General features: G+C 45.6%; 44 protein-coding genes and 2 rRNA genes (2 of these 46 cut by a window edge). 17 read left to right on the top strand and 29 right to left on the bottom strand.

Going from position 1 to position 57,671, the window contains the following annotated elements; genetic code table 11:
• Both epmA and efp read right to left on the bottom strand, forming a co-directional pair.
• Positions 1–703, bottom strand: partial view of an elongation factor P--(R)-beta-lysine ligase gene (gene epmA, locus PATL_RS02280; protein WP_011573368.1) — the 5' portion only. The gene continues 281 nt to the left of window position 1, outside the view; only the first 703 of its 984 coding nucleotides appear in the window; the start codon lies at positions 701–703; the stop codon falls past the left edge of the window.
• A gap of 69 nt (positions 704–772) precedes the next feature.
• Positions 773–1,342, bottom strand: coding sequence for an elongation factor P (gene efp, locus PATL_RS02275; RefSeq protein WP_006992639.1), 570 nt, complete (start codon positions 1,340–1,342; stop codon positions 773–775).
• A gap of 37 nt (positions 1,343–1,379) precedes the next feature.
• Between efp and epmB the strand changes: the two genes are divergently transcribed.
• Entirely contained in the window at positions 1,380–2,405 is a 1,026-nt protein-coding gene (gene epmB / locus PATL_RS02270) for an EF-P beta-lysylation protein EpmB (protein ID WP_011573367.1), read from the top strand.
• Here epmB and PATL_RS02265 read toward each other — a convergent pair whose 3' ends face one another.
• On the bottom strand, positions 2,406–2,594 hold the full coding sequence (locus tag PATL_RS02265; RefSeq protein ID WP_041713191.1) for a hypothetical protein: 189 nt from the start codon (positions 2,592–2,594) through the stop codon (positions 2,406–2,408).
• A 115-nt stretch (positions 2,595–2,709) separates the two neighbouring features.
• On the opposite strand from PATL_RS02265, the gene PATL_RS02260 reads away from it, so the two are divergent.
• Complete coding sequence (locus PATL_RS02260; RefSeq protein WP_011573365.1) at positions 2,710–3,021, top strand: hypothetical protein; 312 nt, start codon at positions 2,710–2,712, stop codon at positions 3,019–3,021.
• 18 nt (positions 3,022–3,039) lie between these two features.
• Positions 3,040–3,381: a DMT family transporter gene (locus PATL_RS02255; protein WP_011573364.1), complete on the top strand. Its 342-nt coding sequence runs from the start codon at positions 3,040–3,042 to the stop codon at positions 3,379–3,381.
• A 22-nt stretch (positions 3,382–3,403) separates the two neighbouring features.
• On the opposite strand, the gene PATL_RS02250 is transcribed toward PATL_RS02255, so the two are convergent.
• The 6 genes from PATL_RS02250 to nudF all read right to left on the bottom strand — a co-directional run bounded on the left by PATL_RS02250 (position 3,404) and on the right by nudF (position 9,151).
• Entirely contained in the window at positions 3,404–4,693 is a 1,290-nt protein-coding gene (locus tag PATL_RS02250) for a hypothetical protein (RefSeq protein WP_011573363.1), read from the bottom strand.
• A 52-nt stretch (positions 4,694–4,745) separates the two neighbouring features.
• Entirely contained in the window at positions 4,746–6,635 is a 1,890-nt protein-coding gene (gene parE, locus PATL_RS02245; RefSeq protein WP_011573362.1) for a DNA topoisomerase IV subunit B, read from the bottom strand.
• Positions 6,636–6,719: 84 nt separating this feature from the next.
• A complete protein-coding gene (locus tag PATL_RS02240; RefSeq protein WP_011573361.1) occupies positions 6,720–7,313 on the bottom strand; it encodes a YqiA/YcfP family alpha/beta fold hydrolase in 594 nt (197 codons plus the stop codon).
• Between the two features lie 10 nt (positions 7,314–7,323).
• The gene (locus tag PATL_RS02235) at positions 7,324–8,076 is read right to left on the bottom strand and encodes a metallophosphoesterase family protein (RefSeq protein ID WP_011573360.1); all 753 of its coding nucleotides are present in this window, start codon (positions 8,074–8,076) and stop codon (positions 7,324–7,326) included.
• Positions 8,077–8,091: 15 nt separating this feature from the next.
• A complete protein-coding gene (locus PATL_RS02230; protein ID WP_011573359.1) occupies positions 8,092–8,547 on the bottom strand; it encodes a DUF1249 domain-containing protein in 456 nt (151 codons plus the stop codon).
• Positions 8,531–9,151: an ADP-ribose diphosphatase gene (nudF, locus tag PATL_RS02225; RefSeq protein WP_011573358.1), complete on the bottom strand. Its 621-nt coding sequence runs from the start codon at positions 9,149–9,151 to the stop codon at positions 8,531–8,533. Before nudF ends, PATL_RS02230 begins: the two co-directional genes overlap by 17 nt.
• 223 nt (positions 9,152–9,374) lie before the next feature.
• On the opposite strand from nudF, the gene tolC reads away from it, so the two are divergent.
• Complete coding sequence (tolC, locus tag PATL_RS02220; protein ID WP_011573357.1) at positions 9,375–10,685, top strand: outer membrane channel protein TolC; 1,311 nt, start codon at positions 9,375–9,377, stop codon at positions 10,683–10,685.
• A gap of 70 nt (positions 10,686–10,755) precedes the next feature.
• On the opposite strand, the gene PATL_RS02215 is transcribed toward tolC, so the two are convergent.
• Positions 10,756–12,369 carry an NAD(P)/FAD-dependent oxidoreductase gene (locus PATL_RS02215; protein WP_011573356.1) on the bottom strand — a complete coding sequence of 538 codons (1,614 nt, stop codon included), beginning with the start codon at positions 12,367–12,369 and terminating at the stop codon, positions 10,756–10,758.
• 220 nt (positions 12,370–12,589) lie between these two features.
• Between PATL_RS02215 and fdxA the strand changes: the two genes are divergently transcribed.
• The gene (fdxA, locus tag PATL_RS02210; protein ID WP_011573355.1) at positions 12,590–12,913 is read left to right on the top strand and encodes a ferredoxin FdxA; all 324 of its coding nucleotides are present in this window, start codon (positions 12,590–12,592) and stop codon (positions 12,911–12,913) included.
• Positions 12,914–13,069: 156 nt separating this feature from the next.
• Entirely contained in the window at positions 13,070–14,257 is a 1,188-nt protein-coding gene (locus PATL_RS02205) for a hydroxymethylglutaryl-CoA reductase (RefSeq protein ID WP_011573354.1), read from the top strand.
• Between the two features lie 96 nt (positions 14,258–14,353).
• Here the strand turns inward: PATL_RS02205 and PATL_RS02200 are convergent, their stop codons facing one another.
• From PATL_RS02200 to PATL_RS02180, 5 genes are all read right to left on the bottom strand, one after another.
• Positions 14,354–14,821 (bottom strand): acyl-CoA thioesterase, encoded by a 468-nt coding sequence (locus PATL_RS02200; protein ID WP_011573353.1) that lies wholly within the window; start codon positions 14,819–14,821, stop codon positions 14,354–14,356.
• Positions 14,822–14,959: 138 nt separating this feature from the next.
• Entirely contained in the window at positions 14,960–16,120 is a 1,161-nt protein-coding gene (locus tag PATL_RS02195; RefSeq protein WP_011573352.1) for an iron-containing alcohol dehydrogenase, read from the bottom strand.
• 316 nt (positions 16,121–16,436) lie between these two features.
• On the bottom strand, positions 16,437–16,889 hold the full coding sequence (locus PATL_RS02190; RefSeq protein ID WP_011573351.1) for a response regulator: 453 nt from the start codon (positions 16,887–16,889) through the stop codon (positions 16,437–16,439).
• A gap of 208 nt (positions 16,890–17,097) precedes the next feature.
• Positions 17,098–19,497: an ATP-binding protein gene (locus PATL_RS02185; protein ID WP_011573350.1), complete on the bottom strand. Its 2,400-nt coding sequence runs from the start codon at positions 19,495–19,497 to the stop codon at positions 17,098–17,100.
• Positions 19,494–20,132 (bottom strand): biliverdin-producing heme oxygenase, encoded by a 639-nt coding sequence (locus PATL_RS02180; protein ID WP_301547051.1) that lies wholly within the window; start codon positions 20,130–20,132, stop codon positions 19,494–19,496. The genes PATL_RS02185 and PATL_RS02180 overlap by 4 nt, the downstream gene beginning before the upstream one ends.
• 376 nt (positions 20,133–20,508) lie before the next feature.
• On the opposite strand from PATL_RS02180, the gene PATL_RS02175 reads away from it, so the two are divergent.
• Together PATL_RS02175 and trxC are read left to right on the top strand one after the other, a co-directional pair.
• Entirely contained in the window at positions 20,509–21,357 is an 849-nt protein-coding gene (locus PATL_RS02175; RefSeq protein WP_011573348.1) for an ion transporter, read from the top strand.
• Positions 21,358–21,786, top strand: coding sequence for a thioredoxin TrxC (gene trxC, locus PATL_RS02170; protein ID WP_011573347.1), 429 nt, complete (start codon positions 21,358–21,360; stop codon positions 21,784–21,786).
• 97 nt (positions 21,787–21,883) lie between these two features.
• Here trxC and prsT read toward each other — a convergent pair whose 3' ends face one another.
• The gene (gene prsT / locus PATL_RS02165) at positions 21,884–24,625 is read right to left on the bottom strand and encodes an XrtA/PEP-CTERM system TPR-repeat protein PrsT (protein ID WP_041714188.1); all 2,742 of its coding nucleotides are present in this window, start codon (positions 24,623–24,625) and stop codon (positions 21,884–21,886) included.
• A 555-nt stretch (positions 24,626–25,180) separates the two neighbouring features.
• Here prsT and PATL_RS02160 point away from each other — a divergent pair.
• Both PATL_RS02160 and cysG read left to right on the top strand, forming a co-directional pair.
• Entirely contained in the window at positions 25,181–26,920 is a 1,740-nt protein-coding gene (locus PATL_RS02160; RefSeq protein WP_011573345.1) for a DEAD/DEAH box helicase, read from the top strand.
• Positions 26,921–27,163: 243 nt separating this feature from the next.
• Positions 27,164–28,552 (top strand): siroheme synthase CysG, encoded by a 1,389-nt coding sequence (gene cysG, locus PATL_RS02155; protein ID WP_011573344.1) that lies wholly within the window; start codon positions 27,164–27,166, stop codon positions 28,550–28,552.
• Positions 28,553–28,589: 37 nt separating this feature from the next.
• Here cysG and PATL_RS02150 read toward each other — a convergent pair whose 3' ends face one another.
• From PATL_RS02150 to PATL_RS02135, 4 genes are all read right to left on the bottom strand, one after another.
• Positions 28,590–29,270, bottom strand: coding sequence for a hypothetical protein (locus PATL_RS02150; RefSeq protein WP_011573343.1), 681 nt, complete (start codon positions 29,268–29,270; stop codon positions 28,590–28,592).
• Between the two features lie 199 nt (positions 29,271–29,469).
• The gene (locus tag PATL_RS02145; protein WP_011573342.1) at positions 29,470–30,216 is read right to left on the bottom strand and encodes a ferredoxin--NADP reductase; all 747 of its coding nucleotides are present in this window, start codon (positions 30,214–30,216) and stop codon (positions 29,470–29,472) included.
• 206 nt (positions 30,217–30,422) lie between these two features.
• On the bottom strand, positions 30,423–32,774 hold the full coding sequence (locus tag PATL_RS02140; protein WP_011573341.1) for a TonB-dependent receptor: 2,352 nt from the start codon (positions 32,772–32,774) through the stop codon (positions 30,423–30,425).
• A gap of 285 nt (positions 32,775–33,059) precedes the next feature.
• On the bottom strand, positions 33,060–33,476 hold the full coding sequence (locus PATL_RS02135) for a hypothetical protein (protein WP_011573340.1): 417 nt from the start codon (positions 33,474–33,476) through the stop codon (positions 33,060–33,062).
• A gap of 334 nt (positions 33,477–33,810) precedes the next feature.
• On the opposite strand from PATL_RS02135, the gene PATL_RS02130 reads away from it, so the two are divergent.
• Positions 33,811–34,440, top strand: a complete 630-nt coding sequence (locus PATL_RS02130; protein WP_011573339.1) for an HAD family hydrolase — start codon at positions 33,811–33,813, stop codon at positions 34,438–34,440.
• A gap of 67 nt (positions 34,441–34,507) precedes the next feature.
• Here the strand turns inward: PATL_RS02130 and PATL_RS02125 are convergent, their stop codons facing one another.
• A complete protein-coding gene (locus PATL_RS02125; RefSeq protein ID WP_041713186.1) occupies positions 34,508–35,650 on the bottom strand; it encodes an aminotransferase class V-fold PLP-dependent enzyme in 1,143 nt (380 codons plus the stop codon).
• The gene (locus PATL_RS02120) at positions 35,650–36,468 is read right to left on the bottom strand and encodes a tryptophan 2,3-dioxygenase family protein (RefSeq protein WP_011573337.1); all 819 of its coding nucleotides are present in this window, start codon (positions 36,466–36,468) and stop codon (positions 35,650–35,652) included. The genes PATL_RS02125 and PATL_RS02120 overlap by 1 nt, the downstream gene beginning before the upstream one ends.
• Positions 36,469–36,609: 141 nt before the next feature.
• Between PATL_RS02120 and PATL_RS02115 the strand changes: the two genes are divergently transcribed.
• Positions 36,610–37,077: an Lrp/AsnC family transcriptional regulator gene (locus PATL_RS02115; protein WP_011573336.1), complete on the top strand. Its 468-nt coding sequence runs from the start codon at positions 36,610–36,612 to the stop codon at positions 37,075–37,077.
• 60 nt (positions 37,078–37,137) lie between these two features.
• On the opposite strand, the gene PATL_RS02110 is transcribed toward PATL_RS02115, so the two are convergent.
• From PATL_RS02110 to PATL_RS02090, 4 genes are all read right to left on the bottom strand, one after another.
• Positions 37,138–38,007, bottom strand: a complete 870-nt coding sequence (locus PATL_RS02110) for an ATP-grasp domain-containing protein (RefSeq protein ID WP_011573335.1) — start codon at positions 38,005–38,007, stop codon at positions 37,138–37,140.
• A 122-nt stretch (positions 38,008–38,129) separates the two neighbouring features.
• On the bottom strand, positions 38,130–38,438 hold the full coding sequence (gene yggU / locus PATL_RS02105; RefSeq protein ID WP_041713181.1) for a DUF167 family protein YggU: 309 nt from the start codon (positions 38,436–38,438) through the stop codon (positions 38,130–38,132).
• A gap of 270 nt (positions 38,439–38,708) precedes the next feature.
• Positions 38,709–39,251: a DsrE family protein gene (locus tag PATL_RS02095; protein ID WP_011573333.1), complete on the bottom strand. Its 543-nt coding sequence runs from the start codon at positions 39,249–39,251 to the stop codon at positions 38,709–38,711.
• 71 nt (positions 39,252–39,322) lie between these two features.
• Positions 39,323–40,921 (bottom strand): M28 family metallopeptidase, encoded by a 1,599-nt coding sequence (locus PATL_RS02090; protein WP_232283320.1) that lies wholly within the window; start codon positions 40,919–40,921, stop codon positions 39,323–39,325.
• Between the two features lie 319 nt (positions 40,922–41,240).
• Between PATL_RS02090 and PATL_RS02085 the strand changes: the two genes are divergently transcribed.
• From PATL_RS02085 to PATL_RS02065, 5 genes are all read left to right on the top strand, one after another.
• Positions 41,241–42,389 (top strand): efflux RND transporter periplasmic adaptor subunit, encoded by a 1,149-nt coding sequence (locus PATL_RS02085; protein ID WP_081429916.1) that lies wholly within the window; start codon positions 41,241–41,243, stop codon positions 42,387–42,389.
• An 8-nt stretch (positions 42,390–42,397) separates the two neighbouring features.
• Positions 42,398–45,607 (top strand): efflux RND transporter permease subunit, encoded by a 3,210-nt coding sequence (locus PATL_RS02080; RefSeq protein ID WP_011573330.1) that lies wholly within the window; start codon positions 42,398–42,400, stop codon positions 45,605–45,607.
• Positions 45,608–45,845: 238 nt separating this feature from the next.
• On the top strand, positions 45,846–49,220 hold the full coding sequence (locus tag PATL_RS02075; RefSeq protein WP_011573329.1) for a winged helix-turn-helix domain-containing protein: 3,375 nt from the start codon (positions 45,846–45,848) through the stop codon (positions 49,218–49,220).
• Positions 49,221–49,253: 33 nt separating this feature from the next.
• Positions 49,254–49,649, top strand: a complete 396-nt coding sequence (locus PATL_RS02070; RefSeq protein ID WP_011573328.1) for a DP-EP family protein — start codon at positions 49,254–49,256, stop codon at positions 49,647–49,649.
• A gap of 399 nt (positions 49,650–50,048) precedes the next feature.
• Complete coding sequence (locus PATL_RS02065; protein WP_011573327.1) at positions 50,049–51,128, top strand: PLP-dependent cysteine synthase family protein; 1,080 nt, start codon at positions 50,049–50,051, stop codon at positions 51,126–51,128.
• Positions 51,129–51,327: 199 nt separating this feature from the next.
• Here PATL_RS02065 and PATL_RS02060 read toward each other — a convergent pair whose 3' ends face one another.
• From PATL_RS02060 to PATL_RS02050, 3 genes are all read right to left on the bottom strand, one after another.
• Positions 51,328–53,529 carry a hypothetical protein gene (locus PATL_RS02060; protein WP_011573326.1) on the bottom strand — a complete coding sequence of 734 codons (2,202 nt, stop codon included), beginning with the start codon at positions 53,527–53,529 and terminating at the stop codon, positions 51,328–51,330.
• 1,114 nt (positions 53,530–54,643) lie between these two features.
• Positions 54,644–54,759, bottom strand: a 5S ribosomal RNA gene (rrf, locus tag PATL_RS02055).
• Positions 54,760–55,022: 263 nt separating this feature from the next.
• Positions 55,023–57,671: ribosomal RNA gene (locus tag PATL_RS02050) — 23S ribosomal RNA — on the bottom strand (it continues 236 nt past the right edge of the window).

Below are 57,671 nucleotides of genomic sequence, written 5' to 3'. Positions count from 1 at the left end.
CGACGCGCTCATCTTGCACACTTACCCGCGCTAACGCGGCTTGACTTGCAGGAAAATCGAAAATAAAGCATGGGGATTTGTTAGCAATATGAGGCTCTACTTCGTGGCTAAACAGCAGCTGCAAAATAGTATCTTTGTCTTGCTCGTCTCGGCATATATGCTCGTATCCCAACTCACATCCCTTCGTTTGTAATGCCGACAATGGAGCGCTTAGAGGGTCAATAGCCAAATATTGGATAAAAGCGTCTTGATAACTCATACGCTTTGCAGGCAAGCAGCCCACCACAGATTGCATCAACTCATCAAGTTCATCCATTAACTGATTATGGTCAAACCCAGGGCGATACCACTCCAGCATAGTAAATTCGGGATTATGATGTTTGCCTGCCTCCTCATTGCGAAACGCTTTGGCAATTTGAAAGATCGCACCACTGCCGGCACATAATAGTCGCTTCATGGCATATTCTGGAGAGGTTTGCAGATACAAGGTTCGCTGCTGTGGTGACATAGGATCAACAAATTGCGTGTCAAACACGCGCATATGAACATCGCTGACTGTTGCATTACTAAGGCTGGGCGTTTCTACTTCCCACACATCTCGTTGTGCAAAAAACTGACGAATATTAGTGATGATAGCCGCTCTTTGCTTAAGTGTGGCCACGTCAGCAGTGGGTTGCCAACAAGGGCTGGGCTCAGGTTTCATACAAACTCCTTGAATAGCAGGCATAAAAAAAGCTCACATGAACGTGAGCTTTTCATCGATATCAGTTAATTACTTCTGTGCGCGTGATGCGTATTCGCCACTGCGCGTATCAACTTTAACCACTTCACCCGTTTGTACGAATAAAGGTACACGTACCACTGCGCCAGTGGTTAATGTAGCGGGTTTGCCGCCGGTGCCAGCCGTATCGCCTTTAAGACCTGGATCAGTTTCGGTGATTTCAAGTTCAACAAAGTTAGGAGGAGTCACAACAATCGGTGTACCATTCCACAAGGTAATCGTGCAGCTGTCATTTTCGACTAACCATTTAACTGAATCGCCAACGGCTTTATCGTCAGCTGCGATTTGCTCAAATGATTCATTATTCATAAAATGCCAGAATTCACCGTCGGTATACAAATATGACAATTCCATATCCATGACGTCCGCAGCTTCGAATGACTCACCTGATTTAAAGGTTTTTTCCAACGTTTTACCTGAGATAAGCTTCTTTAGCTTAACGCGGTTAAAGGCTTGGCCCTTACCTGGTTTAACGTATTCGTTCTCAAGAATGTTGCAAGGTTCGCCGTCGAGCATAATTTTAACGCCGCCTTTGAACTCATTAGTGCTGATATTAGCCATGCTTCCTCGTAATCAATTAACTGTGTAGAGTATCTAGTTGACACAAATAATACCTAAAAAACTCATTGCTGTAGAGAATAACTGGCAAAAAGAACTCTCGAGTGCATTTTCCGATCCTGTCGCTTTGCTCAAATACCTAGATTTAGATCCCACTGAGTTTATCGACGATATCGCTGCACGTCGCTTATTTCCTATGCGCGTGCCTCTCCCGTTCGCAGCGAGAATAAAAAAAGGTGACCCGAACGACGCACTTTTTAAGCAAGTATTTCCAAGCGAAAAAGAATTTCTAACAGACCTTAATTACGTACTGGACCCGCTACAAGAACAGCAAAATGAAAAACCTGGCGTATTACACAAGTATAAAAGTCGTGTACTCCTGCTAGTCCGCGGTGGTTGTGCCGTCAATTGCCGCTACTGTTTTCGTCGCCACTTCCCCTATTCCGATAACCACTTAAACAAACATGAGTGGCAAGAAACACTCGACTATATAAAGCAAGACAAAAACATTAACGAAGTCATTTATTCTGGCGGCGACCCTTTGATGGCCAAAGATGACTTTTTAGCATGGTTAACCGATGAAATAGCTGAAATAACGCATATCAAACGCATCAGAATTCACACTCGATTGCCTGTTGTTATCCCTGCTCGTATTACGCCCCAGCTGATAGAGTGGTTTACTAAAACCCGGCTCAAACCTGTGATGGTGCTGCACATTAACCACCCGCAAGAAATCGACTTCGCGTTACAAGAAGTATTGCAAGAATTAACAAAGGCGGGGGTAACCTTACTCAATCAAGGCGTACTGCTAAAAGACATTAATGACAGTGCGGATGTGCAGGTCGCGTTAAGTGAAAGACTATTTGATGCCGGTGTGATGCCTTATTACCTACACGTAATGGACAAAGTGCAAGGCGCCCAACATTTTGATCAAGACGACAAAATAGCGAAAGACATTATGGCAAAAATGATAAAACGCCTACCGGGATTTCTGGTGCCTAAACTCGTACGCGAGATAGGCGGCCAACCCGGTAAAACGCCAATTGATTTAAATCTTCATCCCTGATTAGGCAAACGTGTTAACCACTGAGCCTAAATTTGGATTTGATGAAGATGATGGTACGTCAGCTGCTGATTCCAGAAGCTGAAGCGTCGCTTGACCATCTCGTTCCTGCTGGGATTTAGCCATCTGTAACGATTTGATTTCTAGCGTCGCACCGGATGCTCCAGAGGCTGCGCCTCCTTGAATTTCCATACCAGAACCCCTATTGCTTGTAGCAAAGTTGAAAAGCAGGCAGAATCGCCCGCTCTTCGTCATTATCGGCAAGTTTGCCTAAAACTTTAACCTAACAACCAAATAAGCCAAATCTATGCAAACAATTATTGAAAAATTAACTGAAAATGCCCAGCTCATTTATCGCAAGTCCATTGATGCCGACGCAACCATTGCTAAGTTACAAAGTGCTGGCAAAGGTAAGTTTCAGGCTATTTTCCCTGAAGATGCAGGCTTTAATGCCAGCGGTCGGTTTTTTAAGCCCTATGTCGAAGAGTTAGCCATGGATATCGCCAGCTTAAGCCAACTCGACACAGAAGAACAAAAGCAAGCTTTGCCAAAGGTAGTAAAAAAAATAGAGTTGTTACATTCCACACTGAGCCAGTTTCAAGTCAGCATTAAAGACTAATTTAAGGCATACACGACCATGGGAATAACGACAGGATATTGGTACCTAGGGGCGGCCATTATGGCTGAGGTCATCGGTACCTTGGCACTTAAAGCTTCTGAGGGTTTTAATAACACCATCTCTAGTGCGGTATGTGTTATCGGCTACGCGACAGCGTTTTATTTTCTGTCTTTAGTGCTAAAAACTGTGCCTGTAGGGATTGCTTATGCGATTTGGGCAGGCATGGGCATAGTGTTGATTGCCCTTTTCAGCGCGATTTTCTATAAAGAGTTGCCCGACTTAGCGGCCATCGCTGGCATGAGCTTAATACTCTCCGGCGTTGTTATCATCAATGTATTTTCAAAAACAACGGGCCATTAACGAGTCAAATACCTACTGCACATCACCTAGCCGGTGGTAATCGACTCACCGGCAGCAACGAAATGCGTTGGTCAATCTCATCTAATAAACGTTTATATTCAGGGCTGTCCACTTGTTTGAACGTCTTCGTGAATTCAGATTTATTCAAGTTTTCAGGTAGTCCACTGGTATCAGGGAAAAATGAGCTCTCACTGGCATTTTCAGATAGCAAACGTTGCAACGCAAATGCCGTTTTTTCATCCGTCGCCACAAGCGCAAATTTCACACCTGCGTGGTCAGCTGCTAAATCGACAAAGCTATAACCACTGCCACCTGCGCCGCGATCCATCAACTCCTTAAATTCACCTATCGCTGCCGTCAAACCCTGTTCAGATAAAACTTTTATGGCGGCCGAGAAGATAAAATGCTGACTCAAGTCAGTCCTGTGCATAAGGGTCGGCATGTTGCGCGGTACTGCAACTCGCTTAGGTTTGGGCTGTATATCGCCGATAAAACTAGCAAATCGATGATGCCCAGCAAACGTGGCTAATGCCATTATCGCCGCTTCATTTTCTTCCGCCGCCGTTGCTTGGTTTGACCGACTCAATGCTTCAGCAAACAGTGGTTGAATAAACCGGGCCAATGATTGTGCAGTAGGTCGCTGTCCAACATCTAGTTCAGCGAGAAAACGTAAATAATGGGCAGTGGCGAGGCTCAAATCCGTTTCCTCACCAATATCGCGCTTGAGATCTTTTAAGTTTCGTAGAAAGGCATCTAACGGGCGCATAGCAATCACCATACTGCCTTGAAACATACGAATACTATCAATTTGCTGTACGAACTGACTTGCTATCGTGCTATTTGTCCACCAATCAGCCAACCAAACTAGAGTTGCCAATGTTTGTTTACCAGGCAGTACTATGCTGCCTAAGCGCACTTCATCTAATTGCAGCCCTTGACCGGGCAGTATGAGTGCACTGAAATTAACATAGCGACCGACTGGATTTGGCGGTAATTGATAACTCGCTGACAAGCTACTTGCAAGGGGGGTAATGTTAGCTTGACCATGAAATTGCGCCTTCGCGCGTTGTAAAAAACCCACCAAGCTGTTGAGTTGATTCTCAGTGAGAGGGATTTGCTGGTCGAGCGTGCGATCTCTCACGCTCTGTTTGATTTGTTCAATCAATTCTTTTACCGAGTCAGCATCGTCAACTTGCGTTGCGCTTGTCGCTACAACAAGGGGCTCATCTTCAACGCTGGCAATAAATAGCGCTACGCCTAAGCCAATCAGCAGTACCAATACAATCAGTAAATATTTAAAAAAACGCAGCAAATTAGGTCCTTGCGTACTAAAAAGATTGAAAACGGATGGTCGAGGCTAACAATTACACGTCTGCCATATTGCCTTTGCTTTCTAACCACGACTTTCTGTCACCAGCGCGTTTTTTGGCCAGTAACATATCCATGGTCTCTAACATTTCGGTAGGATCTTCTATGGTCAGTTGCACCAAACGTCGTGTGTTTGGATCCATGGTCGTTTCACGCAATTGAAGTGGGTTCATTTCTCCCAGACCTTTAAAGCGCTGCACGTTGACCTTACCGCGTTTTTTCTCGGCGGCAATGCGATCCAAAATGCCTTGTTTTTCACCTTCGTCCAGGGCGTAAAAAACTTCTTTTCCCACATCGATTCTAAACAACGGCGGCATAGCAACATAGGCATGGCCATTTTCCACTAGCGTTCTAAAGTGTTTAACGAACAAGGCGCACAACAACGTCGCGATGTGCAGTCCGTCGGAGTCAGCATCTGCAAGAATACAGACTTTGTTGTAACGCAGGCCGCTTAAGTCATCAGAGTCAGGATCAATACCCAGCGCAACGGAAATATCGTGTATTTCTTGAGATGCGAGCACCTGGGAAGAGTCAACTTCCCAGCTGTTCAAAATCTTACCACGCAGGGGCATAATCGCTTGAAACTCACGATCTCTCGCTTGCTTAGCAGAGCCACCAGCCGAATCACCTTCCACTAAGAACAATTCTGAGCGGCCAGTATCTTGGGTCGAACAATCGGTTAATTTGCCAGGTAATGCCGGGCCTTGAGTCACCTTTTTACGAGCGACCTTTTTACTCTGGCGTAAACGCGTTTGTGCATTGCTGATACACATTTCAGCCAATTGCTCAGCAATCGCGGTGTGTTGATTTAGCCATAAACTAAAGGCATCTTTGACTATGCCTGACACAAACGCAGCGGCCTGGCGTGATGACAAGCGCTCTTTAATTTGCCCGGCGAATTGCGGGTCTTGCATCTTGGTGGACAACACATAGCTACAGCGATCCCAAATATCTTCTGGGGTTAACTTAATGCCACGAGGCAATAAATTTCGGAATTCACAGAATTCGCGCATGGACTCAAGCAGACCTTGGCGTAATCCGTTCACATGCGTACCACCCTGTGCGGTAGGTATGAGGTTAACATAGCTTTCGGTGATCATTTCACCGCCCTCAGGCAACCAAATAACCGCCCAATCAACGGCTTCAGTGTTACCGCTTACTGCTCCCACAAAGGGGGCATCCGCTGGCAAGCTGATACTGTCGCCAACCGATTGATATAAATAATCTTTTAAACCGTCTTCAAAGTACCACTCGTGGGTTTCTTTGCTGACTTTGTCATCAAAGCGAATACGTAGACCAGGACACAGAACGGCTTTTGCTCGCAACACATGCAACAGCTTAGTCACAGAAAACTTAGCTGAATCAAAATACTGCTCGTCTGGCCAAAAATGAACCCGCGTACCGCTATTACGTTTACCGCAGGTATCCACCACTTTTAAGTCTTCAACCTTCTCGCCATTCTCAAACGCAATTTGGTATACACTGCCATCGCGGCGAATACTCACCTCAACCCGTTTAGATAAGGCATTTACGACCGAAATACCCACGCCGTGCAAACCACCAGAAAACTGATAGTTTTTATTCGAAAATTTACCACCGGCATGCAGTTTGGTCATAATTAATTCAACGCCTGATATGCCCTCTTCTGCGTGAATATCCACGGGCATACCACGACCATCATCGGTCACCTCTAATGATTGGTCAGGGTGCAGTACCACTTTAATTGAACTGGCAAAGCCTCCCAGGGCTTCATCCACACTGTTATCGATGACTTCTTGACTAAGGTGATTGGGACGCGTGGTGTCTGTGTACATACCAGGGCGACGTTTGACCGGGTCAAGGCCATTTAAAACTTCAATTGCATCTGCGTTATATTGATTAGACATAGTTCTTATTTTTGTTGTGGCCGTTGATAAAAATGACTAGGCGTTAGGTGAGAGCCAATACGCTCATGTTATACCAATCTTCAATTAGTCGTGCAGCAGAAACTGAAAAATATCAGCAAGGAAACGCTCATAACCCTGAAAACTGTGATCGCCGCCCTCTTCTATGGTTAATTTTGCGCCCATGTATTTCTGCTCTGCTTGACGGTAGTCTAAGGTTTCATCAGCAGTTTGCAATAACACCCAGTAGTTTTGAGGGCTTGCCAATGTTTTGGTATCAAAGGTGGTTAAATCTTGGGTATGGGATTCATCTAAGCTGAATCTTTTCTTAGTATAAGGGTTGATATGTTCCCCCAAGTAATCAGCTAATAGGTTGTAAGGCTGAACAGCAGGGTTAATCAGTACCGCTTTACCGCCATAACGTTCAAGCAGGTAACTTGAGAAATAACCGCCCATAGAGCTTCCAATAAAACCAAAATCTGCATTCGGGTGACGAGCAACCAGCTCATCTAACATTTTGGCGGCCGGTTTGGGGTGATTGTCCAACTGGGGAATATAAAACACGATATCTGGGTAATGCTCATCTACAAACGCTTTAGTCTGCTGAGCCTTCACAGATTGAGGTGAGCTTAAAAAACCGTGTAAATAAATTACAACCTGTTCTGGTTTACTGTCTGTCATGTATATTCCGTTAAATTCTAATAATGTGACTGTCGACTTGCCCGTTATCAGCCAGTTCAATGACGCGATATCCCGGCGCTTCACCACTGGCGGAGAATTCTTTGCTGTTTGCCCACTGCCAGCATGTAGACGGCGCAGACATAAATACGCAATCTTGGCTGCGTGTTTCGCTCGCTTGATGAATATGCCCATAAATCACAGCTTTGATTTGCGGCTGCTGCTCAACATTCTGAATAAACTCATCGCGGTTACGCCAAGGATGGTTGTCCATCCAGCCACCACACGCATAAGGATGATGGTGCACCACCAGCAAATGGTGTTGCTGTGGGTGCAGGTTAACTTGCTCATTCAGGTACTGAAGTTGACGCATGGATATTTCACCCGAGGAATCATCAGTTTTGGTATTGAGACCATGAACCTTCCAATACGGCCCCGCGCTCGTGGATAAAGGCCATCCTGCCAAGTGATTCAGCTCATTATTTAATGCCTCAAGGTGGTCGTGGTTACCTGGAATGACTAAAAGTGGCGCGCTAATCTTGCTTTGTTGCCACAGTTGACTAAAAAGCTGATAACTGGCTAAACCCTTAACAGCATCGTTTTCAGCACTGACATCACCGCTCACAATGACCATATCTGGGTGACAAAGGCCCACGTTTTTTAACACGGCTTGCAAGGTAGTGTAAGGATTTATGTTTTGATAACCCGCATGGCGTTTATCAGCAAACAAGTGACAATCTGAAATTTGCGCCACTTTAAAACTCACGCCAACCTCATCGCGTTACGCGCTCGCCGCTTGCAGTTGATCTTTGTGTTTCGAGCAAAACAGTAACCACTCACTCAAGAATAAGTTCACCATCTCTTTTTCATTTCTTTGATGCATTTTGATATTGGGATACTCATAGCTAGGCTGCAGAGCACCAATGTGTTGAGATTCAATCACCTCGGCCAGTTGCGCATCATGATACAAACGAGCACGCACCACTGGCCGCATAAAATCGGGGCCATTAATTGACTCTTGGGACATGATGACAGTGCTGGTATATCGGCTACACTCGACAATTTTAATGCTGTAATTCAAGGATTTATTCACCTTGAACTGATATTCCAAGTCTTCAGTATCACAATCAGGTAAAAGCTTAATCAGACGCACGTAATTCATCGCACACACCCGCTGAATACTCGGCAGGTGAGGTACGTATTTACGTCTTAAATCTTGTTCATTCTTTCCAGTCATCAAGTACTCGTTGTTTATTCATAGCAAACCATTGCAGCGCGATAAGTGTCGCTGCGTTGTCGATCTTTCCTTGATTAATCCACTCCAGAGCTTGCTCTTCTGGCACTCGGTGCACCAAAATATCTTCACTCTCATGGTCGAGTCCATGCACACCTTTCGCTTGACTCGCATCAACTTGGGCCACATATATATGTAACCTTTCAGTTGTGCCGCCTGGGCTAGCAAGATAACTGATGGCCTTCTTAAGGTGGGTGATCGTCACCCCCGCCTCTTCATGCGCCTCGCGATAACATACCGCTTCAGGTGTTTCGCCCGGGTCAATGATACCAGCCACAATCTCTAACAACCACGGCGAATCCGATGTGGCCATAGCGCCAATCCGAATTTGTTCAATCATAACGAACTCTTTTAAATGGGGATCATATGGCAGAACCGCAACCGCATGCCCACGTTCAAATATTTCTCGCTGTATCAAGTCACTCCAACCGCCTTTGTACAATTTATGCTTGAAATGGTACTTCACCATTTTAAAAAAACCGTCGTAAAGTGGTTCTTTGCGGGTAACTTCCACGTCTTTGCTGGAAAACTGCTGAATTTTAGACATACATCCCCTTTCAAATTTAGTCTTTAGTACCATATAGTGGAGCAATATTTAGCGGTTCATGGCCAGTATAATATTCTGTTACACTTGAGCCGTCAGTTTTACGTCTGGATGTTTCGTGTTCACGCTGAATGTATTTAAACTTTAGCGTCTTAGAATGCGACATATAGTAAATCTAAAAAATAATGGTCTCGATGCCACCAGTAAAATTCATCAAGGAACACACATGAAAAAAACACTTCTTTCGCTATTGATTGGCTTTGGCGTATCGAATAACGCATTTGCTGACGACTTACTAAGCGTATATCAGCAAGCATTACAAAACGATCCAGCCACCTTGCAATCAAAAGCAAACAGAGAAGCGGCTTTTTCTGATATCGAAATCAGCCGCGCAGGCTTGTTACCCCAAGTATCATTGAGCTTGCAGGCAGCAGAAACCTATGGCGATTTAGACCGTTCAACTAATGACGTTACAGTGAATTTATCACAAACTATCTATGATCGTTCGCTTTGGGTTGGTTTAGATCGCGCAGAGCTTGTTGCGAGTCAATCAGATGCTAGCCTTGCGCTAACGATGCAAAACCTTATTTTACGCACGGTTAGTGCTTATTTTGATACTCTTCAAGCCCAAGATGATTTAGCGTTTGCTCGCGCCGAAAAACGCGCCATTGCTCGCCAACTTGAACAAACTAAGCAACGCTTTGAAGTGGGTTTGACTGCCATTACTGATGTGCACGAAGCACAAGCACAGTACGATACTTCAGTTGCAGCCGAAATCAGTGCCGAAAACGCAGTTGAAACCAATCTTGAAGCTTTACGCGAAATTACAGGCGTCTATTATCCAGACTTGAATGTGCTCAATACTGAGCAGTTCTCTGCCAGCTTGCCAACCCCAGCGAACGTCAACGATTGGCTAAAAACTGCTGAGCAGCGAAATTTGGAATTACTGGTATCCAATGCCAGTGTGGATATCGCTAAGTTTGATATTAAGAGTGCTCGTGCTGGGCACTACCCAACTGTCGGCATAAGCGGTAGTGCCAATAGTAATGACACCGATGGTTTCGCTATTAACCCTGGTGCAGGTGGTAGTGACCGTTTTAATACCTATGGTGTGACGTTATCTGTCGACGTGCCTTTGTATACTGGTGGCCGAGTATCTGCCAATGTCGACTCTGCAAAACACAGATTTGTTGCCACCAGCGAAGACCGCGAACGTATTCACCGCTCAGTTATCCGCAACGTGCGCTCAAACTACAATGACATAAAAGCCGCCATTTCACGTATTAAGGCGTTTGAGCAGGCAGTCGTATCTGCCCAGAGTGCATTAAAAGCCACAGAAGCCGGCTTTGATGTGGGTACCCGTACTATTGTTGATGTACTGGACAGCACACGTAACTTGTTTGATGCCCGTCGTAACCTATCAAGTGCTCGATACGGTTATGTTGTTAGCACGCTCAACCTGAAATTAGCCGCTGGTACGTTATCCATCGAAGACGTAACAGACATTAACCAAGGTTTATCTGCGCAAATTAAATAACGCGTACTGGTTTACATTGCACTTCGCATAAAAAAGCAGCTCAGGCTGCTTTTTTTGTGTTCGTTTAACGCTACGCGTGACTGCTTGCTAACATGGACAGCGCCACCGCTTCAGCCACTTTAATGCCATCAATACCGGCAGATAAAATCCCACCGGCGTACCCAGCGCCTTCACCTGCAGGATAGAGCCCATTAACATTTACACTCTGGAAATCAGCGCCACGCTTAATGGAAATAGGCGATGAGGTACGCGTTTCGACCCCAGTTAACAAACCATCTGCTTTGGCAAAGCCTTTAATTTGCTTATCAAACGCGGGAATAGCTTCACGAATAGCGCTGATAGCATAGTCCGGTAAAACCTTGGATAAGTCCGTAAGTTTTACCCCTGGCGTATAAGAGGGTTTCACATCCCCTAGCTCTGCCGATGCTTTTCCTGTCAAAAAATCGCCAATCAGCTGCGCTGGAGCATCGTAATTGCTGCCGCCCAGAGCATAGGCTTGCTCTTCAAGTTTGCGCTGCAAATCAATGCCCGCCAAAGGATGCCCAGGAAAATCTTTGTTGGGCTCAATGCCTACGACTATGGCGCTATTTGCGTTGCGCTCGTGGCGAGAATATTGGCTCATGCCATTGGTTACCACACGGCCCTCTTCTGAGGCCGCTGCAACAACGGTGCCGCCAGGGCACATACAAAAACTGTATACCGCACGGCCATTCTTACAATGGTGCACCAGTTTGTAATCTGCCGCGCCCAGAATAGGGTGACCGGCACTTGGGCCGAAGCGACATTCATCGATCATGGATTGCTCGTGCTCTATTCTAAAGCCGACGGAAAAAGGTTTGGCTTCTATATATACGTCACGCTCATACAGCATTTTAAACGTGTCTCGAGCACTATGCCCCACAGCTAATACAGCATGGCGACACGATAAATGTTCCCCCGTTGATAAGCTCAAGCCCGTCAACTGACCTTGCTCAATATGCACGTCATCGACTCGGGTACTAAAGCGAATCTCGCCGCCTAGTTCAATAATTTGTGCACGCATGCGCTCAACCATTGCCACCAGCTTAAACGTACCGATATGCGGTTTACTTACATACATAATTTCATCGGGTGCGCCGGCATCAACAAACTCGGTAAGCACTTTGCGCCCGTAATGCTTGCGATCTTTCACTTGGCTGTACAATTTGCCGTCTGAAAATGTGCCTGCGCCGCCTTCGCCGAACTGTACATTTGATTCAGTATTAAGCGGCTTTTTACGCCAAAAGCCGAACGTGTCTTTAGTTCGCTCACGGACTTCTTTACCGCGCTCTAAAATAATGGGCTTAAAGCCCATTTGCGCTAACAATAGGCCTGCAAACAAGCCGCAAGGTCCAAGACCGATTACGACTGGACGCTCAGTTAGTGCCTCAGGTGCATGACCCACAAATTTATAACGGGTATCTGGTGATAATCTGACGTGGGGATCGTTCTCAAACTTAGCGAGTAGGGCCTCTTGCTCAGCAACGTCCACGTCTAAGGTGTAAATCAGTTGGATATCAAACTTATTCCGCGCATCAAAACCACGTTTAAATACAGAAACTTGGGTTAACTGCTCTGCGCCGCATCCTAATTTATCAAGTATCGCTTGGGTGAGATCAGCATCTTGGTGATCAAGGGGCAATTTTATATCAGTTAAACGCAGCATAGAGATATCCAAAAGGTAAACGCAGGGACACAGCCCAGATAAAAACAATAAGCCGAGTATTTTAAGCCATGCGCGCTCGCCTGTCTGGTTTATTAGATAATATATTCCGTGCATGAACAGCCTCTAGGCGTCACATCAGCCTTCATCTACCTTGGCATCTTGTATTTATACGGCTGATAAGTATGATCGGCGCCATTATCGATTAACCAAGACTGTGCCCATGACATTTGTAGTCACCGACAACTGTATAAAATGCAAATACACCGATTGTGTTGCCGTATGCCCAGTGGATGCTTTCTTCGAAGGGCCCAATTTTTTGGTGATCGACCCCGACATATGTATCGATTGCGCGTTATGCGAGCCAGAATGCCCTGCCAAAGCCATATTTCAGGATGATAAGTTGCCACCCGGCCAAGAAGCCTTTAACGAGCTCAACGCGGAATTATCGAAAATTTGGCCGAATATTATCGAAGTCATTCCGCCTCCTGCTGATGCAAAAGAATGGGACGGCGTGCCTAATAAAATTGAGTATTTAGAAACCTGATTAGTCAACACCACAAGAGGATGTCTCTCACTCACACTTTGTTTGAACCTGTTATCACTAAAACTATTGCACATTAATTAAGCATAATCATTTCACTGTCCCAAGCTTTGTTGATAATTGTAGATACACCTTCTATCTACAAAGTCGATTTCGCCCATGTCAGATAATAAAGCAGCACCTTCCATTCCTCGTGATAAAGAGCACGATCATAGCCAGAATATGGCACAGCAGCGCCGAACATTTGTAAAAGAACACACCCAAAGCGAGCTTAGTCATGTGGGGCATTACTCCTTAAGCCCAGAGCAAACCGCGGGCAATATTGAAAATTTCATCGGTGTTGCCCAAGTGCCCATCGGCTTAGCAGGGCCAGTTAAGGTCAATGGCGAATATGCGAAGGGTGAGTTCTACGTGCCACTTGCTACCACAGAGGGCACCTTGGTCGCTAGTTACAACCGCGGCATGCGGGTCCTCAGCGCCGCTGGTGGCGTAAAAGTGACAGTTGTCGATGATGTCATGCAGCGTGCCCCAGTGTTTATTTTTGAAGATGCCCGTCAAGCGCAAACTTTTGGCAATTGGGTAACCGACAATTTCGAGGACATAAAAGCACAAGCCGAAACCACCACCAGCGTGGGAAAACTACGTAACATCGAACAGTACGCTGCCGCGCGCATGCAATATTTACGGTTTAATTTCACAACCGGTGATGCTGCTGGGCAAAATATGGTGGGCAAAGCCACGTTTGCGGCTTGCGAATGGATGAAAGCAAACTTCCCTGGGGTCGGCTTGCAGCGCTATAACTTGTCTGGTGCCATGGATACCGACAAAAAACACTCCCAGCTGAATACCCTTCACAGTCGCGGCAAGCGGGTGATTGCTGAGGCAACCATCAGCAGTGAGATTTTAGAGTCAAAACTGGGTGTATCAGCACAAATGCTGTTTAAAATGCGTCAAATATCCAATATGGGCAGTTTTATGGCCGGCTCTATAAATAATGGCTCCCATTCGGCTAACGGAATTACTGCCATGTTTATCGCCTGCGGCCAAGATGCCGCCAATGTGGCAGAATCATCCGCCGCTTTATCGTTTGTGGACGTAGATGAGCAAGGTAACTTTTATATCGCTATTACCCTGCCCTCTTTGATTGTTGCGACCTTTGGTGGCGGTACTGCCCTTGCCACACAAAAAGAATGCTTAGAAATGATGGATTGCTTCGGTGAAGGTAAAGCACGCAAACTTGCAGAGATTATCGGCGCTACCGTACTTGCAGGAGAGCTGTCATTAAGTGCCGCCGTGTTAGCAGGCGACTGGGTGACCAGTCATGATGCCCTAGGGCGTAATCGCTAAGTTAGCGGGTATAGACAGTAAGTTCATTTAAAGCGCGTACATAGCGCTTTGATGGCTCTTTACTAATCCCCGACCGGCGAGCGCCAGCGAAGCCGTTTATTCCGGCTCGTCACCACCCACTAAATAATGACTTAGCCCAGCGCGCAAGTCCGTAGGTAAAGGCGTAGGCATATGTGACGGACGGTCCACGTAAACATGCACAAATTGCCCAACGGCACTCGCCTGCTCACTGCCCTCTGAAAATACCGCTAATTGATACACCACCGAGCTGTTACCTAGTTTCAACACCGTTAAGCCGATATCTAGCACAGCTGGGTAGCTTACCGACGCATAATATTGGCAGCGGGTTTCAACGACCAAACCAATCGGACCTTGGCCATCAAGATGTAGCCATCCGTTATCGATCAGTAAGCGATTTACCACAGTGTCGAAGAAACTGTAATAAGCGACATTATTCACATGACCGTACACATCATTGTCCGACCAACGAGTGTCAATTGTGTCGAAGTATCGAAAGTCGCTACGCGTAGGGGGGGATTTTTTATCTGTCGTCGACGTTGTCATCAGTATGACTCCATTTTTTGTTGTTGATACCACTTAACGCGACGGCCATTTGCACTGTGCTTATTAAGCCACTTATTGACGTATTTACTGCAGTACCTAGCGTCAAAATTATAGGCTATCGCTTACTCTGAATTATTCTCACCACGCCTCTTGATATAACGCGAGAGCATCATCAAACGTAACCGTTCGCGGATTATTGGTTAACAATCGCGTTTGCAGCATGGCCGCGTTGGCTAAATCCGTTAGCGCAGCTTGCTCAATACCGTAATCTCTTAGTCGCTTGGTGATGCCAAGGTCGTGACAAAACTGCTGCATATATTCAATAAAACCCAGTGCTTGCTCCCTCACGCTAAGCCCAGCTAATTGAGGGTTAACGACTACACCTAACTGGGCATATTCTTGCTCTGCGTGTGCCAAGTTGAAACGCATCACGTGAGGCAGCATAAGTGCATTCGTTAAACCGTGAGCCATATGATAAATACCGCCTAATGGATAGGCCAACGCGTGCACGGCCGCCACTGGGGAGTTAGCGAATGCCTGCCCTGCGAGCATGGCGCCCAATAGCGTAGCGCCTCTGTGATCTAAGTCTTTACCGTTTACATAGCAACGAGGAAGATGGGTCGACAACAATTGCAATGCTTTTATCGCGAGATTATCTGATAACGGGTTTTTCTTATGTTTGCTGGTGAAAGCTTCAATGGCGTGCACCATAGCGTCGACGCCCGTTTCTGCCGTGATATGTGCTGGTAACCCCACCGTTAGACAAGGGTCAAGCAACGCCACATCGGGGTATAAAACCGGTGATACCACACCAGCCTTGGTTGATTCACCCGTGGTGACAATTGAGATAGGGGTAACTTCTGAGCCTGTTCCTGCGGTAGTAGGTATCAATACCAATGGTTTACGCTGAGACGTGACTAAATCGACTCCGTACATGTCGGCAAGGTTTTGTTGCTCCATAGCCAACACAGCAGCGAGTTTAGCGCTGTCCATAGAGCTGCCGCCGCCAATACCAATCACCACTTCGGCTTTTTTCGCTTGTTCAGCTGCCGCCAAAATAATGGCTTCTGGTGGGTCAGCCTGCACGCCATCAAACACTGAGAATGTTATGCCAGCCACATCCAGTTCAGCGAAAACAGGATCAAGCACACCTGCGTTTAATAAACCTTTATCAGTAATGACGAGAATCGATTTTGCATCAAAGCGGGATATCAACAGTGCAGGTAAAGACAAAGCCGCATTCACCCCAAAACGGATATCGCCTACGGTTTTGAACTCAAAGTCATTGTTTGTATGCATCACTGCCAACCTTAAGGCTGAAATTGAATATAAAGATGCTAGCAGAGAAGTTTTAGCCTCATGCTTTATCGTAGTGATACATTTAGCTCAGCACTCGTTATAGATAACGAGTTAAAGATGACGTGCTATCGGTGAAGATGATTAGTGACGGATGGTTCGTAGTAACTGATGCCAGTTGCCTCACGGTAACTAACTACAGGGCTAAGATAAAAAGTTGGCTATTAAAAGAACGGAAGAAGTAGACCAAAGAAAAGTAACGTGTTGAACAGCAATAGAATATGCCTGAGCGCGTGCACCAGGCATATGTAACATGGATTTAATCGTGCAGTATTTGCGCTTGAAAGAACCAAAAGCTAACTAAGTCTTTCATCGAGCCCACTAAATCTAAGTAATTATTAGGTTTCGTTAAATATGCATTACACCCCAGCATATGACATTCTTTAATATCGATGTCAGAGTCAGAGGTGGTAAACATCACCACAGGGATATGCTTAAAAGACGGATTTTGCTTAATATCGTCTAATGCTTCCCGGCCCGATTTTCGCGGCATATTTAAATCTAATAGAATGATACTAGGCAACGTTTTCGCATCGGCTAAAAAGCGTGTCAGCTCCTCTCCGTCATTCACGAAGCGCAGTTTGTCTGTCCCTATTGCGTTGTCAGCTAATGCATCTTGAATCAACTCTTGATCGTCCAAGTCGTCATCCGCGACCAGAATATAATTCACTGCCCTGAGCTTTTTAGATATCACACCAGAATCTTTATTCACACTAAACACAACCTTCTGTACTTTAGAATGGTAACGGTTCAACCTGAGTGACCGTCCGTGTAATTCTAATATTTATAATGCAAAAGCATCGTACCTATGACCCAAGTTTAAGCATGATAAATCGCTTGCTATGCCTGAAACCACGTAAAAAAACTAACGGCTAATAATATCACAGCCGGTTAGTCTAAGATAAGTTAAAAGCGTAATATTATTCTACTGCTTCTGATCTTATTGGCAACGTAATAAAAAATGACGCGCCTTGACCAAATTGAGACTCAGCCCAAATTTTCCCCTGATGTCGATTAATAATTTTTTTGCATATCGCTAAGCCTAGACCAGTCCCTGAATACTCAGCTTTTGAGTGTAAACGCTCAAACAAACCAAATATTTTTTGCTCATGCGTTTTTGCAAATCCAACGCCATTGTCTTTAAATTCAATGGTGACAAAGTCTTCGTCTTTATCGTTAAGGGCAATAACAATGTGCGGAGGGACGTCCTCTTTAGTGAATTTTAGGGCGTTCTGAATGATATTTTGCGCCACACGGCGAAGCTGGTTTTTATCTCCGTACACTGTGCCAATATGATCGATTGAGAAAGCTGCCTTTTGCTCTGTCACCAACACTTCTAAATCCATGATCACATCTTCAATAATGTCATCAAAATTCAAAGGAACAAACTCGTCATTAGATCTGTGGATACGTGAAAAGCTCAGCACGCCTTTAATCAGCGCCTGCATTCTTTCTGCTGAGTTCATCATCTTGGTTAGATAATCATGGCCTCTATCGCTTAACGTGGCCTCTGTTTGCTGAATACGCCCACCAAACGACTGAATTTTACGAAGCGGCTCTTGAAGGTCGTGTGAGGCAACAAATGCAAAACGCTCTAGCTCACGGTTAGATTCTTCAGAGGCGGCTAAGGCTTCCACTAACTCATCTTGCATTTTTTCTTTATTAGCAATTTCTTTTTTTAGTTCGTCGGTACGCACAGCTACTTTGTGCTCTAACGCTTCGTTTAGTAACTCAAGACGCTCCGATTTTGACAACACATAGTTCACTATCGTGTCTCGGAATTTCAAAGCGCTGGATAACTCTACCGCTTCCCAGGCTAACGATTGGTTTTTGACATTTTCACGCCATAAACGAAAAGAACTTCGCGGCATCAGCCTATGGCTGCCATCATCTAAAAACTCGATCGTTTTTTCAGGTTTCCCTCCCCAATCTTTGGTTTGTTCAACCTCTTGCCTAAACCATATCAAGAATAAGTTACTAACAGAGGAGACAGACAAGATGAATACGCCACTGGCAACGTCACTGATATCCATAAAGTCAGGGTTATCTTTACCTAAGGTCTTTGTATGGTAAATCGTATCTGTGACTAACTTGGTTGATGTCGCCCAGTTAAAAAGCGCTTCTATGCGATCAGGGCTGGGGGTTTTGCCAAAGCATTCTATGTCTTCTTCTAGTCGCCAGGCCACGCCTGATGCGTTCATCATACGCATCAGATTGTCTGTTTCTTCACGCAAACCATCTGTAAAGAAAATACGCTCAGCCATTTTTGCGGTGATCGACGCATTTAACGATAACACCGCCGAATCACGGTGCTCAGCATCAGCTTGTACTTTTAATGAAATCAAATAAGACAACATCAACCCCATGTATAAAGCCACTTCACGCGTTTCAAACGGCACTACATGAGAGCGATAGTGATGACATGCAATTAGCCCCCACAACTTGCCCGACACCACTATGCTGATCGACATAGAGGCATTCACCCCCATGTTACGTAAATACTGACAATGAATAGGTGACACACTGCGCAGCGTCACCTTACTCAAGTCAACAGGCCGATCATTTGGGTACAACATAGACTGCTTGGCGTTAACATCAGCAAGCAGTCTAATGGGGTTTTTAACGTACAGCTCCCTCGCCTGCTTTGGTATATCTGACTCAGGAAAGTGCTGTTTTAAAAAGGAGTTCAACTCAGGCTTTTTAGCCTCAGCAACAACTTCACCGTTATAGTCCGCATCAAACTTATACAACATGACGCGATCAAACCCAGTAACTTTGCGAATTTCGTTAACTGAATAAGCAAAAACGTTATTTAAGTCTTGGCTTTGGGCCAAGTCATTAAGCGATAGATTAATTAAATTTTTAACGGGATTAAACGAACTTGAACTAGCAGATAACGCGGGCTCTAATTCAATGGCCAATAGGTCGTCGTGTAAGCTCAGTATGGCATTGTAAGTTGATTGTGTTTTGATACTCTCGGCTTGCGCGTCAGTCACCGGCCCCGTGGTATTAGAGTTCAGCGCTTGAGCGAGCGCGGCAATCGGTGTCGTTTGCTGTGGGTTAACCTCGTGAAAGCCTTTATCGAAATCGAGCGCCTTTACCTTTGTGGCGAATTCGCGGTCAAATATTGAATCCAATGACTGCCCAAGTAACGCGTCTAGCGAGCATTGCATTAAGTCCGCCACGTTTTCACTGCAATACTGTAATATCAGTGTTTCTGGCTCAAACAGTAATAGATAGCCATGAGGTTGAATCGAACCTGGGATATGGATGGGCTCTTTATGACAATTATCCAGTGTCACATCAAACGGTTTATTCACAGGCTTATTCCCTCCAAACAATCATGAATATATTCGAATGCTAATTCTGCGCCTTGCATGATTTCATCACAAACATCAGGATTCCGCAGGTAGTATTGCTGCAATACAGTTAAAAATTCGCCCCAGCGCACCATTCGTTGCTCTTGATAGCTATTGAAAAAGGCTACGCCGTGATGAGTATCTAACCAATCGTGTCGAGTTAATCGGGCCTGAATATGTTCACCGCCTAAGGTTGCACCTTCCAGAACATACATCATACCCATCGCCTGAGCTGTCGAGTGCAATTCAACGTTCGGTTTAACATTTTGGCTTAAATCGTCTTTCTTACTGGCGCGCATTGGAATGTCATGCTCAAGATCCAACAGCGTCTGTTTCATATAAGCGATATCGTTGTTGATAAATGCTTGCTTACTGCGGTTTTTATAGGCTGCTTTAGACTCAGGGAAAGTAAGCAGTGCTCGCTCCATTGAGACATAAGCCGCTTGCATGGCCATCAATACCTGCAAATATACCTGCGCACTCAAATCACGGTGAAATAAAATTTTTGACAATCTGCCTTCCACTTCTCTGTGCAGGCCCTGGGTGCTAGTTTTAAGAAGATGACCTATGGATATAGCTTCCGCTTGGGTATTCATCATATTACTGATACTCGTGTCTTGTTTGCTTCGCGCAACAATCCTGTATTTATATTGAGCTTCATTTCTGACTGAAAAGCCTCCCTCGTGACAAAGCTTCTGCGCTAGAAATTTGCAAGGTGCAAGACGAGTTCAGCGACCTCGCTTATTTATCGCGTCGCGGAATAATGTCTTGTCATTTATTTGGAATTTCGAATTATTTTTAGTTATTTAATCTAACAAAAAGTTATTTTCGATGCTTTTATCAGAATATCACGTTTGGTTTGCACTTCATGCATTACGCTCTGGTTTATACACATTCACATACCAATCCTCAATTGACAGCAGAGCAGAATCCAATATTCTATCGACGATTTTTTATAAACTTCGTGAGTCCATGAACGCTTTATCCCTACAAGCCAAATTTATTCGTATTCGTTCGAACAAGCTGTTCGAGATTTTTGTGATTTCGGTGATCATATTTTCCGCCCTGTTAGTGGGCGCGAAAACCTATGAAATGTCCGTGACCATGTACCACGTGACACAGTTTTTAGATTGGTTTATCAGCGCGTTCTTCTTAACTGAAATTACCATTCGGTTTTTAGCTGAAGAGCGAAAGCGGGATTTCTTTAAGAACTTCTGGAATATATTCGATACCTTGATCGTTATTGTCAGCCTTATCCCCGCTGAAGACGCTGATTTGGCCGTTATCGCTCGTCTGGTCAGAGTATTTAGGGTATTGCGGATGATTTCTATCATCCCTGAGTTACGCATACTTTTAGTCTCTTTGGTAAAAGCCTTGCCTCAACTTGGTTACGTTATGCTACTGATGTTCATCATCTTTTATATCTATGCAGCGATAGGTAGCACCTTATTTGAGAGCATTAATCCAGACCTTTGGGGGGATATCGCCATTTCATTATTGACCTTGTTTAGAGTCATGACGTTCGAAGATTGGACCGATGTCATGTATGAAACAATGGAAGTTTACCCATTGAGTTGGGTGTTCTATCTGACCTTTATTTTCTTCACCGCCTTTGCTTTTTTGAATATGGTTATTGGCATAGTCGTCAGTGTAATGGAGCAGGAGAATGAATTGGCGCGCAAACAAAAGGCCAAAGAAGATGCTGCTGAGCACGATTTAGAAGAAGAGCCGACGCTTAGTGATTTGCTGGTGCATATCAAAGATTTACAGCTTCAGGTTAAGCAGTTGTCTCCACATACTATGAAACAGGAGAAAGAATAAATGCATATCGTATGTCCCCATTGTTATGCCATTAACAACGTCCCTGAGAGCAAGGATCATACCCAGGCTAATTGTGGTAAGTGCCAGCAGAAGCTGCATACCCATCAACCGTGCCAGCTCACCCAGCATCAATTTTATCGCTACATTGAGCGAAACCACTTGCCGGTTCTGGTCGACTTTTGGGCCAGTTGGTGCGGTCCGTGCAAAAGCTTTGCTCCTGTATTTGCCAAATTAGCCAACCAAACGGATAGCGTATTATTCGCCCAGTTAAATACCGAGCAAGCTCAGCAGATCAGTAGTGAAGCCGGTATCCGTAGTATTCCGACGTTGATTTTGTTTCATCAAGGCAAAGAAATCGATCGTATTTCAGGGGCTTTAGGTGAAGCGCAATTAAAGCAGTGGATAGTGCAAGCCGTACAAAAATGTTAGCCAGCTTACCATTGGCCATTTAGCGCTATAAAAAAGCCCGTGACGTGTTTCCGTTACGGGCTTTTTTTTTTAGTAAAAGCGGATTATAGGTTGTTGATTAATCGGCGTATTTGGCTTTCAATTGAGCTTGGCGAGCAATATTTTCCTCAGTTTTCATTTCACGTTGTTCCAGCTTGCGTTTGCCTAGCAACGTGCTGCCCTCGAGGAAAAGTGCTTCCACGTAATTGAGATAAATCTCTTCATTGCGCATTTTGTCATTCACAACCGCATCGTATTGTTTCACTGCTTTTCGGTATTCTTCCTTAGCCACCAACACTTGGGCATAGGTATCTACTGCGGCAGCATTATCAGGGCGCTGTTTTACCGCGCTTTCAGCGTATTCCAGGGCTTTGTCTAGCTGATTTTGCTGTAGATACAAATAGGCTAAATTATTCAGTGCAACAAAGTTGTTAGGGTTTTTCTGTAATAAGGTTTGATAGCTAGCAACAGCTTCGTCATCACCACTATTAATTTGCCTTTCGGCCAACATCATTAAAGCAGCACCGTCGTTCGGTGATACGTTTAAATGGGCTTTAATCGCACTCAGTGCTTGCTCTTTTTTATTTAATCGCTCAAGGGTAAACACCCACAAGACTAGATTTCTGCCATTTGGTAAACCTTCATAGGCAGCATGAGCATTTGGCTCGGCTTGCTCAAAATCACCATCAACAATCAGTAAACGTGCTCGAAAGCCCTTTACAATGGGCATACTTTTTAGCTCTTGCGGTATTGCCTCGTAGGCCTTCCTTCCTGCGTCCATATCTTTATTCATCAATAAGAAATGCGTGTTAAGCAATTGCATTTGAGTGTCGTTGCGCACCGCTAAGAAACCTTCGCTTAACTTGACGCCTTCGGCAAATTTGCCCGTGTTGTCCAGCAGGAGTAACTTGCCCACGACGGCTTGTTTGTCGTTCGGGGCAATGCTCAACCACTTGTCATAATGATCCTGTGCGCCCTGCAAATCACCTGAACGAATCAGCGCTTGGCCTTTCCCCTGCCAATAAGCAGGTGGCAAAGATTCATTTTGATCAAATTTAACGAACTGTTGCAGTGCCTGGTCATATTGCTTTTCAAGCAGCAATACACGGGCATACAACATACTCAGCTCTTGATTGTCAGGCGCCTTGTTCAGCGCGCTCTCAATAACCTCAATACCTTGCTGTGTTTTACCTTGCTGTTTATTAAACAGATAAGCCGTCGCCAATGCTGGCGTATAATCAGGAAAACGATTAAGCAAAGCCGTTAAGCCTGATTGCGCTCGAACCACATCTTTTTCGGTAATAGCGATGTTGACCAAGCCCAGCGCTGCGCCTTTGTGTTCAGGGTCAATGCGCATCACCTGCTCAAACTCGGCTTTCGCATTGCTTAGATCTTGCTGTTTACTGAACACTTCGCCAGCCAGCAAATACGCGCTGATGTCATTGGCATCTTCAGCTTTCCATTGCTGCGCCAATTCTAGGGCTTTGTCATATTGCTTAGTGGTGATGTAGGCAGTAGCGAGTGTTTTTTTAGCACTCTCAAGTTCAGGTGACTTTTCCAGTGCCTCTTCTAGATTAACGATACCATCAAGATTATTCAGCGAGAGTTTAAGCAAACCTAAACGTGTGAGGTCTTCTGCCGTGGTACTGATACTGGAAGATTTCTCTACTAGCTCTTGGGCGTCTTTTACATTTCCCTGACGCAATAATTCATAACTGGCTTTTGAAAACAGTTGCGCATCTTGCTCGTTGATTTGCTCCATGCGCTCCAGCACATCCCCCGCCTCAGCATTCAAGCCCAGCTGTAATTGGCTAGCAGCCAGTAAACGCAAACCAGGATGGTTGCTAGGCAAACTGCTAGCCACTAATGAAAGGTGCTGCTGAGCGGCCTCAAAATCTTTTTGCTGGTATGCGGCATAACCTGCTATTAAACGTAGCGAAGGATCATTCATACCATTTTGAATACCTAGCTCAGCGTATTTCTGGGCCTCTCCATAGTCTTTATCCGCTATTCGTGCAGCCGCTTTAAGTTGATTGAGCAAACCATTCTTAGCATTCACGGCCAATAACTGATCGAGGTAGGGTTCCGCTTTTGCCGTTTCCCCTAAATCTACCCACAGTTTGGCAAGCACAAAGGTGGTCTGTAAATCATCGGGATACAAAGACACATATCGGTCAAACGCTTGAGCCGCCGCTTTCGGGTCGCCCAAGCTTAAATGCAGTTGCGCCAAAAGTTTAAGGACTTCAGGATGATCAGGGTGGCTATCTTTGATATTGCTAAGGCTTTGCAGCGCCAGAGGATAATCTTTATCAAGTATGTCTTTATAAGCTTGGCTCAGTGACTTGAATACGGAATCTGTCTGTAACTGCGACTGATCAGCGATGATCGCGCGCGCATCATCGGGCTTATTTAATCGCACTAAAGATACGATTTTGAAATAACCAATTTCCGCTTTGTCCTCATTACTCAGGTCGACGTTGTTATCTTCCATTTCACTGATAGCCGCATAGGCGCCGGTTCGTTGGTAGGCGCGGGTCAGCAACGGCAGCACCTTAGCCCCATCGTAACCATATTCTAATGCGCGACTGAGTTCTTTTTCAGCACTCTCAAATTGCTTTTCGTCAAGGTAAACTTTACCCAATTCAAAGCGCGCTTCTGGCGATTTAGGGGCTAATTGTACGGCGGTTTTCAACGAGATAATCGCCGAAGCACTGTCATTTTGCGCGATAAATTCTTGCGCGGCTTGGATATGTTCTTCACTAGTTTGCTGCCCACAACTGATCAACATCCCTAGTGATAGTGCGATTATCGTTTTTCTCATTTTATTCATCATCCATATCCTGGTTCTTCACTCTTTTACTTACCGCGACATTGCAGCTTGTCACCATGCGCAACGGGTAGTGTGTTATGCCTGAAACCTTTGAGCGTGCAAATGCGACAAAATTATCTTACTTGAACACTTGGTGTAGTGAAACGGCCAATCGTTGCAATTTCAACGCAATTATTTTCAGTTATACTCGACTTTGCTTAACGGTTTAACTCCGCCAGAATCACCTAAGAGTAATTTTTCACCCGGAATTTTATTCACTGAGTATTTGTTACCGTAAGCGACACCATTAAACATGTCAGTTTTATTTTAAATTCGTGACAATTCTGCACTTTTTTAATGGTTATTTTTCATTGCGTTAACGCATTGATAACAAGTTCATCAGAGATATTCAATAAATACAGATTAGTTTAAATAAAACGCGGCCTAACGTGGTGTATAGACGCGATTTCTCATATAATACTTCTTTTGTGTATCCACGCTGGTTTGTTTTAGAATTTGACTGTGAAATCTAAGTTAATCCTGCGTGTTTCTAACTAGGGATAATTAATGACTGACACTGTCGAATTGACTTTTAAAGACCTCAACCTACCTGCCGAATTGCTTCAAGCTTTAGAAAAAGTAGGTTACGAAAAACCAACCCCAATCCAAGCTCAATGTATTCCGCTAATCATGGAAGGTCACGATCTTCTTGGTACTGCGCAAACCGGTACGGGTAAAACAGCAGCATTCGCATTGCCAATGCTTGCAAACGTGGATGCTAACAACAGCAACACTCAATTATTAGTTTTGGCACCGACTCGCGAATTAGCGATTCAGGTAGCTGAAGCCTTTCAGGTATACGCTAGTTTCTCTCGTAAACTTAACGTATTACCTATTTACGGTGGCTCATCTTACGACAACCAAATTCGCCAACTAAGACGTGGTGCACAGGTTGTAGTCGGCACGCCTGGTCGTGTAATCGACCACATCAAAAAAGGCACGTTGAAATTAGATAACCTTAAGTTCTTGGTATTAGACGAAGCCGACGAAATGCTACGCATGGGTTTCATCGATGACGTTGAGTGGATTTTGAGCCACGCACCAGCAGAGCGCCAAACTGCGTTGTTCTCAGCGACTATGCCTGATCCAATCCGCAAAATTACTAAGCGTTACTTGAGCGATCCTAAACAAGTTAAAATCGAATCTAAAGTTGCTACCGCTAGCACCATCAAACAGCGTTACTGCCAGGTGGCTGGCCATCACAAACTTGAAGCCCTTACCCGTATTATGGAAGTGGAAGAGTTTGATGCAGTGATTATTTTCGTACGTACTAAAACCGCAACCATGGAGCTTTCTGAGAAATTGTCTGCTCGTGGCTACGCTGTTGAGCCTCTTAACGGTGACATTCCGCAAAACTCACGTGAACGTACTGTTGAACGTTTGAAGCGCGGTAAAATTGATATTCTTGTAGCAACAGACGTTGTTGCACGTGGCCTTGACGTTGAACGTGTAAGTCACGTTATCAACTACGACGTGCCTTACGATACAGAATCTTACGTTCACCGTATTGGTCGTACTGGCCGTGCTGGTCGTCAAGGTGATGCAATACTGTTCATCTCACATCGTGAGAAGCGCATGTTGTTCTCAATCGAGCGTGCTACACGTCAATCGATTGATCCTATGCCAATCCCATCAATCTCTCAGCTAAATGAAACGCGTTTGAGCCGCTTCAAAAGCAGCGTGATTGAAGCGATCGGTGACAGCAGCATTGAGACATTGATCCCTATCGTTGAGTCAATTCAAGCAGAAACCGAAGCCGCACCAGAAGTGATTATGGCTGCATTAGCTAAGATTGCTCAAGGTGACGAGCCGCTTATTCTGAAAGAAGGCGACCGTCCTGACCTGAACTCTGCCCCTCCTCGTGGTGACAGAAATGACCGTGGTGGTCGTGATGATCGCGGTGGACGTGGTCGTGAGCGTGGCGGTGACCGCGGTGGTGACAGACCACAACGTGCTCGCAAAAGCAGTACGCCAGAAGAAGGCATGCAGCGCTACCGTATCGAAGTAGGTCATACTCATGGCGCTAAGCCTGGCAACATCGTTGGCGCGATCGCTAATGAAGCAAACATCAGCAGTAAAAATATTGGTGCTATCGAGATTTACGATAACTTCAGTACCGTTGATTTGCCGAAAAATATGCCTCGTGCAACGCAAGATACATTGCAAAAAACCCGTGTTGCCGGTCAGCGTTTGAACATGCGTGAATGGTCAGATCAGCCTCCACGTCGTCGTGGTAAGCCTGAATAAGCTAAGCCTGACGCAGCCCTTTTATGCGCCTCTAATTGGCGAATAAAAGTGAAATTGCTAACAATATAAGAAGAGGCCAGTGGCCTCTTTTTTTATGCCTATTAAAAAGTCTTGCTTAAGGCTATGAGAACCACTTCCATCATAACTAAAAAGAATATCTTTTCTGATTACAATGCTTTATTTAACTAAGAAGAACCCGCAGAATAGCATCTATATTAAGAGTTTTAAGCGTTAGCGAGCCCTATGCAATATTTCCCTATTTTTGTTGATACTAAAGAGCTGAACTGTCTCGTTGTCGGTGCAGGGGAAGTGGCTGCCCGTAAAGTGGAGTTGCTGTTAAAAACCTCAGCCACTATCACAGTGGTTGCCCCTTGGGCCTGTGATACGGTGCAACGCTTAGCGGATGAAGGGCAAGTCACACTGCACACTCGTGGGTACGAATCGAGTGACCTCACGGCCAAACAATTAGTCTTTGTCGCCACAGACGACAGCCAATTAAATATAGATATCCATCACCAAGCTAAGGCACAAAATATTCTGGTGAATGTGGTTGATAATACGCCTTTGTGTCAGTTTATTACCCCTTCAATTGTTGACCGCTCGCCGATTATTATCGCCATGAGCAGCGGCGGTGTTGCGCCTGTTCTACTGCGCTATTTACGCCAGAAACTCGAGTCTGTTATTCCGCAAAAGGTCAGTTTGCTGGGGCAGTTTTCAGAAAAATTCCGTGAAACCGTTAAAGCCCGCTTTAACTCAGTGACAAAACGCCGTTACTTTTGGGAAGATATCCTCGATGGCGATGTCGCCGAACAGGTTCTACAAGGCAACAACAGCAAAGCCGAACAGATGATGCAAGACAAACTTGCCCTTGACGAGCATGACTCGGGTAAAGGAGAGGTGTACTTGGTCGGTGCTGGTCCAGGCGATCCAGACTTACTAACATTTCGCGCGCTACGCCTAATGCAAAAGGCCGACGTCGTCGTGTATGACCGCTTGGTATCCAAAGAAATATTAGAACTGGTGCGCCGGGATGCAGAGAAAATATACGTGGGAAAAGCCCGCAGCTTGCATACCGTGCCACAAGATGAAATTAACGCGCTACTGGCCGATTTAGCCTTAAAGGGGAATCGAGTCGTGCGTTTAAAAGGCGGCGACCCTTTTATATTTGGTCGCGGCGGTGAAGAAATAGAGACCCTAGTGGAAAAAGGCGTGAGCTTCCAAGTGGTGCCTGGCATTACAGCCGCCAGTGGTGCTGCCAGTTACGCTGGCATTCCCCTGACCCACAGAGATCACGCCAAGTCGGTGGTATTTGCTACTGGTCACTTACGAGATAACAGCATCAACTTAAACTGGCCCATGCTGGCCCAGCCTGAACAAACCACTGTATTCTATATGGGGTTAACAGGCTTGCCTGTTATTTGTGAGAAACTCATTCAGCATGGCCTACCGGACACCACTGAAATTGCACTGGTGCAATCGGCAACGACCACAGAGCAAAAAGTCGTGGCCGGTAACTTAGCAAATATTCAACAAAAAGTGGCAGAAGCCGGCATTAAACCACCGGCGCTTATCATTGTTGGTTCGGTGGTCAGCTTACGAGAGAAACTTAACTGGTTTGGCGCTGACGCTTAAGGTCAACGCCGTTCACTGCTCTTATCATGTCACCCGGCTATTCAGGCTTTTTAGCTAAGAAGATGGTGTGCTTGATACCTTTATCTGCTCTGGCTGATGCGATGCGCGTATCGACTTTGTAGCCGACATTTTTAAGGCGCACTTCAAATAAATAATCTGGGCCCGCAGACCAAATCGCCAGTACGCCTTTTGGCCGTAGCATCTGCAAAATAGCCTTGAGCCCCACTTCTGAATATATCCAGTTGTTATCAGCATGCGTCAACCCTCTTGGGCCGTTGTCTACGTCCAACAAAATTGCGTCATACGTTTCGCTCTGTAGAGTTAACAGCTTGGTTACGTCCCCTACTTTTACTTGGGTTCTAGGGTCTTTCAATGGGTAGCCGGAACACTGCCCTAATGGCCCTTGGTTCCACGTAACAACATCAGGAATAAGCTCGGCGACCGTGACACTCGCCGATTTATTCAGCACACTCAAGGCAGCAGTTAATGTATACCCCATGCCTAAACCGCCCACCAGCACATTGGCGTTGTCCACATCTTTCAAATGACCGCAGCCAACTCGAGACAGAACTTTCTCGGAATTAAAAACACGGCTATTCATCAATTCACCGCGCTTGCCAGCGATACGAATTGAAAATTCTTTACCGCGCTGATGTAACGTCAGTTCACCGCCATTATTCGGTATTTGCGCGCTGTTGATTTGCGTCCAAGGGGTCATAGAATACCTAGTGTGTAATGAGAATGTGGGATCATTGAGTCATGACTCATAGAGTAAAATATCAGTGAGTGCGGCTTCAGAGATTAAGCATAGTGAAAAAAGATAATCAGCTATAAGCAAATGATGCGCTTTTTATTGGCGCGCACTCTACCATATTTTCGCGCCTATTCTTAACATTCAGCTGGCATTCGCGCGAAAACTACCAGTAACGCTCCTGCGTAATCTGACCTGGTGAGCGACGTAGATGCTTCTTCAGCCCCATGTTTTTTAGCGTCGCCATAGCCTCTTCGATCATTTGTGGATTGCCGCACAACATGACCTGACTTTGCTGGGCGCTTAAGGGCGTATTGGCTGTGTTGATGATAGCTCCTGATTGCAATAATTCAGGTATACGCCCGTGCAATGCACCTTTACCTTCTTCTCGACTGACAATAGGTAGGTAACTAAATTGAACTGAGTGTTGGCTTTTACACTGTTGAATAAATTCGCCGTACGCCAAGTCATTTTGATACCGGGCCGCGTAGACTAAAACGACTTTTTTATACCGCTGCCAAATCTCTTCGCCCGCAAGAATAGATAGAAAAGGCCCAACTCCTGTGCCTGTGGCAATCAGCCAAATATTGTCGCTGTCTGGTACTTCATTTAACACCAAAAAGCCCGTCGCTGGTGCCATAACCTTTAGCCCATCACCTTCACGTAATTCATGTAATTTAGGTGACAAAATGCCTTCCTCTACCGGCACAGCCATAATTTCCAATTCGCTGCTACGTGGGTGGCTGACTAAAGAATAAGGCCTAGAAATGACGGTGTCATCTTGAGCGATGCCGACTTTAGTAAATTGGCCTGGAGTATATTCAGGAAAATCAGCGCACTGAAAACGTAAGCTAAAAAGATGGTCGTTCCAATCAATCCGCTTTGTGACCTTTGCGTCTAACCACTGTGCCATAAAACCTCCCACTAAATAGACTGAGTTGAAACGCTACCATGATAATTCTGTTGATGCAGAGGAATTTATATTCCGCAATATTGAATTTACGGTGTCTCCCTTTACTAAAAACCCCGTTTTAGCGACGTGCTGAAACGGGGTACAGGCTTTCAATTGTTACTGACGCTCTTGTGCATACTTGCACAGAGCGCGGGTCATACGTTTATCTACTCGCCAAAACGCATTTTGAACTCGATGCCGTAAAAGCGTGGGGCCCCCGCGACAAAAGTTGGGTTGCCAAAGCCGCCACCGGTATTACCTGCGTCCACTAGATATTCTTTATCAAGCAAGTTACTGGCAAACAAGTTTACTGCCCAATCTTCATCCGCACCTGCAATACCGATGCGGGCACTGACTAAGCTGACGGAATCTTCACTGATGTCTAAACCTGATATTGGTGCATTCGCCGGTTCAAAGAACACGTCTGAGCGGTAGCTGTACACTAAAGAACTCGTTAGGTTATAACCTTGCGAAAGTGCAGTCGCGTAGAACATGCCGACACTGGCTGTCCATTCCGGCTGCAAGCGAAAGCGATTGCCCGCTAGGTCACCGTTTGTGCTGTCGTCGTCTATGGTTGCATCTAAATAAGCTAGATTAGCGAATAGCTCAAAATCAGCACCTAACAGGGCACGCACTTCTGCTTCAGCGCCAACATTGGTCGCCGAGCCAGCATCTGCGGCATATGCCACGCCCTCGTCATCTAACAAAGTAACTTGGAAATTTGAATAGTCTTGATAAAACACCGAGGCGTTATAATTCACAGATTTATCGAACGCTTGTCCTTTGATGCCCGCTTCGTAGTTCCAGATGATCTCAGCTGGGATTTCAGTAACAGACTTCTCACCCGAGCCATCTTCCCCGCGAACTGACGTCACATTCAACACATCAGAGCGGCGACCTTTAGAAATGGTCGCGTACATATTGATGTCTTCATTTAAGACGTACAACATATTAAAGCGTGGCAACCAATCATCGTAGTCTTCTTCAGCACGGAAAATCTGACCTTCTGTGTCCACGGTAAACAGTTCACTGCCAGTTAATACACTTGCAGGCGCATCTGAGCGATAACCACTTTTTTTGTCTTCACGCACATAGCGTAAACCGGCGGTTAGCTCTAGCGCCTCATTCACGGCATAAGTCACATCAGCGAACGCCGAGTAAGCATCGGTCTCGCCGTAGTTTTCAAACTCTAAACGATACGGCAAAAGCTGAGCAGCCCCTTCAGTTAAAATGGGCGTGAGCACAGGAACAGAGCCATCGTTTGCTACGCATGGCTGCGCAAGAGCAGCAAAGGCCCCTAGGCAGTTCAAAAAGACAGATTCCTCTGAGCTAAATGGCACTGCTTGACTACCGTCTTCGGTGAAATAGCTCACACCGGCGATAGTAGTCAGTTTGTCACCTTGATGAATCATGCGAAATTCTTGGCTGAATTGATCGCCAGTGGCATCTTCAGCAAATTCTAAGAACCACGCTTGCGTGCCATCGGCATCAAATACTTCCAGTGAATCAAAGCGACGAGAAGCGGAAATTGAGGTAAACGTTAAGTCTTGGTTAATGTCCCAATTAACCGTTAGGTTCAGATCGTCAACGGTGCGTTCTACGCCCAAATCTTTGCGGCCAAACACCTCTTGGGATAATGGACTACCTGACATTTCCACAAAACTAAATGCGCTGGTATCGCCACCAGTGGGTGCAAATAAGCCATTTTTAAACGATGTTCCCGTGTCGTCATTTTTTTCGTGGGTATAAACTAAGTCTATGGTCAGCTCATCACTGGGTGTAAAACGTAGCGACGGGCGAAACGCTGTGCGCTCAATACCATGCATGTCTTCCTGATCGAATCCGTCAGGGTTTTGCGAACCCGCTTCCCCTGCAATATTACGAATGAAACCATCACGCTGGCGATAGCTAAAGGCCAATCGCCCCTGCACTTGGCTATTGCCGCCAGTCACGAACCCACTGAGGGTTTCAGCTGAATAATTGCCCACACTGGCCTTTATTTCTGCACCGAATTCTTCTTGGGGTTTACGGGTGATAACACTTAACGCCCCCACTGATGCTGCCGTGCCAAACAGGGTCGCTTGCGGGCCTTTAACCACTTCAATACGCTCTATATCAAACAATTCAAAATACGAGCCCCGAGAGCGGGATACGTCAGCACCGTTATAGTAAATCGACACACGAGGCGCCGCCTGTGACGAACCACTGTCTGAGGTAATCCCCCGAATAACGAAACCCGGGTTGTTCGGGCTTTGTTCTTGAATCACCAAACCAGGGGTTATTTCGGATAAGGTGTCGAGCTCGGCAACCCCTAAACTCTCAAGCAACGCACCATCGTAGGCACTGATACTGACAGGCACATCTTGAATTGACTGATCGCGTTTTTGCGCCGTCACGGTAATTTCTTCGATTTGATGCTGATTACGTGACGTCTGCCCGTAAGCATTCGTTCCAATAACCCCTGCAACAAGAAGGGCTAGCTTACTAACGGTAAAAATAGAGGATGTTATTGTTGTCATGTGTGTTCCATTTAAGAGTGACTGCGATATAAGCGCAGCAAAGGTACTCAGTAAATGCGAAACTTACATGACCATTTTATGACAAATAGATGACGTAACCGATCATGGCAACTATTTAATAACATTGAATATTTTATATTTATGATGGTGAATAAGCACAGCTTATAAAAACGCAAAAGCCGATGAGTTTGAAGTGACACTATCGGCTTTTTTTTACTGACTCAGTGGCCACTACATGTAGTGCTCAAATATCAAGTAAGCAAGTATGAAGTGATAAAAAGCAGGCTATTTACCTAATGTAAACTTAGTGTCTTCGTCACGTAGTAGGTATAGCGCGAAACATGCTGCCCACATAGGCCATGCAGCAAAGAACAATAGGTTATTGAACGCATCAAAGTATTGAGCAAAAGCTGAAAGCGTAGAGCCTCCGTGCATTAAGAAAATGAGCCCATAAGTGAAACGTTTTTTAATGCCCGTCACAAACGCCAATACCAGCAGTAGCTGCAAAGCGCCCATAATGTAGGCAACCGTCTCACCTAAACCAGGAATAGAATAAAACTTATCGAAGATAGCGATGCTATGGCCTGGGTTAACGAATTTGTCCATTGTCCAAATAAACATCACAATAAACACCCCAAGGCGTAGAGCCAATAAAGACCACTGTAGACGGGTTCTTACATCGTTAGATACCGCTTCACTCATTTTTGATTCCTTGATTGTCACTATTTACAGCTTATTAATAGTAAGCTGGTCGCTATGTCGGCGTTAGTGAATTTAAAAAAGCGCCACGCCTGCTTGTACAACAGCGATTGGCAGGATAACTACAACAAAAGTAGATACAGCACCAGACCGAGAAAAACGAAAAATATTACACCGCAAATGACTGTTTTTACTGTGACGCGACGAACGGCATTTTTAGCCCGTCGAATGACATGTTGGCCACGTTGAATAAGACTGAACCAAATAGCGCTAACCACGAAACACGATGCATATCAGAAGCAAGCACGTAGACTGACCACTCTGACTAGGGAGAAAAGTGATTAACCGGACAAGCCCAACCAACCCACATCCTATCAATCAAATCAAAGGTTTCATCTTTGATCTTGATGGTACATTGGTGACCTCAAAGCTAGATTTCATATACCTGCGCGAACAAGTCGGTTGCCCACCGAAACAAGACATATTGCGTTTTATCGAAGGATTAGACGAAGCGCAGCAAATAGTGGCGAATAGAATTGTGGCAGATTACGAACTGCAAGACGCGCAAAATGCCCTGTGGATAGACGGCGCCCTGCCATTGATTCAGTGCCTGGCGAGCTCACAGCAACCTGTCGCTATTGTTACGCGCAATAGCCAACCCGCCACTCAACATAAGCTAAAACACCATGCTTCGCTGTTTGATCCCATAGTAACCAGAGAAGACGCTGCGCCTAAACCTGATCCGCAAGCGTTATTGCACATCGCCACATTGTGGCAATTACCCGTTCACCAACTCGCCTACGTAGGGGATTATCTGTATGACATTCAAGCAGCGAAAAACGCAGGTATGCTTGCTTGTTTATATGCCCCAGATGAACTCCCAGAATATGCCGACCAGGCCGATTGGGTCTTTAATCACTTCAGCGAATTTTTAGCGGCGTTAAAAACAAGCAAAGTACGACGATGACGTTTCATCATCAAGTATTAGCCTTGAAATATGAAGGCAAATCCGAAGCTTTGCCGACCGTGCTTGCCTACAAGTCCTTAAACATTTGAGCAACACGTTGTGCCTCTTGCTCTGTGTTGTAAATATGCCACGACAGGCGCAGACAATCGCCCCTTCGATCGAAATACGCATTGGCTGCGTGCAAGTCGCTTTCCAATTGGGTGAGCTTAGGCTCTGATAAATGCATACACAAAGTACCGCCTGTTTGCGCTACATCAATCGGCGTTAACACATGCTCGGCGGCATCGGCTAGCACGACTCTTTGTAACGTTTTACTGTGTTCGAATAAGCTTTGTGAACCGATTTGGTTGACTTGCTGCACACCTACCAGCGCTGTGGCATAGGGTAAGATACTCGGCGTGCCCCCCCAAAAGCGCTTTGCTGCGTCTGCAAACGCAAAGTGTTCGATATCAAACTCAAACGGGTTTTGATGAGAAAACCAGCCCAATTGTTTTGGTTCAAGTGCATTAATATGCTTTGGGTTTATCCACATAAAGCCAGCTCCGGGTCCGCCACACAACCATTTGACGCATGAGCCTAAGATCACATCAACGTTCCACGTTTGTAAATCAATTGGCACAACCCCTACCGATTGCGCCACATCCACAACTACTCGAATGTTCTTTGCCCGGCACAGGGCGCTTATATCAGCTACGTTTGATAACACACCGCTGTTTGAGTGCACATGGGTGATCAATGCCACCTCTACATCTTCAGTTAAGTGAGCTTGCCAAGCTGCAACGTCATTCGGGTCAATATCCTTGTCTATTAACGTCAGCTCAAAACCGTAAGCTGACAACCCTTGAACAACGAAGCCCATAGACGGAAATGCTGACGCATGCATTAATACTGTGCGCTTGTGGGTTGCGGGTTTACCGGCGTTTTTTAACTGAACGCTCCCAAGGGACTGCAAGTATTGATTCAACCCACTTGAAACACTGGGTTGAGGACAAAAATCCGCTGAGCTGGCATTAAACAAGGTGCCCAATTCCTCACAAAATTGCTCGATAATCGTTAGCCACTGCGGCCAAGCATCCCCACCCTTTTGCTGCCAAGGTTCGAAATAAGTTTGTCCCACTAAGCTGCGTGTCAGCACAGGCATGCAACCCACCGAATGGCTGAGTAGATACATCCCCTTAGGTAAAGAAAACTGCTGATTGGCATATTGCACTATAGGGCCTCACTAGGATTTTGATGAAATGGGCAACCTCCACCGACTTGGTTATTAACCTCATGGATTGACTCTCGCACTTCACCATAAGCGCTGCCCCAGCTGTCCGTCATGCTGCTACGCACCCGCCACAATTCAGGGAAAAATCGATGTTTCGCGCCATTTTCCAATAGCGTCACGGCTCGCCCTTTCAACGACTTAGCCTCAAGGCCAATTGAACGTTGAATTAAAAAAATATGCAGGCTACGAAACTTTTGTAATTGCTCGTCAAATTCAGCTAAGCACTCGGCCACAACGTAACTTTCGTCGTGACTGTATTGGCTATCGTATACTTGCTCGATGTTTTTATTTCGCCCTACTAAGTATTGCTCGTTGAACACGCTCCATAAGTCGGTTGGCATTTTCAATAACGTACGAAAACCAGGTGACTCTTGGCCGCTACCATTGCCAAGTTGCAAACGAATTTGCTGATACTCTTTTGGGGACATGGTTTCGAGTAAATCCAATTGCTGACTCATCATGCGCTGAATAAAACTGACTCGCTTCATCAAAGTCACCACTCGTAAGGTGTTTTCTTGCTGCATGAATTCCAATACATCCACCAGCGTATAAATGGCGAGTTTCATCCACAACTCTTCCACTTGATGCACTATTTGAAACTGTAACTCGTCGCCATTGCACAGCTCGGTTAACGGTTTTTGCGCACTCAGTAACTGCTGACAATGTAAATAAGTGCCGTAATCAAGCATCTCTGGTTTATCAAGTAGGGCATGGTACTTTTGGCGAAAAATAGTATCGGGCGTTACAGGCTTATTCATAGACATTATCCTTGCTCAGTTTGGCTGCGTGACGTCACACGTCAATAATGCCTATCATGCTAGAGTACTCGCCTTCGAACATTGTTCTATTTATACTGATTGAAAGCGATTTTTAAGAACAACGTTCTGGTTATTTCACATATGAAGAAACAAGTGTTAGATAAAAGCAGTATAAAAATCATCAATGCCTTGGAAAAAGATGGTCGCATGTCATTCGCAAACCTAGGTGATACCCTAGGTATCAGTAAAACACCCTGTTGGAATAAAGTGCAGCAATTGCAATCGGCAGGGGTTATTGAAGGATATAGCGCCCAACTAAATACCAAGGCGCTCGGCTTAAGCATTCGGGCATTGGTACATGTGGTGGTCGATTTTGAACATTATCAGGCGTTTGAAAAGGCGATTATCGAACACGCTTCAGTGCGCTCTTGTCATGCTGTCACTGGAGATTCAGATTATGTGCTGGAGATACTTGCGACTGACATCGAGGCATTTGACGAGCTGTTAAGGGCACAGTTGAGCAGACTACCCGGCGTACAACGCTTTAATACTTCGATCTCCACGCGTATGGTCAAAAATAATGGGCCATATTCAAACATGTTGCCATAGCTGGCTTATAATTGCTGGCTCAGCTACAGATAAAAATCCTGCTCGCCGGCTGATAAAGCGCTAACCTTTCCCAAATGATTCCATGAAAGCCTCAACAAAATTAGCTGAAGCGTTAGCATCCATATTGAAGTACAGACTCGGTTCAATCAGCTCAATTTCAATCACCACATACTCACCTTGATAACGCAGTAAATCGATGCGTGCATACAAGGCATCATCTGGCAGCGACGCCATAGTATGGCGAGCTTGAGTAAGCATTTCTTCATCAGGCTCAACAGCTTGTAAACTGCCACCATGCTCTTCTTGTACTCTAAAATCACCTGGCTCAGGTGTTTTTAAAATTGCGTGGCTAAAGTGACCGTTAAAGTAAAAGAGCGAATACTCCCCTTGGGTTACCACGGCTTCAACAAAGGGTTGAACCATAAACGCCCGCCCGTTAAAGACCTCAGCAAGAGTTTTTGATTGGGCAAGTAACTGCTCTCGGTCGAGCATGTAAGTGTGATCAGCATTAGCGCTAACACACGGTTTGATCACCAACCTATCACAATTAAAACGCTCAAAACCTGCGCTGACTTGTGCTAAATCGAATGTGTCCAGCCATAGGGTGGGCACAATTGCGATCCCCTGACTGGCTATATCTTTTAAATACTCTTTACTAATATTCCACGTTAATAACCGTAAGCTATTGGCCAATATAGCGCTAGAATCTTCAATTCGCTGTAAGCACCGCATAAACGCTTTGGCATGCTGTTGATAGTCCCACGTGCTGCGCACCACTACCACATCAAAACGATCCCAATCCACTGTGTTATCGTGCCAAGACACCGCCTCAACCTGCCAGCCTTGTTGCTTTAGCGGTTCGTATAATAGTTCGTCGTAAACAAAGTACCCTTCTAGATTATCGGTAGATAAAAAAGCACAACGTTTCATAGTATTTGAACCTCATTCTTCATAACATCAAATTATTCACAACCTCAAACTGTTCATAATCTAAATACAAAAACTTCATCATTCATGCATTCGATGCTAACACAGGTAAGCGTTAACTCAGGTTAACTACTGTGATCTGCGACATGTTGTTGAATGGCCTTAGGTATGATTAGCGGCTTTGAAATAAGCACTGTTTTGTGCCGGTTTAATTGGCCTTTGGTAATCACCACTTTCGATTTAGCCACGCCGCACTGCTTGGCTAAATATTTAATCAAATGCGTATTAGCTTTACCGTCAACAGGCGGTGCGGTGATCGCAACCTTAAGCTCATCACCGTGGAGGCCCACCACTTCGTCACGAGACGCTTTGGGTTGTGTATAAATACGCAAGTGCAAATCACCATCAATCACCTGAGCAGCGCTACTCTTCAATGCTTCTTCTCCTGGGCGCGTTGCTGGCGCCTTTGCTCACGCTTCATTTTTTGGCGTTTTTTATCTTTTAATACAGAGTAAACAATTGCAACTAAGCCCAACACAAAAGCCAAAATGAGAGCAACCCCGATCCATTGACACAACAACGGATAGGCGCAAGGTAAGCCGATTTGAATCGCTGAATCGTTCATCGATTTTAAGTTATCACGTGCAGTAAATTTGATTATGGATATGCGTCAAATTATCTACATAGTGGTAAGCACTCTCCCCTCAAAAAGGATTCACGTAATACCCTTGTTGATTCAACAACATATGGGCGGTCATAGCGGATAGCACCATATCAACGCCATCGATTAAGTCATCGTTGGCAATCTGATGATAATAAGCCGATTGCCCGCACAGCATGATTTGCACACCATTGGCTATCAAGGTGCTGAGCAGTTCAGCATTTGGATTGGGTTTGCCATATTTTTGCTTATACGCCTTCGTATTAAGCATTTCGTTGCTGGCACTACCATGGATCACCATAGCGAGATGTTGATTTTCCAGCGGCACGCCGTTCGCCACATGCATATTGATGAAACGCGCTACCGTATCAATACCGCGATTGAGTGCTCCCTCTTTGCCTGCTTGGTCAATATCAAAAGTCAGTTTAAATACCGTGTCTTTTGGTAATGTAACGTCCTGTTTTACTGGCGCGTGTTGTCCGTAACCAAAAATAACAGGGCCATCTGCAAAGCCTTCTGCAAATGCGTTCCCCCAAGTGACACTGCCTATTATGGCTAAGACCACAAACCTTACTTTACCCATCATGTCTCTCTATTTATCGCACGGTTATATGCTTGCTCGCTTTGATGCGCACTAGTTAGTAATTGTTACACAGATTACTTGGCTAAGTCAGCTTCACGGCTCGCTTTAAAGTCAGAGGCCATCTTCCACTTTGGCCAGTCTCTCGAGTTTGCTAACGTCGCGGTAATATTGACCATCAATTTAATGTCTTGCTCTACGCCACCCAGTGACCAATCAGCTGAAAAGTCATCTGCTGCTTTATGATATTTATGGGCGATATAATCAGGGTCTGTGTCCCCTAAGCTCATGAACAACAAGCTCGGAACACCTTGTTTAGCCATTGAAAAATGATCAGAGCGGAAAAACAAGCCGTTCTGGGGGCGAGGATCAAGCTTTACTCGCCGCCCTTGCGCATTGGCTGCGTTTGCAAGGTAATCTTCCATGTCGGATAAACCGTCACCGTACTGCAGAATATAATCCACTTTATCCAACACGTTCATACCATCAATGTTAAGCAAGGCAACCATCTTCTTGGTAGGGATGATATCCCCTTTTGAGAATTGCTCTGAGCCAATCAACCCCGTTTCTTCTGCGGTGAAATTAATGAATAAAATGGAACGTTCGAATGGTTTAACATCATGTTGTGCCTTGAGCATACGCGCCATTTCTAATGTGCCAGCAACACCAGAAGCATTGTCTACGGCGCCATTATAAATAATATCGCCATCGGCGGTTTGTTTAGTACCAAAATGATCCCAGTGTGCGCCTACCAATACGTATTCGTCAGGGTATTTACTGCCGGTAATTGTTGCTAGTACATTGTGTGACGTCGCTTGGCTAATGGTGTTTTTAAGACGCAAATTGGCAGTTTGCTTCAACGTCACTGGACTAAAATTGCTCTGCAATGCTTGTGCTTTAAGTTGTTGATAATTGAGGCCTGACTGTTCGAACACTTGCTCTGTTGCGGCCAACTGTATCCAACCCATAATCGGTAACTTGGATTTATTTTGCTCGTTATCAACCAATGTATACTTGCTACCCGTGTTTGAGCTTTCTACCACACTCCATGGGTAAGCTGCTGGCGCAGTTTCATGTACAATCAGCACGGCTTTTGCTCCCTGACGAGTTGCTTCTTCGTACTTGTATGTCCAGCGACCGTAGTAAGTCATCGCATTGCCAGTAAACACACTTGGGTTCTGTGTGGCAAAGCCTGGGTCATTAACTAACACGATAACCGTCTTGCCCCTCACATCTACATTGGCGTAATCGTTCCATTGATACTCAGGTGCGTTGATCCCGTAACCGACAAATACTAATTCAGAATCGTTAAGGGTTATCTGTGGGTTCATCTGTTCGGTACGTGCGGTGAAGTCGCTTCCTGCGAGAAAAGACAGCTCACCTATTTGTAAACGCATGTTTTGGTCAGGCGTAATCTGCGCCATGGGCACAGGTTGTAGGAATTGTGCTACGGGTGACGACTTCTGTGCATGTGGGTTCCCGCCCTGCAACCCCATCGCTTGATACTGCTTGGCTAAATAGTTAATCGTTAAGGTTTCCCCCTCCGTTAGGGGTCCTCTTCCTTGAAAGGTATCAGAGGCTAGCGTCTCGATATGGTGTGCCACGTTGATGAGATTAACGTCGTGCTCTTTATCTTGAGCACTTAGCGAAAAGGGCGCCAAAACAAGGCCTAGCATAGCACTGGCTTTAACAAGTTTGTAAAACTTATGGTGTAACATTGAGCAATTCATACGTTAGATCCGGTTAGATGCACTTCACCAATAAAGCGAAGTTAACATGTTAATTTTACTGAGATTAGCGATAAAATTAACGTTAATTTATGGGTAAAAAAAAGAATAAGTAAATAGGAATGACAGATGTTAACCGATATACTTTTGTTTACAATTAGAAGTACTCGTTGAATGAAAAGTACAACTACTATTCACGTTCAACGACTCATTATAATAATAACGAAACACACAAATAAGGTTTTTCCCCCCAATGAACAATAGATGGATGAAGGTTCTACTCCCCTTTCTAGCACTTATCGCCGGCTTTGGTGGAATGACGTTGATAGAAGTCAGCGCTTCCGAAGACGAGAAGAAAGAGCTTGTCGATACACGCCCTACGATTACAGTAGAAACTGCCCATGCAGAAGATTATCAAGTTGTCATTTCCAACCACGGTGAAGTGCAGCCTCTAGAGCGTACTATGATTTCTGCCCAAGTGTCAGGCGAAGTGATTAGCTGGCACCCCAGCTTTGTCGCCGGTGGGTTAGTTTTGCGTGGCAGTGTTTTGTTTAGCATCGAAAAAGATGCCTACGAAGCAGCGCTTTTACAAGCACAGGCCAATGTCAGTTTGGCCCAATCCCAATTAATAGAAGAAAAAGCCCGTGCTGACGTTGCCGAGCAAGAAGCCAGAAGTCTTCCAAGCAGTAAAGTGTCTGATTTGTATTTACGTAAACCTCAATTGCTCAGCGCTCAGGCAAATTTGAAATCAGCACAAGCCAGCCTAAAAATTGCTCAACGCGATTTAGATAACTGTGAAGTTATTGCCCCCTACGATGCACTCGTGATCAGCCGTAATATCGGTGTTGGCCAATTTATCTCTCAAGGTACCTCTGTAGGCGAAATATATAATGTTGAAGCGGCTGAGGTCATCTTCCCAATCGCTGGTTTTGACCGCGAATTTTTACCCGACGACCTAGCAGAAAAAGAAGCCAAAGTTGTGACCAACGGTTACAGTCCAATTGAGCGTACCGGATTAATTTCACGTGATTTAGGCGTAGTGGATCAAGCAACCCGCATGAGTCAATTAGTGGTTCGGGTAAACGATCCATACAGCCTGAAAAGCAATTTGCCAGCCCTCAAATTTGGTAACTATGTTCAGGTTAGTTTTCCTGGACGTACCCTAGAGCACATTTATCGCTTACCTCAGGCGCTGGTTAATAACCAGACGGTGTGGATAATGGACAAAGACAGCAAGCTACAACCTAAGAAAGTCGAAATTCTTCGCGAGGAAGGCGAGTACTTGCTTATCAGTAAAGGCATTTCTGACAACGACAATATTGTAACGACCCTGCCTGAATACCCGCAAACAGGCATGGAAGTCAAAGTCAGTAGTGGAAAATCAGCCAGTGAGCTAACCGCTCAGAAAGCGAAATAGGAGAAGGTATGTCTACAGAAGATTCCGCTCCTCGCCCAGATGTTCCTCACGAAGACCCTGAGCTACCAAACCCCTTCGAGCCTAAGCAAACGGGTTTAATCGCGTTTTTTGCCAATAATTCAGTAGCCGCCAACTTGATGATGATTTTTATCATTATTATGGGGGTGTTTAGCTACTTTACGATCCAGCGCCAAATGTTTCCGAACATTGAAATTAACTACATTAATATCAGTGCTGTGTACCGTGGTGCCTCGCCTCAAGAGATCGAAGAAAGTATTTTGATCAAAATTGAAGAGTCACTAAAGGACATCACCGAAATCAAGAAAGCGACTTCAAGGGCATTCCGTGGTAGTGGCCGAGTAACCTTAGAAATACAGGAAAATAAAGAACTCACCGATGTGCTTGATAAGGTAAAAGCGCGGGTTGATAGTATTGCGACTTTCCCTGCAGATATGGAGCCGCCGGACATTTCACAAATTGAGTTCCAACAAGATGTGATTGAAATGTCTCTAGTGGGTGACCTACCTATTACGCAGCTAAAACCTATCGCTAAAAAAATTGAAGATGAACTCCTTCATCTCAGTAATATTTCACTGGTGAGCGTGGATGCACCAGAAGATGAAATTGCGATTGAAATTCAGCCGGATGTATTGCGTAAATACAACCTCACTTTAGGGGATGTGCAGCTCGCAATACAAAATTATTCAGCCAACATATCCGCTGGCGAGCTTCGTACTGATTCAGGCATAGTCGCCGTTCGTGTTGAAAACCAAATGTACAGTGGCGACGAGTTTCGCAGGATCCCAATAAAAATCAGTGAAACGGGTGCTAAAGTCTATTTAGGCGACGTAGCCACCATTGAGGATGGATTTGAAGAAGGCCAGCGTTACTATAAATATTCTGGTGTAAACGCCATATATATGTCGGTAAAGGCCACCAAAGATCAGAGCACCATTCCGGTATCAAAAACCGTAAAAGAATATATTGAGATGCGCAATAAGACCTTACCCGCAGGCTTGCAGCTCAAAGTCCTGGTGGATATGACGTACTACCTCAATGCTCGTCTAGACATGATGCTCAGCAATTTATTTCAGGGTGCTATTTTGGTGGCAATTATGCTCACCATTTTCTTGCGATTCAGGCTCGCATTCTGGGTTATGCTCGGTCTACCCGTGTGCTTTTTAGGCGCCATCATGATGATGCCGGTTTTTGGAGTCACTATTAATATCCTGTCACTTTTCGCATTTATTATGGTGCTAGGGATAGTGGTGGACGACGCCATTGTCATAGGCGAAAGCGCATACAGTGAAATTGAAGAAAGAGGCGGCGGCGCTGAGAGTGTTATCCGCGGGGCGAAACGGGTGGCAACGCCTGCCACCTTCGGCGTACTGACCACCATTGCAGTATTTGCACCGGCCTTGTTTTCCACCGGCCCTGAAGGTCAGTTTTTCTACGTAATCGCCTGTGTGGTCATTTTATGTCTGGTCTTTAGCCTCATAGAGTCAAAACTGATCCTGCCGGCTCACTTAGCCCACATGAAGTTTACCCCAGTGAAAGAAACGAGTTGGCGTGCCCGCTTTAACCAACGCTTCTTTGGTTTCGTAAACGGAAAATACAAACGCTTTGTAGAAAGATGCACCGAATGGCGCTGGTTCGTTTTTTGTATCTTTATTGCTGTGCTGGTTATCAGTTGGGGGTTGGTGTCTGCCAACTACGTACGCATGATCCCGTCACCCAAGGTGCCTCATGACTTTCCGGGTATCTCGTTTGAAATGAATGAAAACGTGCCAGATGAAGCGGTAATCAACGCTTTGATCACCATAGAAAGTATGGTCATCAACGTAGATAAACAAATCATCGAAGAATACGGCAGTTCGATGATGCGCGACATTATGGTATTCAACCGTGGTCGCACTGAAGGTCGGGTACAAGTTCCCTTGGTTGACGAAGAAGACCGTCATTTTGACGCGTTTGAGCTTGCTAGGCGTTGGCGCGAACAATTACCTGAAATTCCAGGTATGAAGTCAATTACTATCATCGATGATATTAATGGCGGCGGCAATGACGACGGTGAATTTGGTTACATGCTATTTGGCAGTGACATAGATACCCTAAACGCTGCGGGGCGTGAGTTTATCTCAATGTTGCAGCAAACAAATGGACTGTTTGATATCAGTTCGTCAATCGACCCTGCTAGCAAAGAAGTACAAATGCAATTGCTGCCTGTGGCTTACGACTTAGGCTTAAACCTAGCCGACATTGCGCGCCAAGTTGGCGCCAGTTTTTACGGTGGTGAAGCCCAGCGGGTGATCCGCGGCGGTGACGAAGTGCGCGTAATGGTGCGCTACCCCAAGCTAACCCGGGAACGTTTTGCCGAGTTAAAATACGCGGTTATTACCACGCCTGCTGGCAGGGAGGTCATGCTTGGGGATGTAGTGAGCCTGACCGAAAAACCGGGGATCAACTACATCCGTCGTGAAGGCGGATACCGAAGCGTGTATGTGTTTGGCTCAATTGATGAAGAAGAAGTAGAGCCAAATGAGGTAGTGCAGACGGTAGAAGAAGATCTCTTGCCTCTAATGAAAGAAAAGTTCCCAGGGGTAAAAACCGAACTAGGTGGCACCATTGAAGAGCAGCAAGCACAGCAAAGCCAGCAGCTTATGTTCTTGGTGGCAGGGTTAATCATGGTCTACATCCTGCTCGCAGCACCGCTTAAAAGTTACGGCCAACCGCTTATTATCATGTCTGTTATTCCCTTTAGCTTAACGGGTGCTATTTGGGGGCATTTCTTGTTTGGTATAGATCTAAGCATGATGTCGACCTTCGGCATTATCGCCGCCGCAGGGGTGGTAATAAATGACAGCCTGGTTATGACAGACTTTGTTAACCAACAACGTGCTATGGGCGTTCGCATTAAAGATTCAGTGGTTAACGCTGGTTGCGCTCGCTTCAGGGCAATCACCTTAACATCAATCACCACGTTTGCCGGTGTATTGCCGATCATGTTCGAAACCAGCCTACAGGCACGGTTCGTTATTCCCATGGCGGTCGCGTTGGGATTTGCGGTAATGTACGCGACTATGGTGACACTTATACTCGTGCCTTGCTTGTATTTGATACTCGAGGATATTAAGAATATTTTCAGAGCTATTTTTGCTGCGATTGGTCGCTTGTTTAGCCGCAAGCGCGAGAAGCATCAAGCAATAAAGAATAGCTAACCCATTAATAGTAAGAAGAAAAAGGCGCCTTAAGGCGCTTTTTTCGTCTCTGCTCTTAATATTTCATCAACGCGACCGATACCCTTAGCAACTAGACTTTAGTAGATGCTAGACACGCTAAAATAACGTATATTCTTTAACCACAAATAAAAATAAAACGTCATACTTCAATATATAAATTTGAGGTCTCCATTGCTGATTTCAGTGCACTGGCTGAATGAATGGGTAAAACAAGAACGTGAACGCGAAAAAAATATCCAATATATTCTACATTGGCGACTGGCAAGTCACGCCTCAGACCAATAGCGTGCGTGCAGGTGATGCCGTTACCCAGCTCGAACCTAAAGCCATGGATGTGTTACTTTTACTGTGTCAACAACGCCGAGACAATGGCCACGAACACGCACTCAGTGCCGATGACATAGCCAGTCAATGCTGGGGCAGTGAAATTGGCGACAATCCAGTACACAAAGCCATTACCCAACTTAGAAAAGCCTTTAACGATAAACCCAGTACCCCCAAATATATTGAAACCATCCGTAAGCGCGGCTATCGCATCGTTGCCAAGCTCGACTTCCCGGATGAAGCGTTAACCAACGATCCCCAAGAAAGCACGAACGACTGGCAAGGGGGCTCGCCTTTTCCGGGCCTTAGCGCCTTTGAGCCTGATGAAAGTAACGTATTCTTTGGTCGCAGTGCACAAATCACCGCTTTACTGACTCGGGTATCAAAGCTAGTCAGTGCGAAACACGCTTTTTGCTTAGTACTTGGTCCAAGTGGCAGCGGCAAGTCTTCGTTAATCAATGCAGGGGTGTTACCCCGCCTGACTCATCAAAACGGCCATGACGGCATTGGTGTCGTCAGTTATACCAGTGTGGATCTTGCCGATGTCAGCCAATCTCGACTCTTCATTGATTTGGCGTCCTCACTGCTCGATTGGGACATTAATGATATCCCTGTGTTTGAAGGCTTAAGCGCAGAAACACTAGCGGATATGTTGCAAGAAGACTGCCCGCAAGTAGCCGTACTATGCAATAAGGCGCTAGCCTCTATCCAGCAGCAAACGCCAGCTAGTCGTTACGCACAACCCCAGCTATTTTTATTTATTGACCGCCTAGAAGTCTTACTTTCATCCCCTGTATTCAATGATGATGAACGCAAACGCTTTTTAAAATGCCTTGATACCTTAGCAACATCAGGAAGCATTTTAATCTTCAGTGCCTGTCGCAATGACTTTTACCCGCTCGTCGTGGCGCATCCCAGTTTAATGGCGGGCAAAGACCAAGGCGCCCATTTCGATTTACTGCCGCCGTCATCAAGTGAGCTCAGTCAAATGATCCGCTTGCCCGCTAAGGCTGCAAACCTAAGCTGGACAAACGAACCGAACAGCACTAACCCGCTAGATGAAATCTTATGTCATGAAGCGGTTAATCACCCTGACGCCCTGCCTATGTTGCAGTACACCCTGCAAGAGTTGTACGAGCAACGTAGCGCTAACAACGAAATGCAGTACTCGGTGTATCGTCATTTGGGGGGGATTGAAGGGGCCATAGGTAAAAAAGCAGAACAGATCTACCTTCAACTTTCAAAAGACCAGCAATCGCAATTGGAGTACATACTGTCACTCTTGGTCACCCTGAGCCCAGACGGTGAAAATATCACCAGTCGTGCTGCTCGCTGGTCGCAATTAGACGACAACCCGATTAAACATTCGAGCCAACATGAACTCGTACAGGCCATGGTGGAAAGTCGCTTACTGGTATCACACCTGCAACACGGTGAGCCCTGTTTCAGCTTGGCCCATGAAGCCCTGTTACGAAAATGGCCAAGGGCCAGCAACTGGATAAACGAGCACAGAGACGCCCTAAGGATCAAAAGCCAATTACAGCAATTAGCAGGTCGTTGGCAATTTGAGGAAAGAAACAAAGCGTATTTACTCCCAGAAGGAAAGCCCTTATTAGAAGCGGTTAACTTACAAAAAAGTGCCGTTTTTAAGCTTGATGAAGAAGAATGCGCCCTCATCAAAGCATCGCAAAAAAGTGGTAACGTAAAACGCTGGTTAAAACGCACCACTGTGACCTTACTTTGTGTGCTCACCTTTACCGCCCTGTTTATGAGCGTAAAAAGCCAACAGGCAGAAAATTTAGCCCAGCAAAAACGCTTGGAAGCCGAGAGTCTATTAGGCTTTATGGTAGGCGAATTCGCCGACAAACTGCGCAGTGTAAAGCGCATGGATTTACTTGATGGGATCAGCAATAAAGCCTTGGAGTATTTTAGCCAACAAGATGAAGAAGTCGAGGTGTCTTTTTTCCCGTCTTTAACCGACACAGCGCAAAATTTTAAAACCCGCTTTCAACATGCTCAAACCCTAGCTGCAATGGGTGAAGTGGCTTATTCGCGCAATAAAAATGATGAAGCCAAACAAGCCTTTAGCTCAGCCAAAACGATTCTAGACAAACTATACAAAATACAACCCGAGAACAGCGAACTGTTAAAGGCTCTAGGCGCGAACGCATTTTGGTTGGGGCAACTGGCCTCGGACAAGGCAGAATTCACCTTAGCAAAGCCGCATTTCGAGGAATATCTGTCTTACAGTAAATTGATGAATCAGCTAGAGCCTAACAGTGATGACGCTAAACTTGAGCTTTCATATGCATATCTTGCGATGGGTGGTGTTAATAGTAAGCTACAAGAGCTAGGTGTCGCTAAAATGGCGTTTGAAAAGGCGTTAGCGATTCAGTACGAACTCACTGAAGATTTAGCCAAAACTGATATGTCTCAAGTCGATATTGCAGATACTTTAGAATGGCTAGCTGAAATAGAAGAGCAGTTAGGCAGCCTAGAACAAGCGGTTCGCACACGTGAGAGAGTACAGAATATTATCACCGACATATTGGCAACCCACGTCGGTAATGCGAACTTACTTGAGAGTATTGCGTACTCTTACCTAAATAATGCCAATGTATTGTATTATCTAGGCCTATATAAAGCAGCAAAACAGGCGGTTTTATCAGCAAAAATCAACTTAGATACACTGTTACTGCAAGACCCGTCGAATGAAATATGGCAACTTGACTTGCTGGGTGCCCATGCGTTAAATCTATATTTATCGTCCCTGACTAGCAGTGCGCCGTCAAACCAAAGCATTGCATTGAGCGATTTCAAAAGAATATTAACGAGAGCGGAAAGACTCTACTCGTCAATTCCTATCATCATCGAAGGCTATCAACTTAACGGTAATTGGGATTTAGCCGAGCGAGCAATTAGGTTGGCAACATCAAAATTTAAACAGTTATCAAGAGAACAGCCTGCAAACCAGTTGCTGTTGACCGCCTTAAGCAATGTTTATTTGTTAGCAGCAAAACAAGATGAGCACGCACAGAACCAGGTAGGTGCTGCATCTATCACCAATGCCACTAGCAATACCCATTCCGACAAACGCCAAGCCTGTCAGCAGGCAGCCAACTTGTTGCGCCCCATTGTAACTGATAACAGCGGCTACGAGGTACTACTGCCTTTTGTGCAAGCTCACGATTGCTTACAACTGCGAGATAAAGTTAAACCGTTCGCTGATAAATTAGCACTGATGCAAATAAAAAATTATCGTTTTTAGCTCACCATAACGTTCAACCAAAAAGGAAGAAAAATGTTCCCACAAATAAAAAAAATTAAATCGAGAGTATTCACCAGCCAAGAAGGCGAGCCCGTAGTGCAGTTTTACGACAGCGAGCAAAAAAGCTGGGATGAAGAAATTGTGCTCGACTTTAACCGCTCTGGCATGGCGATTTTCACTCTAGACACTGATGACAGCGCAGACCCTTATATCTTTTTTGGGGCTCTGCAAAAAACCGAAGACGGCTGTAACCCAGATACTAACTGGGATTTTATGATAAATGGTGCCGGTAACATTATTTGCTTTAATAATGATTGCCAAAGCGCCCAAGATATTTCCGTTAGATTGACCTTAATTCAGCGCGGCGACGATGAGTTTGCCAACGCTATTATCAGCGCCGACCCAAAATTCAAAAACCGCCCTACTTAGGGCGTCAATGTATCCAAACTTAGTACAAAGTGGCCTAGCGATGTTAACTGGCTACTGATGGATAAAACGCTGGGCGCTTTATGGGTGATCTGTACGAATGAACTGCATGAGCCATGTGCTTGAAATATGTGCATAGTTCGTCTACAAAAACGTCTGCAAAAAAACAGCCGTTAAGTGACTCTATAAAGTGAATCCATAAAGAGCACCCGGCGCTTTTGCCTTAACTGAGGCAAAAGCAGCACGGTATTTGTGATCTTGACACTTGGTTCTTGACTCTTTGCCTCTCAGTCAGTCCTCCCCAAACATCTGGGCACACCCATGACATTATCTCTGCCCGAGCATTCACTCCACAGCGGCTTTGGGATATCGTAGTGCAAAAGAAACAGCCAGAAAACAGTCATGACCCTTCCAACTGAAAAGAAAAAGTGGTTAGCCGCGGCATTAACCATTATTAATGCTGATTTTAATCGCTCATCCGACACTCATCTAATCAAAGTTGACTTGCCCTGTTTTGTTGACGTGTCTCTGTACCTCAAGGATGAATCCACCCACCCTACAGGAAGCCTTAAACATCGCTTGGCGCGTTCGCTATTTTTATATGGCTTGTGCAACGGGCTAATCCATCAAAATACCACCATTGTTGAGTCTTCATCTGGCAGTACTGCCATCTCTGAAGCGTATTTTGCGCGTTTACTTGGCTTACGCTTTATTGCCGTGGTGCCCAAAAGCACGGCGAGTGAGAAGATAAAACAAATTGAATTTTACGGCGGCGAGTGCTTTAAAGTTGAGCCCAGCGACCTTTACGCCAAAGCACAACAACTTGCGGACGAATTAAATGGTCACTACATGGACCAATTTACTTATGCAGAACGAGCCACGGATTGGCGAGGCAACAGTAATATTGCCGAAAGTATTTTTGCTCAGATGGCCATGGAAACACATCAAATCCCCAGTTGGATTGTAGTGAGTGCGGGCACGGGTGGTACCTCAGCCACTATTGGCCGCTATTTACGCTATAACCCTGCATTGCACCTTAAGACCCAGTTAGCGGTTGTCGACCCTGATAATTCAGTCTTTTACGACTACTACCGAGACCGTGATAGTGCTATCAGCAATAATAAGGGCTCTCGCATTGAGGGCATTGGCAGGCCCAGGGTTGAGCCTTCCTTTTTGCCCGACGTGGTAGATCACATGATCCAGGTCCCCGATGCCGCATCCATTGCCACTATTCGCTGGCTTGAAGGCATACTGGGTCGAAAATGTGGCGGCTCAACGGGGACTAACGTATATGGAGCTCTTAAGCTTATTGCCCAGATGATAGAGAATAAGCAGCAAGGTAGTGTAGTGAGCATGATCTGTGACGCTGGCGAACGCTATCTAAATAGCTATTACGATGATGACTGGGTAGCGCAGCAGCAATTAGATTTAACTCCTTATACCCAACAACTGGAAAACTTTATGCTGACTGGTGAGATGTAGTTTTATAAAAAATCGGTAATTCGTTATTCCCTTGAGCCAGCGCACTGTTACCCGCGAAGAGACATCATGATCAAGTGTCAGCGCAGGCACCCATAACCTATCTAGGTGGGAAATAGCAGCCCAATAAAAATGGCCCGCATCAAGGTGAGATTGGGACCATTTTTATTCATAGCAATAGACTGTAAATTGTTGGGGTTATCTACATTCCGCTGCTGTCGTCGTTTAACGATATCACTTTGGTTTTGCTGATTTTATGACGATAAATCTCGCGTAAATACTTGATCGCTTTTTTCACACTATCACGGCTTAAGCGAATATCGTTTATTGACACAAATTTATCTTTTTCGCGGATCAACTCACGATACTTTTTCTCGTACATGGGCTTAATAGCGTACCAGTTAGTATCAAGAATTTTCGCTGGGTTTTCGTGCTCTTCAAGCATGGCATCTAAGGCGTCTTCATCGAATGTTTCGCCACGGATAAAATCAAGCATGGCCTGATCGAGTTGCTCATCGAAACGATAGTTGTCTTTGGCAAAACAGCGCTTAATGTACGCCACAATAAGGGTCAAAAAATCATCACTCAAGCACGGGCTTTTTACTACCAGCGTGGTCAGCGAAATATTCGCCGATGCGCCGATAACCAATGCATAGCGCTTTAATGTGGTATTAGGAAACAGTGCGTTCAGGTGGGACTTCAAACGGTTTAAGTCCATATACGACAGCTTGTAGTCTTTAGGCAAAGATATAATCGAAACCACTGATGAACAGTTTTTGAAAAAGTGTAAATCTTTGAGGTGCGTCGCGTCATAGCCGCTTTTAACATATTCACTTAAGCGCTCACGGTAGCGCGTAGATTCGATAGGCAGTAAGCTTATCCCTTCAATCGCTTGGGTCACCTTATTGAAGTGCGGTAAGTCTATAGAGCGAAAGAACAGATCGTCGATGTCGAGATCATTCGCGCCTCTATCAAGAATTTTGATTTTATCCACTGCAGAAACGTTTTCCACAGGAACCACAGATTCAGCGTAAGCTAGCGCAACAGGCCCCGCCAAGCTCATAAACAGATCATTGGCGTCTAAACGGATGGTTTCGCCTATATCGATACCTGCCCGGCGAAAGTAATTTTCGTCGTAATCTGTTGTCACCGCTTGAGCGGTTAAAATATTGAATATTTGCTGAGAAATATATTGGTTCGCATGCTTTTCCATAGCGTTCACATCTATGTATTGAATGCCGCTATCATCTGTTTCCTCAGCATAACGCATGATGTCGTTTGAAATGAGCATCATGGCATTCCAAGGGCGAATACGATGCATAGCACTAGCGTCGCTGCTGTCTTCTTTGTCGAAGTTATACGAGAAGTCCCATTCCTCTGCCATATATTTACACAGTAAGCGACCAGCATTGATATGCAGCGCCTCAGACATCTCGACACCATGATCAGAGATATTGGGTAAGATACAAATACCGCTGGTAAAGATTGGCTCAAACACAAACGAATGCCCGCGGTTATCCTCACTTTCATTTACCGCTCTGGTCTCAAATGTTTTACTCATGTAGGCATATTGCTGTGCTAAGCCAAACTCAGACGCCATCCCAGAGCCGGTGCCGCCACCGGCGCTAAATATGTAAAAATACAAGCGAGACTGATTCGCTTTAATACCACATGAATCAATCAGGTATGAATGGATATATTTCCAATCTTTATTAGCAAACCGTTGAGTATCTTTATTAAGAATAATCTTGGCCAAATACTGACCAAGTATGGGAGCGTTACCCGCCCCGCCAGCGTGTACCTCAGACAAGTCCATGATTTTCATCTTGGTATATTCTTGTAGGAAACTGGCTTTTTCGCCCTTATTAGAGAAGCGTACCCGACCTTCAATGTCTTTGTCTAAATCCCCGAGCATGACCAATGGCTCGATTAAGAAGACAGGCTTCACGTCTTGAGCACTCGACAAATGTAAGCCTCGTTTAATCCAGCGCATGGGACGGTATTCTTGCTCACGTGTTTCACGCTCTTCGTTTTCAAATTCATTTAAATAGAAATTACGCGCGTTATACACCAATGAAGCCACGTCCAGAGCGATATTTGAGCCACAGCGTCCTAAACCAATAAGACACACAGAGGGGAAGTTTTGTGGACTGCGGGACTCAATATCAGCGTCTGGGTTAATGACAGGAAATACGCTATTACGCAAGGCATCGATATTCGCCAGAATTTTATCCAGATCCCGTTCGGTAAAGTACATGTACGGGTCAGTTACTAGCGTGTCACTCGTTGAGGGAGGGCTTGGTGCAGACTCACTTGTTATTTTTTTAGCATCAGACTTTTTTTCGATAACCTGCTCGGTTGTTTCATCAACTGCCGGTAAATCCATTTGTGTTTTTGTGGTCATAATGTATTTCCTGTATCAACAAGACAGCGCTTGCTCTACGCATCTAATATCGTCTTTTATATTTGTTACCATGTAGTAGATGGATTTGATACGAATTGCAAGCCTTTTAATGCTGGTTACTCTATGTAAACAAGCGCTTAACTGAGTTTTGAACGACAGTCCCCGCCATGACTAACCTAGACGGTTAGGATGAAAGTTATGAAAATTTATATATAGGTATGCACTTAAGATACCCTGAAAGGTTGAAACCTCAGGTAGCGATCTCAAGTAATATCGTTCATTGTAAATAAGTCAGCGCAAATACAGCTCAGAATGCTTTCAGCGGTTTTTGATTAAGGCTTCACCAGTATCATTGTGCGGGGCACCCTGTGCTAACCTCGCAACGCGGTTGTCGTAACAGATGCCGAGCAGCGCGGTTGTCGCATCGGATGCCGCGCATGGGGGTAAAAGCGGGGCTTTTAGGAGCGTAGTTCCTGCCGCTTGAACGGGCAGCATGGATGCTGCACTGGAGGTAGCCCCATGGATGGGTGGCAACGAGTAGCTTAATATTTTCTCAGCTATTGCATGGGATGCCCCGCATGACATTCGAGGGATTTAGTTTATCCATGTGTGGGTAGCTTTGCGCGACAGCGCTTAGGATGAAGCCACCTTAGAGGTGTAGTCTCGGTTGCCTTTGGTATTTTATGTGTCGCAGAAACGAAAAAAGCCACCCGATTAAGGTGGCTTCATTCTAAATGGGAGTCTGGCCGTGTGCTACTCTCGCATGGGGGTGAAGGCGGAGGCTTTTGCGAAGCGCAGCTTTGCCCGACTGAACGACACGCCATGGATGGCGTGGCTGGTGCGCAACACCAGGGATGGGTTGTTCATCAGCTTTCATGCAAAGCACTAGAGTCGAATGCCCTTGATGGGTGAAAACGGGGCTCTCTGGAGCACCGCTCCAGCCGTTTGAACGACCGACATGGATGTCGGGCTGGGCTGAGCTACAGGGAAGTATGACACCTAGGCGTCTAGTTCGTTAACAAGCTTTAAAATGCGATTTCGACTACAGTTGATTTTTCTACAGCGCAGAAACGAAAAAAGCCACCCGATATAGGTGGCTTCATTCTAAATGGGAGTCTGGCAGTGTGCTACTCTCGCATGGGGAAACCCCATACTACCATCGCCGCTAATGCGTTTCACTTCTGAGTTCGAGATGGGATCAGGTGGGGCCGCATCGCTATGGCCGCCAGACATAAACTGTTATCTATCAAGCCGCAGCTTAATAAATCAATATGTAAAAGCTGATGCCGCGCCTATTAAGGTCTGGCTGTAATCATCGCTAAATCTCTTTAGTCTTACTCTTGATTAAATACTTGTCATACATGCAATACTCAAACATTTTATTTAGCTCTAACTTTAGCGAGTAGGTAAATGGTCAGGAAGGTTTCCTTCCGTTTAAGCCATTTAGCACGACTCGTTCGCTAGAACGATATAAAAAGTCATTTGGGCGTTGTATGGTTAAGCCTCACGGGCAATTAGTACAGGTTAGCTTAACGCCTTGCAACGCTTCCACATCCTGCCTATCAACGTCGTAGTCTTCAACAACCCTTTAGGACAGTTAAACTGCCAGGGATGACTCATCTTGGGGCTCGCTTCCCGCTTAGATGCTTTCAGCGGTTATCGATTCCGAACGTAGCTACCGGGCAATGCTTTTGGCAAAACAACCCGAACACCAGCGGTTCGTCCACTCCGGTCCTCTCGTACTAGGAGCAGCTCCCCTCAATCATCCAACGCCCACACCAGATAGGGACCGAACTGTCTCACGACGTTCTAAACCCAGCTCGCGTACCACTTTAAATGGCGAACAGCCATACCCTTGGGACCGACTTCAGCCCCAGGATGTGATGAGCCGACATCGAGGTGCCAAACACCGCCGTCGATATGAACTCTTGGGCGGTATCAGCCTGTTATCCCCGGAGTACCTTTTATCCGTTGAGCGATGGCCCTTCCATACAGAACCACCGGATCACTATGACCTACTTTCGTACCTGCTCGACGTGTCTGTCTCGCAGTTAAGCTGGCTTATGCCATTGCACTAACCTCCTGATGTCCGACCAGGATTAGCCAACCTTCGTGCTCCTCCGTTACTCTTTGGGAGGAGACCGCCCCAGTCAAACTACCCACCAGGCACTGTCCGCATTCCCGATAAGGGAACAACGTTAGAACATCAAACGTACAAGGGTGGTATTTCAAGGTTGACTCCACGCAAACTGGCGTTCACGCTTCAAAGTCTCCCACCTATCCTACACATGTAGGGTCAATGTTCAGTGCCAAGCTATAGTAAAGGTTCACGGGGTCTTTCCGTCTAGGTGCGGGTACACAGCATCTTCACTGCGATTTCAATTTCACTGAGTCTCGGGTGGAGACAGCGTGGCCATGGTTACACCATTCGTGCAGGTCGGAACTTACCCGACAAGGAATTTCGCTACCTTAGGACCGTTATAGTTACGGCCGCCGTTTACCGGGGCTTCGATCAAGAGCTTCGCTTGCGCTAACCCCATCAATTAACCTTCCGGCACCGGGCAGGTGTCACACCGTATACGTCATCTTTCGATTTAGCACAGTGCTGTGTTTTTAATAAACAGTCCCAGCCACCTTTTCACTGCGGCCCCCATTCGCTCAAAGAGCAAGTCTCATCACAAACAGGGGCGTACCTTCTCCCGAAGTTACGGTACGATTTTGCCGAGTTCCTTCACCCGAGTTCTCTCAAGCGCCTTAGTATTCTCTACCTGACCACCTGTGTCGGTTTGGGGTACGGTTCGATATATCATAAGTTTAGAGGCTTTTCCTGGAAGCAGGGTATTTGCAACTTCAATTCCGTAGAATCTCGTCTCGTGTCTCAGGCATGTAGAATCCCGGATTTACCTAAGATTCAACCCTACACACTTTCACATAGACAACCAACGCTATGCTTGCATAACCTTCTCCGTCCCCCCATCACTGATATACCAAGTACGGAAATATTAATCCGTTTCCCATCGACTACGCATTTCTGCCTCGCCTTAGGGGCCGACTTACCCTGCCCTGATTAGCATGGGACAGGAAACCTTGGTCTTCCGGCGTGCGGGTTTTTCACCCGCATTATCGTTACTCATGTCAGCATTCGCACTTGTGATATGTCCAGCAAACCTCTCAGTTCACCTTCAGCCACTTACACAACGCTCCCCTACCACGCAAAGTAAACTTTGCGTCCGCAGCTTCGGTATATTGCTTAGCCCCGTTACATCTTCCGCGCAGGCCGACTCGACTAGTGAGCTATTACGCTTTCTTTAAAGGGTGGCTGCTTCTAAGCCAACCTCCTAGCTGTCTTAGCCTTCCCACATCGTTTCCCACTTAGCAATAATTTTGGGACCTTAGCTGGCGGTCTGGGTTGTTTCCCTCTTCACGACGGACGTTAGCACCCGCCGTGTGTCTCCCGGATAGTACTCACTGGTATTCGGAGTTTGCAAAGGGTTGGTAAGTCGGGATGACCCCCTAGCCTTAACAGTGCTCTACCCCCAGTGGTATTCGTCCGAGGCGCTACCTAAATAGCTTTCGGGGAGAACCAGCTATCTCCCGGTTTGATTGGCCTTTCACCCCCAGCCACAAGTCATCCGCTAACTTTTCAACGTTAGTCGGTTCGGTCCTCCAGTTGATGTTACTCAACCTTCAACCTGCCCATGGCTAGATCACCGGGTTTCGGGTCTATACCTTGCAACTAAAACGCGCAGTTAACACTCGCTTTCGCTACGGCTCCCCTATTCGGTTAACCTTGCTACAAAATATAAGTCGCTGACCCATTATACAAAAGGTACGCAGTCACAGAACAAGTCTGCTCCCACTGCTTGTACGTATACGGTTTCAGGTTCTATTTCACTCCCCTCACAGGGGTTCTTTTCGCCTTTCCCTCACGGTACTAGTTCACTATCGGTCAGTTAGGAGTATTTAGCCTTGGAGGATGGTCCCCCCATGTTCAGTCAAGATAACACGTGTCCCGACCTACTCGATTTCACTTAAAATTCGCGTTCGTGTACAGGGCTATCACCTTGTATCGCTGTGCTTTCCAACACCTTCCACTCGCTTATCATTAGCTTAAGGGCTAATCCCCGTTCGCTCGCCGCTAC

The sequence above is a fragment of the Paraglaciecola sp. T6c genome (assembly GCF_000014225.1).
GTDB classification, from domain to species: Bacteria; Pseudomonadota; Gammaproteobacteria; order Enterobacterales; family Alteromonadaceae; genus Paraglaciecola; species Paraglaciecola atlantica_A.
Note: the sequence above shows the minus strand (reverse complement) of the source record. Positions and strands in the feature narration are given on the sequence as shown.

Coding starts and splice junctions, on each gene's coding strand:
- efp (WP_006992639.1), bottom strand. CDS start 1,342: ATGGCTAATATCAGCACTAATGAGTTCAAAGGCGGCGTTAAAATTATG.
- PATL_RS02265 (WP_041713191.1), bottom strand. CDS start 2,594: ATGGAAATTCAAGGAGGCGCAGCCTCTGGAGCATCCGGTGCGACGCTA.
- PATL_RS02260 (WP_011573365.1), top strand. CDS start 2,710: ATGCAAACAATTATTGAAAAATTAACTGAAAATGCCCAGCTCATTTAT.
- PATL_RS02255 (WP_011573364.1), top strand. CDS start 3,040: ATGGGAATAACGACAGGATATTGGTACCTAGGGGCGGCCATTATGGCT.
- parE (WP_011573362.1), bottom strand. CDS start 6,635: ATGTCTAATCAATATAACGCAGATGCAATTGAAGTTTTAAATGGCCTT.
- PATL_RS02240 (WP_011573361.1), bottom strand. CDS start 7,313: ATGACAGACAGTAAACCAGAACAGGTTGTAATTTATTTACACGGTTTT.
- PATL_RS02230 (WP_011573359.1), bottom strand. CDS start 8,547: ATGACTGGAAAGAATGAACAAGATTTAAGACGTAAATACGTACCTCAC.
- nudF (WP_011573358.1), bottom strand. CDS start 9,151: ATGTCTAAAATTCAGCAGTTTTCCAGCAAAGACGTGGAAGTTACCCGC.
- tolC (WP_011573357.1), top strand. CDS start 9,375: ATGAAAAAAACACTTCTTTCGCTATTGATTGGCTTTGGCGTATCGAAT.
- PATL_RS02215 (WP_011573356.1), bottom strand. CDS start 12,369: ATGCTGCGTTTAACTGATATAAAATTGCCCCTTGATCACCAAGATGCT.
- fdxA (WP_011573355.1), top strand. CDS start 12,590: ATGACATTTGTAGTCACCGACAACTGTATAAAATGCAAATACACCGAT.
- PATL_RS02205 (WP_011573354.1), top strand. CDS start 13,070: ATGTCAGATAATAAAGCAGCACCTTCCATTCCTCGTGATAAAGAGCAC.
- PATL_RS02200 (WP_011573353.1), bottom strand. CDS start 14,821: ATGACAACGTCGACGACAGATAAAAAATCCCCCCCTACGCGTAGCGAC.
- PATL_RS02195 (WP_011573352.1), bottom strand. CDS start 16,120: ATGCATACAAACAATGACTTTGAGTTCAAAACCGTAGGCGATATCCGT.
- PATL_RS02180 (WP_301547051.1), bottom strand. CDS start 20,132: ATGAATACCCAAGCGGAAGCTATATCCATAGGTCATCTTCTTAAAACT.
- PATL_RS02175 (WP_011573348.1), top strand. CDS start 20,509: ATGAACGCTTTATCCCTACAAGCCAAATTTATTCGTATTCGTTCGAAC.
- trxC (WP_011573347.1), top strand. CDS start 21,358: ATGCATATCGTATGTCCCCATTGTTATGCCATTAACAACGTCCCTGAG.
- prsT (WP_041714188.1), bottom strand. CDS start 24,625: ATGAGAAAAACGATAATCGCACTATCACTAGGGATGTTGATCAGTTGT.
- PATL_RS02160 (WP_011573345.1), top strand. CDS start 25,181: ATGACTGACACTGTCGAATTGACTTTTAAAGACCTCAACCTACCTGCC.
- cysG (WP_011573344.1), top strand. CDS start 27,164: ATGCAATATTTCCCTATTTTTGTTGATACTAAAGAGCTGAACTGTCTC.
- PATL_RS02150 (WP_011573343.1), bottom strand. CDS start 29,270: ATGACCCCTTGGACGCAAATCAACAGCGCGCAAATACCGAATAATGGC.
- PATL_RS02145 (WP_011573342.1), bottom strand. CDS start 30,216: ATGGCACAGTGGTTAGACGCAAAGGTCACAAAGCGGATTGATTGGAAC.
- PATL_RS02140 (WP_011573341.1), bottom strand. CDS start 32,774: ATGACAACAATAACATCCTCTATTTTTACCGTTAGTAAGCTAGCCCTT.
- PATL_RS02135 (WP_011573340.1), bottom strand. CDS start 33,476: ATGAGTGAAGCGGTATCTAACGATGTAAGAACCCGTCTACAGTGGTCT.
- PATL_RS02120 (WP_011573337.1), bottom strand. CDS start 36,468: ATGAATAAGCCTGTAACGCCCGATACTATTTTTCGCCAAAAGTACCAT.
- PATL_RS02115 (WP_011573336.1), top strand. CDS start 36,610: ATGAAGAAACAAGTGTTAGATAAAAGCAGTATAAAAATCATCAATGCC.
- PATL_RS02110 (WP_011573335.1), bottom strand. CDS start 38,007: ATGAAACGTTGTGCTTTTTTATCTACCGATAATCTAGAAGGGTACTTT.
- PATL_RS02095 (WP_011573333.1), bottom strand. CDS start 39,251: ATGATGGGTAAAGTAAGGTTTGTGGTCTTAGCCATAATAGGCAGTGTC.
- PATL_RS02090 (WP_232283320.1), bottom strand. CDS start 40,921: ATGCTAGGCCTTGTTTTGGCGCCCTTTTCGCTAAGTGCTCAAGATAAA.
- PATL_RS02085 (WP_081429916.1), top strand. CDS start 41,241: ATGAAGGTTCTACTCCCCTTTCTAGCACTTATCGCCGGCTTTGGTGGA.
- PATL_RS02080 (WP_011573330.1), top strand. CDS start 42,398: ATGTCTACAGAAGATTCCGCTCCTCGCCCAGATGTTCCTCACGAAGAC.
- PATL_RS02070 (WP_011573328.1), top strand. CDS start 49,254: ATGTTCCCACAAATAAAAAAAATTAAATCGAGAGTATTCACCAGCCAA.
- PATL_RS02065 (WP_011573327.1), top strand. CDS start 50,049: ATGACCCTTCCAACTGAAAAGAAAAAGTGGTTAGCCGCGGCATTAACC.
- PATL_RS02060 (WP_011573326.1), bottom strand. CDS start 53,529: ATGACCACAAAAACACAAATGGATTTACCGGCAGTTGATGAAACAACC.